General features: G+C 42.2%; 52 protein-coding genes and 1 pseudogene. 23 read left to right on the top strand and 30 right to left on the bottom strand.

Annotated features, from left to right (window positions below; all coding sequences use genetic code 11):
- Window positions 1–174: 174 nt before the first annotated feature.
- The 20 genes from ACG9ZB_RS13120 to ACG9ZB_RS13025 all read right to left on the bottom strand — a co-directional run bounded on the left by ACG9ZB_RS13120 (window position 175) and on the right by ACG9ZB_RS13025 (window position 21,210).
- A complete protein-coding gene (locus ACG9ZB_RS13120; protein WP_419326169.1) occupies window positions 175–849 on the bottom strand; it encodes a 4'-phosphopantetheinyl transferase family protein in 675 nt (224 codons plus the stop codon).
- Window positions 850–939: 90 nt separating this feature from the next.
- Window positions 940–2,349 (bottom strand): ribosome biogenesis GTPase Der, encoded by a 1,410-nt coding sequence (der, locus tag ACG9ZB_RS13115; protein WP_279735343.1) that lies wholly within the window; start codon window positions 2,347–2,349, stop codon window positions 940–942.
- A gap of 168 nt (window positions 2,350–2,517) precedes the next feature.
- The gene (bamB, locus tag ACG9ZB_RS13110) at window positions 2,518–3,663 is read right to left on the bottom strand and encodes an outer membrane protein assembly factor BamB (RefSeq protein ID WP_419326167.1); all 1,146 of its coding nucleotides are present in this window, start codon (window positions 3,661–3,663) and stop codon (window positions 2,518–2,520) included.
- Window positions 3,660–4,358, bottom strand: a complete 699-nt coding sequence (locus ACG9ZB_RS13105) for a YfgM family protein (RefSeq protein ID WP_419326165.1) — start codon at window positions 4,356–4,358, stop codon at window positions 3,660–3,662. Before ACG9ZB_RS13105 ends, bamB begins: the two co-directional genes overlap by 4 nt.
- Window positions 4,359–4,385: 27 nt before the next feature.
- The gene (gene hisS, locus ACG9ZB_RS13100) at window positions 4,386–5,681 is read right to left on the bottom strand and encodes a histidine--tRNA ligase (RefSeq protein ID WP_419326163.1); all 1,296 of its coding nucleotides are present in this window, start codon (window positions 5,679–5,681) and stop codon (window positions 4,386–4,388) included.
- Window positions 5,678–6,793 carry a flavodoxin-dependent (E)-4-hydroxy-3-methylbut-2-enyl-diphosphate synthase gene (ispG, locus tag ACG9ZB_RS13095; protein WP_419326161.1) on the bottom strand — a complete coding sequence of 372 codons (1,116 nt, stop codon included), beginning with the start codon at window positions 6,791–6,793 and terminating at the stop codon, window positions 5,678–5,680. The genes hisS and ispG overlap by 4 nt, the downstream gene beginning before the upstream one ends.
- Window positions 6,794–6,811: 18 nt before the next feature.
- Window positions 6,812–7,588 (bottom strand): helix-turn-helix domain-containing protein, encoded by a 777-nt coding sequence (locus tag ACG9ZB_RS13090; RefSeq protein ID WP_419326159.1) that lies wholly within the window; start codon window positions 7,586–7,588, stop codon window positions 6,812–6,814.
- The gene (pilW, locus tag ACG9ZB_RS13085) at window positions 7,579–8,379 is read right to left on the bottom strand and encodes a type IV pilus biogenesis/stability protein PilW (protein WP_419326157.1); all 801 of its coding nucleotides are present in this window, start codon (window positions 8,377–8,379) and stop codon (window positions 7,579–7,581) included. Before pilW ends, ACG9ZB_RS13090 begins: the two co-directional genes overlap by 10 nt.
- Before the next feature lie 16 nt (window positions 8,380–8,395).
- Window positions 8,396–9,631, bottom strand: coding sequence for a 23S rRNA (adenine(2503)-C(2))-methyltransferase RlmN (gene rlmN, locus ACG9ZB_RS13080; RefSeq protein ID WP_317112325.1), 1,236 nt, complete (start codon window positions 9,629–9,631; stop codon window positions 8,396–8,398).
- Between the two features lie 122 nt (window positions 9,632–9,753).
- A complete protein-coding gene (ndk, locus tag ACG9ZB_RS13075) occupies window positions 9,754–10,185 on the bottom strand; it encodes a nucleoside-diphosphate kinase (protein WP_004983508.1) in 432 nt (143 codons plus the stop codon).
- 110 nt (window positions 10,186–10,295) lie between these two features.
- Entirely contained in the window at window positions 10,296–10,496 is a 201-nt protein-coding gene (iscX, locus tag ACG9ZB_RS13070; RefSeq protein WP_004697668.1) for a Fe-S cluster assembly protein IscX, read from the bottom strand.
- Between the two features lie 89 nt (window positions 10,497–10,585).
- On the bottom strand, window positions 10,586–11,137 hold the full coding sequence (locus tag ACG9ZB_RS13065) for a phosphatase PAP2 family protein (protein WP_178904921.1): 552 nt from the start codon (window positions 11,135–11,137) through the stop codon (window positions 10,586–10,588).
- Window positions 11,138–11,329: 192 nt separating this feature from the next.
- Window positions 11,330–12,610: a glycosyltransferase family 4 protein gene (locus tag ACG9ZB_RS13060; RefSeq protein ID WP_419326154.1), complete on the bottom strand. Its 1,281-nt coding sequence runs from the start codon at window positions 12,608–12,610 to the stop codon at window positions 11,330–11,332.
- A 140-nt stretch (window positions 12,611–12,750) separates the two neighbouring features.
- Window positions 12,751–13,167 (bottom strand): hypothetical protein, encoded by a 417-nt coding sequence (locus ACG9ZB_RS13055; RefSeq protein WP_004983505.1) that lies wholly within the window; start codon window positions 13,165–13,167, stop codon window positions 12,751–12,753.
- 13 nt (window positions 13,168–13,180) lie between these two features.
- On the bottom strand, window positions 13,181–15,484 hold the full coding sequence (locus ACG9ZB_RS13050) for a fimbria/pilus outer membrane usher protein (protein WP_419326152.1): 2,304 nt from the start codon (window positions 15,482–15,484) through the stop codon (window positions 13,181–13,183).
- Window positions 15,485–15,501: 17 nt separating this feature from the next.
- On the bottom strand, window positions 15,502–16,206 hold the full coding sequence (locus ACG9ZB_RS13045) for a molecular chaperone (RefSeq protein ID WP_419326151.1): 705 nt from the start codon (window positions 16,204–16,206) through the stop codon (window positions 15,502–15,504).
- Window positions 16,207–16,278: 72 nt separating this feature from the next.
- Entirely contained in the window at window positions 16,279–16,803 is a 525-nt protein-coding gene (locus ACG9ZB_RS13040) for a hypothetical protein (protein ID WP_419326149.1), read from the bottom strand.
- A gap of 1,069 nt (window positions 16,804–17,872) precedes the next feature.
- Complete coding sequence (gene ilvC, locus ACG9ZB_RS13035; RefSeq protein ID WP_236770238.1) at window positions 17,873–18,889, bottom strand: ketol-acid reductoisomerase; 1,017 nt, start codon at window positions 18,887–18,889, stop codon at window positions 17,873–17,875.
- 105 nt (window positions 18,890–18,994) lie between these two features.
- Entirely contained in the window at window positions 18,995–19,486 is a 492-nt protein-coding gene (ilvN, locus tag ACG9ZB_RS13030; protein WP_004697653.1) for an acetolactate synthase small subunit, read from the bottom strand.
- Window positions 19,483–21,210, bottom strand: a complete 1,728-nt coding sequence (locus tag ACG9ZB_RS13025) for an acetolactate synthase 3 large subunit (RefSeq protein ID WP_419326147.1) — start codon at window positions 21,208–21,210, stop codon at window positions 19,483–19,485. The genes ilvN and ACG9ZB_RS13025 overlap by 4 nt, the downstream gene beginning before the upstream one ends.
- Before the next feature lie 790 nt (window positions 21,211–22,000).
- Here ACG9ZB_RS13025 and ACG9ZB_RS13020 point away from each other — a divergent pair.
- The 7 genes from ACG9ZB_RS13020 to ACG9ZB_RS12990 all read left to right on the top strand — a co-directional run bounded on the left by ACG9ZB_RS13020 (window position 22,001) and on the right by ACG9ZB_RS12990 (window position 31,710).
- A complete protein-coding gene (locus tag ACG9ZB_RS13020; protein ID WP_419326172.1) occupies window positions 22,001–22,345 on the top strand; it encodes a DUF4124 domain-containing protein in 345 nt (114 codons plus the stop codon).
- 134 nt (window positions 22,346–22,479) lie between these two features.
- Entirely contained in the window at window positions 22,480–25,101 is a 2,622-nt protein-coding gene (gene leuS / locus ACG9ZB_RS13015; RefSeq protein ID WP_419326145.1) for a leucine--tRNA ligase, read from the top strand.
- Window positions 25,102–25,337: 236 nt separating this feature from the next.
- A complete protein-coding gene (gene lptE, locus ACG9ZB_RS13010; RefSeq protein ID WP_062031226.1) occupies window positions 25,338–25,847 on the top strand; it encodes an LPS assembly lipoprotein LptE in 510 nt (169 codons plus the stop codon).
- A 12-nt stretch (window positions 25,848–25,859) separates the two neighbouring features.
- Window positions 25,860–26,849 carry a DNA polymerase III subunit delta gene (gene holA, locus ACG9ZB_RS13005; protein ID WP_333653790.1) on the top strand — a complete coding sequence of 330 codons (990 nt, stop codon included), beginning with the start codon at window positions 25,860–25,862 and terminating at the stop codon, window positions 26,847–26,849.
- 115 nt (window positions 26,850–26,964) lie between these two features.
- Window positions 26,965–28,299, top strand: coding sequence for a MacA family efflux pump subunit (locus tag ACG9ZB_RS13000; RefSeq protein WP_333653792.1), 1,335 nt, complete (start codon window positions 26,965–26,967; stop codon window positions 28,297–28,299).
- A 2-nt stretch (window positions 28,300–28,301) separates the two neighbouring features.
- Window positions 28,302–30,293 (top strand): MacB family efflux pump subunit, encoded by a 1,992-nt coding sequence (locus ACG9ZB_RS12995; protein WP_333653794.1) that lies wholly within the window; start codon window positions 28,302–28,304, stop codon window positions 30,291–30,293.
- A 10-nt stretch (window positions 30,294–30,303) separates the two neighbouring features.
- Window positions 30,304–31,710, top strand: a complete 1,407-nt coding sequence (locus ACG9ZB_RS12990) for an efflux transporter outer membrane subunit (protein WP_419326143.1) — start codon at window positions 30,304–30,306, stop codon at window positions 31,708–31,710.
- 56 nt (window positions 31,711–31,766) lie between these two features.
- On the opposite strand, the gene ACG9ZB_RS12985 is transcribed toward ACG9ZB_RS12990, so the two are convergent.
- From ACG9ZB_RS12985 to orn, 3 genes are all read right to left on the bottom strand, one after another.
- A complete protein-coding gene (locus ACG9ZB_RS12985; protein ID WP_004697637.1) occupies window positions 31,767–32,570 on the bottom strand; it encodes an enoyl-ACP reductase FabI in 804 nt (267 codons plus the stop codon).
- A gap of 144 nt (window positions 32,571–32,714) precedes the next feature.
- The gene (locus ACG9ZB_RS12980) at window positions 32,715–33,449 is read right to left on the bottom strand and encodes a Bax inhibitor-1/YccA family membrane protein (protein WP_419326141.1); all 735 of its coding nucleotides are present in this window, start codon (window positions 33,447–33,449) and stop codon (window positions 32,715–32,717) included.
- Between the two features lie 158 nt (window positions 33,450–33,607).
- Window positions 33,608–34,162, bottom strand: coding sequence for an oligoribonuclease (orn, locus tag ACG9ZB_RS12975; protein ID WP_004697635.1), 555 nt, complete (start codon window positions 34,160–34,162; stop codon window positions 33,608–33,610).
- A gap of 124 nt (window positions 34,163–34,286) precedes the next feature.
- On the opposite strand from orn, the gene rsgA reads away from it, so the two are divergent.
- The 4 genes from rsgA (at window position 34,287) to secB (ending at window position 36,601) form a co-directional block, all read left to right on the top strand.
- Entirely contained in the window at window positions 34,287–35,345 is a 1,059-nt protein-coding gene (gene rsgA, locus ACG9ZB_RS12970; RefSeq protein WP_119064709.1) for a ribosome small subunit-dependent GTPase A, read from the top strand.
- A gap of 97 nt (window positions 35,346–35,442) precedes the next feature.
- Window positions 35,443–35,850: a rhodanese-like domain-containing protein gene (locus ACG9ZB_RS12965; RefSeq protein ID WP_419326140.1), complete on the top strand. Its 408-nt coding sequence runs from the start codon at window positions 35,443–35,445 to the stop codon at window positions 35,848–35,850.
- Between the two features lie 19 nt (window positions 35,851–35,869).
- Window positions 35,870–36,124: a glutaredoxin 3 gene (grxC, locus tag ACG9ZB_RS12960; protein ID WP_004697632.1), complete on the top strand. Its 255-nt coding sequence runs from the start codon at window positions 35,870–35,872 to the stop codon at window positions 36,122–36,124.
- 27 nt (window positions 36,125–36,151) lie between these two features.
- Window positions 36,152–36,601 carry a protein-export chaperone SecB gene (gene secB / locus ACG9ZB_RS12955; protein ID WP_004697631.1) on the top strand — a complete coding sequence of 150 codons (450 nt, stop codon included), beginning with the start codon at window positions 36,152–36,154 and terminating at the stop codon, window positions 36,599–36,601.
- 61 nt (window positions 36,602–36,662) lie between these two features.
- Here secB and ACG9ZB_RS12950 read toward each other — a convergent pair whose 3' ends face one another.
- Complete coding sequence (locus ACG9ZB_RS12950) at window positions 36,663–37,052, bottom strand: cytochrome b562 (protein ID WP_419326138.1); 390 nt, start codon at window positions 37,050–37,052, stop codon at window positions 36,663–36,665.
- 77 nt (window positions 37,053–37,129) lie between these two features.
- Window positions 37,130–38,404, bottom strand: a complete 1,275-nt coding sequence (gene coaBC / locus ACG9ZB_RS12945) for a bifunctional phosphopantothenoylcysteine decarboxylase/phosphopantothenate--cysteine ligase CoaBC (protein WP_419326137.1) — start codon at window positions 38,402–38,404, stop codon at window positions 37,130–37,132.
- Window positions 38,405–38,515: 111 nt separating this feature from the next.
- Between coaBC and radC the strand changes: the two genes are divergently transcribed.
- Window positions 38,516–39,208 carry a RadC family protein gene (radC, locus tag ACG9ZB_RS12940; RefSeq protein ID WP_419326136.1) on the top strand — a complete coding sequence of 231 codons (693 nt, stop codon included), beginning with the start codon at window positions 38,516–38,518 and terminating at the stop codon, window positions 39,206–39,208.
- A 75-nt stretch (window positions 39,209–39,283) separates the two neighbouring features.
- Window positions 39,284–40,195, top strand: a complete 912-nt coding sequence (locus ACG9ZB_RS12935) for a bestrophin family protein (protein ID WP_004983451.1) — start codon at window positions 39,284–39,286, stop codon at window positions 40,193–40,195.
- Window positions 40,196–40,262: 67 nt separating this feature from the next.
- Here the strand turns inward: ACG9ZB_RS12935 and ACG9ZB_RS12930 are convergent, their stop codons facing one another.
- A complete protein-coding gene (locus tag ACG9ZB_RS12930) occupies window positions 40,263–41,114 on the bottom strand; it encodes a PHP domain-containing protein (protein ID WP_419326135.1) in 852 nt (283 codons plus the stop codon).
- Between the two features lie 44 nt (window positions 41,115–41,158).
- On the opposite strand from ACG9ZB_RS12930, the gene ACG9ZB_RS12925 reads away from it, so the two are divergent.
- The 4 genes from ACG9ZB_RS12925 to mnmC are packed head-to-tail and all read left to right on the top strand — an operon-like array spanning window position 41,159 to window position 44,551.
- The gene (locus tag ACG9ZB_RS12925) at window positions 41,159–41,773 is read left to right on the top strand and encodes an inner membrane-spanning protein YciB (RefSeq protein WP_004983445.1); all 615 of its coding nucleotides are present in this window, start codon (window positions 41,159–41,161) and stop codon (window positions 41,771–41,773) included.
- 29 nt (window positions 41,774–41,802) lie between these two features.
- The gene (locus ACG9ZB_RS12920; RefSeq protein ID WP_411371139.1) at window positions 41,803–42,105 is read left to right on the top strand and encodes a YciI family protein; all 303 of its coding nucleotides are present in this window, start codon (window positions 41,803–41,805) and stop codon (window positions 42,103–42,105) included.
- A gap of 4 nt (window positions 42,106–42,109) precedes the next feature.
- Window positions 42,110–42,613, top strand: a complete 504-nt coding sequence (locus ACG9ZB_RS12915; protein ID WP_419326134.1) for a hypothetical protein — start codon at window positions 42,110–42,112, stop codon at window positions 42,611–42,613.
- Window positions 42,614–42,643: 30 nt separating this feature from the next.
- Window positions 42,644–44,551 (top strand): FAD-dependent 5-carboxymethylaminomethyl-2-thiouridine(34) oxidoreductase MnmC, encoded by a 1,908-nt coding sequence (gene mnmC / locus ACG9ZB_RS12910; RefSeq protein WP_419326133.1) that lies wholly within the window; start codon window positions 42,644–42,646, stop codon window positions 44,549–44,551.
- Between the two features lie 107 nt (window positions 44,552–44,658).
- On the opposite strand, the gene ACG9ZB_RS12905 is transcribed toward mnmC, so the two are convergent.
- A complete protein-coding gene (locus ACG9ZB_RS12905) occupies window positions 44,659–44,973 on the bottom strand; it encodes a rhodanese-like domain-containing protein (protein ID WP_004697620.1) in 315 nt (104 codons plus the stop codon).
- A 91-nt stretch (window positions 44,974–45,064) separates the two neighbouring features.
- Here ACG9ZB_RS12905 and ACG9ZB_RS12900 point away from each other — a divergent pair, with 91 nt between their 5' ends.
- From ACG9ZB_RS12900 to ACG9ZB_RS12890, 3 genes and pseudogenes are all read left to right on the top strand, one after another.
- Window positions 45,065–45,553, top strand: coding sequence for a YajQ family cyclic di-GMP-binding protein (locus ACG9ZB_RS12900; protein ID WP_004697619.1), 489 nt, complete (start codon window positions 45,065–45,067; stop codon window positions 45,551–45,553).
- Window positions 45,554–45,581: 28 nt separating this feature from the next.
- Window positions 45,582–46,082: a DUF4442 domain-containing protein gene (locus ACG9ZB_RS12895; RefSeq protein ID WP_010327555.1), complete on the top strand. Its 501-nt coding sequence runs from the start codon at window positions 45,582–45,584 to the stop codon at window positions 46,080–46,082.
- Between the two features lie 137 nt (window positions 46,083–46,219).
- Window positions 46,220–46,716, top strand: a pseudogene (locus ACG9ZB_RS12890) (nuclear transport factor 2 family protein).
- 62 nt (window positions 46,717–46,778) lie between these two features.
- On the opposite strand, the gene ACG9ZB_RS12885 reads toward ACG9ZB_RS12890, so the two are convergent.
- Genes ACG9ZB_RS12885 through ACG9ZB_RS12875 form a run of 3 tightly spaced genes read right to left on the bottom strand, consistent with a single transcriptional unit; the run spans window position 46,779 to window position 48,544 of the window.
- Complete coding sequence (locus tag ACG9ZB_RS12885; RefSeq protein WP_151836488.1) at window positions 46,779–47,198, bottom strand: acyl-CoA thioesterase; 420 nt, start codon at window positions 47,196–47,198, stop codon at window positions 46,779–46,781.
- 17 nt (window positions 47,199–47,215) lie between these two features.
- A complete protein-coding gene (gene trxC, locus ACG9ZB_RS12880) occupies window positions 47,216–47,647 on the bottom strand; it encodes a thioredoxin TrxC (protein ID WP_201952554.1) in 432 nt (143 codons plus the stop codon).
- Complete coding sequence (locus tag ACG9ZB_RS12875; RefSeq protein ID WP_419326131.1) at window positions 47,648–48,544, bottom strand: alpha/beta hydrolase; 897 nt, start codon at window positions 48,542–48,544, stop codon at window positions 47,648–47,650.
- Window positions 48,545–48,668: 124 nt separating this feature from the next.
- On the opposite strand from ACG9ZB_RS12875, the gene ACG9ZB_RS12870 reads away from it, so the two are divergent.
- From ACG9ZB_RS12870 to ACG9ZB_RS12860, 3 genes are all read left to right on the top strand, one after another.
- Window positions 48,669–49,004 (top strand): TIGR01244 family sulfur transferase, encoded by a 336-nt coding sequence (locus ACG9ZB_RS12870; protein WP_419326130.1) that lies wholly within the window; start codon window positions 48,669–48,671, stop codon window positions 49,002–49,004.
- The gene (locus tag ACG9ZB_RS12865; protein ID WP_419326129.1) at window positions 48,997–49,422 is read left to right on the top strand and encodes a beta-lactamase hydrolase domain-containing protein; all 426 of its coding nucleotides are present in this window, start codon (window positions 48,997–48,999) and stop codon (window positions 49,420–49,422) included. Before ACG9ZB_RS12870 ends, ACG9ZB_RS12865 begins: the two co-directional genes overlap by 8 nt.
- A gap of 209 nt (window positions 49,423–49,631) precedes the next feature.
- Window positions 49,632–51,008, top strand: coding sequence for a dihydrolipoyl dehydrogenase (locus tag ACG9ZB_RS12860; protein WP_419326170.1), 1,377 nt, complete (start codon window positions 49,632–49,634; stop codon window positions 51,006–51,008).
- The last annotated feature ends 610 nt before the right edge of the window (window positions 51,009–51,618 follow it).

Below are 51,618 nucleotides of genomic sequence, written 5' to 3'. Positions count from 1 at the left end.
TTTATAAGTAATTTGCCCTTTTTCTACTTCATGTACCACCATCATTTTAAAGGCCAAGCTATAATCACGTTGTGTACGTTTAACTCGTTGTTCTCGTTCATGTTCCATAAAATAAGCCTCTTAAAGGTGTAAGCTTATTTCAGGACGGGACAGCTACGTCAAAAGAAAAGCCTCTCAATCGAGAGGCTTTTTTATATCGGTATGAAGCTGTTGTACCAGCTCTATCTGAGGCAACGCATAGCCACGGCAGGACTGCTCTGCCCGCCAAGCCACGGTCAACATCACATCTCCTAACTCAAAATTTTGATAGGCAAAAGTCCCAATCAGAGGATGACTACACATTCCGCCATTATGCGTTGGATGTGCTTGGGTGTTCAGTTCATTTAAGTTTAAACGAATGCCTAAACCTGATGCTTTAAGCACCGCTTCTTTGGTTGTCCAGACCTTAAACCAGTATGCTTTGTCCTGATCATACTGTTGCCACACGCGAAGTTCCTCTACGTGAAAAGCATGTTTAGCCAAAGCCTCAAAGCGAACTTTTCGGTTTAACTCCTCCACGTCCACGCCTAGATCCTGCATCCGCTCACTCGTAGCTAAAGCATAGTAATTTTGGCTGTGGCTATGATTGAAATGAAAAGAAGGCTGATCAACCCAATACGGTTTACCTGTCTCACTCAGTGCAATGGAGTGATCATCTACAACCATCTGCCGTTGTTCGGATAAGCATTGATTGCGATATTGATAAATGGCTTGTTTTCGCTGTGCAATTTGCTCAACACGTGACAGGTTGTGATCCACCAGCACAATGTCCTCAATCTTTTTCAGCTCAACACGTATTGTCTTTGCCACTTTGCCTTCCTATCATCATTTCATGCATCATAAAATAAAAAAGCCCAAAGATCACTTTGGGCTTTTCAGCATCAGAACCTTAATGCCTGATTAACGTTTGAATTTCTTCTCTGCTTTCTTAAACTTCTGAACATAACGACGCTTACGCGCTGCTGTACGCTCATCCACTTGCGACTTACGTCCTTCAAATGGGTTTTCAGAGGTTTTAAACTCAATACGCACTGGCGTACCCTCAAGCTTATATACTTTACGGAATACGTTTTCCAAATAACGGCGGTAGTCATGTGGAGTCTTGTCGACTTTGTTGCCGTGAATCACGATGGTTGGTGGATTTTGTCCACCCATATGTGCATAACGCATCTTGATACGACGACCTTGTACCATAGGTGGTTGATGCGCATCTGTTGCATCATTTAAAATTTGTGTAATTTTCGCAGGCGAGACTTTCAAATGCGATGAGTCATAAGCACGGTGAATTGATGGATACATTTCACCAACACCTGTACCATGCAAAGCAGAAATCAGGTGGATCTTCGCCCATGGAATAAAGTCAAAACGGCGCTCTACATCCAACTTACATTGCTTACGATCATAATCGGACATATTGTCCCATTTGTTAATCGCAATCACCATCGCTCGGCCTGCTTCAAGCGCATAGCCAATTAAGTGTAAGTCTTGTTCTACAATACCTTCACGTGCATCAACAACTATGACCACCACATGGGCATCTTTCATGGCTTGCAAGGTTTTCACGATTGAGAATTTCTCAATCATTTCATCAACCTTACCTTTACGACGAACACCTGCTGTGTCAATTAAGGTGTACTGACGACCATCACGCTCAAACGGAATATAGATTGAATCACGGGTGGTTCCCGGTTGGTCAAATGCCACCACACGCTCTTCACCCAATAAACGGTTGACTAACGTTGATTTACCCACATTCGGACGACCAATAATCGCTAAGCGTAAACCTGTGTGCTTATCATGTTCGTCTGGGTTTTCATCTTCAGGCACATCATGTAGAACTTCTTCCAGCATTTGCTGAACACCGCGACCATGGCTGGCTGCCACTTGCATGGGTTCGCCCATACCCAACTTGTAGAATTCAACAAGTGCAGCTTCGGCATGTACACCATCAACTTTGTTCGCCACAAGGTAAACTTTCTTACCGAGTGTACGCAGCTCACGCGCAATTTGCTCATCCGATGCGAGCAGGCCTGCGCGTGCATCGACGACAAATACAATAATATCGGCTTCATTGATGGCAGTTTTAGACTGTTCTGCCATGTAAGAGTCGATACCACCTTCATTTTCGCCAATACCACCAGTGTCAACCACAATGAAAGACTTATTTTGAAATACAGCATCACCATATTTACGGTCACGAGTCAGACCGGCAAAGTCAGCAACAAGCGCATCTCGGCTTTTGGTGATCTGGTTAAATAGCGTTGATTTTCCGACGTTCGGACGACCAATGAGCGCAATTACGGGTTTCATAGATTAACCTTTATTCAAGATCAGCCAGTGAGACTGGTCTGAACATCAGAAACTGGAAGAAAAATTAGGTGAAAAACCTGAATAAAAACTCGGGGTTTTGACTAAGCAAACACCCCGAGGAATTTAAAAAATACGAATTTTGACTAGTTTAACATAAGTCGAACAGAATTAACGATTCTGCCAAATGCTTAATGCACCCTTTCGTGTCGCAACATAGAGTTGATCATCAATCACACGTAAAGTACGCACTTCACCACACGTCTTCGCACGACCGATCAACTCACCTGTCGCAGGGTTCAGCATGTGCAATACGCCATCTAGATCACCGACAATTAGGTCTTGGCCTAACATGACTGGATTACTCAATTGGCGGTTCAGCAGGCTGTCATTTTCCCAAAGCTTTTGACCCGTGCTAATTTCATAAGCCACTAACTTGCCGTCAGTTTGCGCCACAAATACACCATTACCCACCACTTCAGGGCGCTGCGTACTGCTTGAGTCTTCACTCCACACCACTTGCTGTGAAGCCAAATCTGTCATGGTCACTTGACTTTGATAGCTGGTCGTAATCAAGTACTGACCTGCCACTACAGGATCACCATCGACATCATTCAAACGTTGAATATCCGAACGACCATCCGACACAGCTACACGGCGCTGCATACGGGGTACACCTGTAAGCACATCTAAAGCATAAACATAGGCATTAGCTGAAGAAATGAGCACTGTACGTGCATCAACAGGAACAGGCGCTGCATTACCACGTAAGCTAAGTTGTACATTTGGTAAGTTATAAGTCCACACTTGCTGACCTGTTGCCAAATCATGTGCAAAAACAGTGCCATCATTACTGACAGAAATTACACGACCAGCTTGAATCAACGATGGCGCAAGAAGTGCACCTGTTAATTGTGCAGTCCATTTTTGCTCGCCAGTTGCCTGATCTAAAGCAAACAATTGACCTTTGGCGTTACCTACAATGACATGACCATCGGCAGCTTCAACGCCTGAACTCAACCCAGCTTTAGATACTTCTTTCTGCCATAGTTTTTGTTTGCCTTGATATGCCGTTACGACACCTTTAGGGTCAAGTGCAAAAACTACTCCGTTGTCTGCATCTAGGCGTAAACGTAAAGGATCAGCAGTCGAAGTTGAAGACACACTTTGAGAAAATACAGGAGTCAGAGTTTTCGCCTGCGTCAGTTTTGGAAGTGGATTCGGCTTAACTTCTTCTACTTTTCCGCTACTTGCACAACCCGCAAGCGCTAAAGTTAATACGGTTAATGCGCACGAAATTTTGTATTTTCTATTCATTCAGTTTCTTCCGCTGCTGTTTCTATGAGTGGACGTTCGATTTCAGGATCATCAACTAAAATACCAACACTTTCGAGTTTAATTTGTAAAATTTGACGTTCTTGTTTACGTTCAACCAACTGATCCCATGCACTTTGGTAGGCTTTTTTCGCATTTTCGATGTCGTTTTTAGCCACATAGACATCACCCAAAGCTTCATCGGCTGTCGCTTTAAAAGCAGGTTCTTTTACCAATGCGAGGTTTTTAATCGCATCATCAAACTTCTTTTGAGCCAATTGTGCATACGCTAAACGCAATTTCACAATTTGCACTAAGCCGTCGTCATCCACTTTCGAGTTTTCAACTTTCTTCAACGCTTTTTCAGCACTAGCATAATCCGCTTTGTCATAGGCCAACTTTGCCATCAACAATTGCGTTTGAATGGCCTGCGCCGAATCTGGTGCTTCCTTCACAATTTTGTCCGCAGTTGCAGACAAGGCTGTAAATGCATCACCTTGCGTTGCACGTGCTTCATCCATCAATTGCTGAACTTTAGCCGTGTTCATTTGCTTCTCGGCCAAAGTTTTCTTCTGCCAGTATTGCCATCCAAAAAAGGCAATCAGCGCAATTAAAATCCCACTAATAATGGCTGAACCATATTTTTTAGTGAAAGACTTTAAACTATCAAGTTGTTCTTCATCACTTAATGCGCTCATGTGACTACCCTTTCCTTATATTTTGGCTTATTTTGAAGAAAATTTTTCAATCATAAATGGCACGATGTCATCCACCGCAACCAAAGTTTGTTCAGCTGTCGCCAACTCTTTTACGGCAAACTGTGCAGCTTCCACCTCGCGCTCACCCAAAATGAGGGCAAACAATGCGCCAGACTGATCCGCTTTTTTCATTTGCGACTTCATTGAACCATGTGAACCAACTTTCAAACGAAGCGTACTTGATACAGCATCTAACTGGTTACGAATTTGTTCTGCAAGCACCAAAGCTTTACCTTGAGAAGCAGGATCTGCCAATAAAAACATTTCGCAGTCACGTATAGGCGTAGCGTCTTCGACTTGCTCAAGCAATAACAACAGACGCTCCATACCCATCGCAAAGCCAACTGCAGGTACAGACTGATCAGCCTTGCCTTTAAGCTGACCCACTAAGCCATCGTAACGACCGCCCGCACAGACTGTACCTTGTGAGCCCAAATGCGTGGTGGTCCACTCAAAAACTGTCTTGTTGTAATAATCTAAGCCACGCACCAGTTTTTGGTTAATCACGAAGCTCACACCTGCATCAGTTAAATACTGCTGCAAAGTTGCAAAGTGCTGTAGCGTCTCTTCCCCCATAAAGTCATGCAACTTCGGCGCATTTTCTAAAATGGCTTGGGTTTTTGCATCTTTAGAGTCAAGGATACGTAGTGGGTTGGTGGTTAAACGACGCTGTGAATCCTCATCTAAATCATTTTTATGTGATTCTAAGAACTCCACCAATGCCGCACGATAAGCTGCACGCTCATCAGACTCACCGAGAGTATTCAACTCAAGTTGAACTTTATCTGCTACACCCATGCGTTTCCACAGACGTGCTGTCATCAAAATCAGCTCAGCATCCATATCTGGGGTTGCCACACCAAAGGTTTCCACGCCAAATTGGTGGAACTGACGATAACGACCCTTTTGCGGCTTTTCATAACGGAACATCGGCCCGATATACCAAACACGAGGCGTTGCACCGCGAAGCAAGTTATGCTCCAGCATGGCACGTACACAGCCTGCTGTTCCTTCAGGACGCAAAGTCAAAGACTCAGGCGGATTACCTTTGTCCAAGAAGGTGTACATTTCTTTTTCAACGATATCCGTTGCATCACCAATCGAACGTTTGAACAAATTGGTTTGTTCAACAATAGGCAAACGAATTTGCTGGTAGCCATACGCATCCATCAATGATGCGAGATGCTGTTCAAGACGTCTCCACGCTGGTGTTTGCTTAGGAAGAATGTCATTAAAACCTTTGATTGCGACAATTGAACTCATGATGAACTACGGATGATCTCTTTAGATTTAGCTTCTTCAAGCTCTGAAACACGCTGACGAACCATCGTTTCGATTTCGTCAACCAACTGATTTGTGTCAATTAAATGGCTCTTTTCACCACTACGATACACCAGTGAACGTGGACTTGCACCAACTACACCAATATCGGCTTCTTTGGCTTCACCCGGACCATTCACTTTACACCCAATCACCGACACATCCATTGGGGTACGAATATCTTCTAAACGCTCTTCTAAGGCTTGCATCACTGAAATCACGTTGAACTCTTGACGTGAACAACTTGGACAAGCAATGAAGTTAATGCCATTTGAGCGAAGACTGAGTGATTTTAAAATATCAAAACCAATCTTAATCTCTTCTTCAGGTTCCGCTGCCAAGGAAATACGCATGGTGTCACCAATGCCATCCAACAACAAACCGCCCAATGCAATCGCAGACTTCACCGAACCTGTACGGTAAATCCCAGCTTCTGTCACACCCAGATGTAACGGATTATCAATTTGCTGTGACAGTAGGCGATAAGCATCCATGGTTAAAAACACATTGGATGCTTTCACTGAGACTTTGAATTCATGGAAATCTAAACGATCTAGAATATCAATATGACGCATCGCCGACTCAAGCAAAGCCTGACCTGTTGGCTCACCATATTTCTTTTGAATATCTTTTTCCAGTGAACCTGCATTCACCCCAATACGCATAGAAATATCGTTATGGCGTGCTGCGGCAACCACTTCACGGATTTTAGCTTCAGAGCCAATATTTCCGGGGTTAATCCTTAAACAGTCCGCACCCAAATCGGCAACACGCAGTGCAATCTTGTAGTCAAAATGAATATCTGCAACCAACGGCACAGATGAACGCTTACGAATTTCACCAAAAGCCTCTGCCGCTTCCATGGTCGGTACAGAAACACGCATGATGTCCGCACCTACATCTACACAGCGCTGAATTTGCGCCAGCGTTGCTTCCACATCACAAGTTTCAGTATTGGTCATACTTTGAATGCTGATAGGCGCATCACCACCGACATAGACTGAACCTACACGAATCTTGCGAGTAGGCTTGCGTTTAATTGGATTTACAATCATTGCTTTTCCTTGATCCCATTAACGTGACAAGCGGAAATCTGCTTTTCCACCGACGGTATATGGTGACAATGAAATACTTTCATTATTTAAGCTGAGTGACACAGCAGCAGCATCATCGATACGAATTTGAAAAGGAGTCTCACCCGCAAGCTCAAGCGTAGAAGCTTGACGCCCTGTTGCCAGTACCTTCCCCGTTGAATCGACAATATGTACAGATGTCGGACGATTGAACTCAAGTTTCAACTGATCCCCTGTGGTTGCAGCAGCTCCATTCATATTGATGATTTGTACATCAGACTCAGTCTGCGGAGTCGCAGTCTCATCTGTACTGCCTGACCAATTCTGAATTGTGCCGAACAACGCTGCCAAAATCACAATTACAACAATCGCAATCAGTCCACGTTTCAACCATTTACGGTTACGGTCACGCTTAGAACCAGGTAATTTACCCATGATTTTAATCGGTGAATTATTCAATGCGTGATTCGGTAATAGTCCCGTATCATTGGCATAGATGTCATCAAAACGCTGAATAATCGTAGTGGCATCGACTTTTAGGAACTTCGCATAAGTACGATAGTAACCTTTAATGAAGGTTGCTTCTGGAAGCGCCGTATATTCGTCCTGCTCAAGCGCAGTTAAAGTCTTGAGTGGAATATTCAACTCTTTGGCAACATCGCTTAATTCACGTTTTTGTGTAATACGAATTTGACGAAGATAATCACCCGGACGTTGGATATTTCCTAAAGCATTGCTAGAACCATTCGATTGTGGTGAATTAGGATTTACTTCCATACGGCCTCAGTAGTGTACTGTAATTGCAAATAACGTTTGTATTCTTGACTGTCTGGATACAATGCACGTAGCTGGTTGACCAGTACTTGCGAACCCATCGTGTCATGATTTGCTCGCGCAATTCGGATCCCAATCCAAAGCGCACGTGCATCTAAGTTTTTCTCGCCAACCGCTCGCACAAACTGTTCATAGTACTGCGTAGCTTCAGCATTTTGCTGACGTAAATATGAAATTTCCGCCATTTCGATCATGGCAAGATAGGCACCTGAGTTTACCTGTAGGGCTTGCTTAAAAGCTGCTTCTGCTTCCGCCACTCGACCTACTTGTAGATACGCACGACCTAAATTTTCCAATGCTCGATAACGTTGATCATACCCTAAAGTTGAACCTGCAACTTGAAGTTGATCAATCGCGTCATTATAACGCCCAATTTGATATAAATACGTACCGTAGTTGTTACGAGCCTGTGCATTTTTTGGCTCAGCCGCAATTGCATGCTTAAAATAACGCTCAGCCTTTTCCACATTTTGTGGACTGCCTTCGCGCTGTAACAACACCCCCATCATCATATTTGCAGATGCATCACGAGAGTCGATGTCTAATGCCTGATCCAATGTACGTTTCGCAGCATCGTAATCATTCGACTTAATATATTCAGCCGCCAACTGCGTTCTAACTTGTACTGCTTTACTTGGATCACCTTTCGTATTCACGGTTTGGCAACCCATCAAGTACCACACTGACACACCCAGGGTCAGCGCAAGGTAAAGTTTAGAAACGGGTTTTTTCAATTGGCATCCCCTTATATTATCCTTGTGAACGTAGAATCTCGTTTTTCTCTGCTACTTTCTTTTTCCACTGCTCAGCACGACGTGTTCGATCGGCCACTTGACCGACCAATTGTCCGCAGGCAGCATCAATGTCATCGCCACGCGTTTGACGAATCGTACACACAAATCCAGCGTCAGACAAAGTTTTTTGGAAAGAAATAATGCGGTTGCGACTTGAACGACCATAAGGCGCATGTGGAAATGGATTAAACGGAATTAAATTAATTTTACTTGGTAAGTTCTTCAACAACTTAATCATCTGCTGCGCATGCTCAGGATGATCATTCACCCCATCCAACATCACATATTCAATTGTGACATGCTTACGTGCACTTTCATTACCGTCTTTAGCGATATAACGCTGACATGCTGCAATCAGTTGTGCTAATGGATATTTTTTATTGATTGGAACCAATTCATTTCGCAGTTCGTCATTTGGCGCGTGTAGGGAGATTGCCAACGCAACATCAATATCTTGTGCCAATTGATCAATTTTCGGCACCACACCTGAAGTCGATAAGGTCACACGGCGCTTAGACATACCATAAGCAAAATCATCTAACATAATACGCATTGAGCTCAATACGGCATCATAGTTCAGTAATGGCTCGCCCATCCCCATCATTACCACATTGGTCACCGAGCGCTCACGCTCAGCTACAGGTACATCTTCCATGTAAGAATAGTTTGCGACCCATAACTGCCCAATAATTTCATCTGGATTTAAGTCGCGCTGAAAGCCTTGTTTACCGGTTGAACAGAATGAACAATCCAGTGCACAGCCCACTTGAGATGAAATACATAAAGTACGGCGCAAACCACTGCGATGTTCAGCAGGAATCAATACGGTTTCAACCAAAGAGCCTTCACCCTCACCGACGCGAAAGACCCACTTACGCGTACCATCTTTAGAATAGTTTTTATGCACCACTTCTGGTGCTTTAATTTCACAGAGCTTTTCAAGTTTTTCACGCAATTTGCCTGAGATATTGGTCATCTCAGCAAAATCAGTCACAAAAAACTGGTGAATCCATTTCATCACCTGTCCTGCGCGAAACTTTTTTTCTCCCATATCTTCGAAGAATTTTTCAAGCTGCGGACGTGACATGCCAAGTAAGTTCACTTTCGCAACAGAGTTTTGCTGTGCAGGAGCGGATGGAGATTGTTTCTGTTCAGCCGAAACTGTAGAGACAGCGACCACTTCAGTACTCATGTGTATTACCTAAACCATGTCTAAAGATGAAAGGAGAAGCTCAATAAGCGAGCAGAAATTTATTCAGGGAATAAAAAAACCAGATAAGTATAATAACACTTATCTGGTTTGAATACTTCGAATTAACGAGTACGTGGAGCAATCTCAGTTTGAGCGAAGAAGTAGTTAACTTCACGATCAGCAGATGCTACAGAGTCAGAACCGTGAGCAGCATTTTCGTCGATGCTTACAGCAAAGTCAGCGCGGATAGTGCCTGGAGCAGCTTCTTTAGGGTTAGTTGCGCCAAGGATTTCGCGGTGAGCAAGAACTGCGTTTTCGCCTTCAAGAACTGAAACAACAACTGGACCAGAAGTCATGAACGCAACTAGATCAGCAAAGAAACCACGTTCTTTGTGCTCTGCATAGAAACCTTCAGCTTCAGTTTGAGTCAAGTGTTTCATTTTAGTTGCAACGATTTGAAGACCAGCTTTTTCAAAACGAGCAAAAATGTCACCGATGTGGTTTTTAGCAACTGCATCTGGTTTTACGATAGATAAAGTACGTTCAATAGCCATGATTGGCTCCTTAAGTCAATGTAGACATGAAAATTTTGGCGCATTATACCGACATAATGCACAATTTTCTGCTTTTACTCTGTAAAAAGTTGCTTTTTTCGATGCAAGGATTATCGCGCTTCGTCAATCCATGCCATTTGAATTGCTTCAAGCAAACCTTCAGTCGACTTGGTCGGATCATCACTAAAGTCTGGTAAGGCACACACCCAAGCATGCAAGTCTGTAAAGCGAATCCACTGCGGATCGACATCTGGATGAGCTTCATACAACTCAATAGCAATATCAATAGTGTCTGACCAACGTAAGCCCATGGTGGAGTCTCATCACAATGTAGAAGATACTGTACTGTAGCAAACTCCGAAATTTAAGCGCTAGTTTGTTTGAGAAAAATTGGGCTTTTTTACAACACGATATTTAAAAATGGTGCACTACAAATTAAAGTAACAGCTACGACCGCACCTATAGCCGCTCCCACCAACACATCACTTGGATAATGTAGTCCTAAAATCATGCGTGACGCGGCAACCAAAACAGTAAAAGGCAACATGAGCACCAATAAAATTGGCTGTACAAAGCCCAATAACGTACTGACCATCACCGCATGTAAAGTATGACCTGAAGGAAAACTAAAATGGTCAAGCGGTCGCTCACCCATTCGAATCACCTGATGTACTTGATAAGGTCTTGGGCGAATAGTTTTGATTTTTAAGACTTTATAAATTAAAGTCCCACACAATGAACCAAGCACCAAATACACGATTTGTAAACTGTAGACCAATCCTTGCAACAACCAAGTTAAGGCCAACATGGTGTACCAAAAAATGCCATCTCCCAATCGACTGATCCGCTTAAAAAAATTGGCTACAGTATGCGAATGGGAAAAATGATTGAGATAGACACAGCCTTTTAAATCTAAATCTAATATTCTTATTTTTGCAGTTTTAAGATTCATACCACTTCTCCTTAACAACAATGTTGAAAGTTCAGCTGGAAAATCATTGTTATATGACGATTTAATTCATCAAAATCGCTTTTCGTTAAGCTCATATTAAAGGGTGTTTTTGACAGTTTGATGATTTAAGTTAAAACTCATCAAAATTACCCAACTCATCTTTATCACTGACACTTTTAAAACAGCTATTGGTTAAGGTGCTGCCTTAATATTTGCCGCGTGATATAAGGCTTGCTCAAACTGTTTCACAGGATACCGCCAGCCTACACTCTCAATGTCTTGACGCGCTTGAGTTCCCATACATCTAAGCACCTTTTGCTCTGGCAACTGATTAATAGTTTGCATAAAGTGTGCCACTTGTCCAAAAGGACTCAACCACCCTGTTATACCTTGCTTGATATAACGCTGCGGACTGGCATAGTTATAGGCCACCACAGGTAAGCCACTGGCCATGGCTTCAAGTACCACATTACCAAAAGTCTCTATTTGACTAGCAAAAACAAAAGCATCTGCACTGGCGTAGGCTTGAGCGAGTGACTGCCCTGTTAAGCTTCCCGTAAAAATAACATCTGAGCCATTTGCCATCTCGGTTAATCGCTTACGATCCGGACCATCTCCCACAATCACCATTTTCAACTTGCGTGACTGCTGTTTCTTGATATTCAAATAACTTTGAATGAGCACATCGACTTCTTTTTCTGGAGATAAACGTCCCACATATAGCAACACAGAAGTCTTGGCATCTGCTTGCCAACGCTGACGGAATTGTTCTGAGCGATGCTCTGGATGGAAGCGAGTTGTATCCACCCCTCGGCCAACCTCAACCAAAGGACAGGTCACACCGAAGGTCTGGAGTTGATTTAACGTGGTTTGACTCGGCACACAGGTGAGTACCGTATGGTTATGAAACCAGCGGAGATAACTTTCAATCGGTTTGACCAGCAAAGCCAAATCAAAGAAGCGGCTAAAATCATGAAAAGTTGAATGAAAGCCACTTGATACTGGAATTTGATGCGCTTGAGCTGCATACAGTGCAGTCAGCCCTAGAGGACCTTCCGTCACAATATGGACCACATCTGGCGCGAAGCGCTCAATCGCTTTGCTGACTTTAACATACTGAGGCATACCAAATTGCATGTCAGCATATTTAGGAATGCTCTTTGCCCAGACCAAACATTCCTGCTCTGCCTGAAAGTCGGTACATATGGTTTTTTGTATTGGGCGGATGAGCTGAATACGATGCCCCAGTTTTTGCAAACCTTTACACAGTTGTAATAAAGAGTTCGCCACACCATTGATTTCTGGTGACCATGTTTCCGTCACGATGGTTATTTTTAACTTTGGCTTAAGTGTTTCATGAAGGATAGAGAGTTCTTGCTGAATATTATGCTGATGCTGTTGCTTGAGATAAAACCGCTGTGGTTCTGGGAAATTGTGCTGTTTGAATAATTTTGTTGTCATTGAACCGATCATGTTATTCCAAACTTTTCTTATTTTCGCTCAAGTTTAGTTAAACTATTTGACAGTTTGATGATAATGAATGCAATCAAATAAAAAGACACCTATGATTAGTAGGTATCTTTTTACATATTAATAGTTTAAAGGCCTAAAATTTAAAACATCAAATTAATATACAAGCTATCCTTATACACACCTGCTGGGGTTAAGGCAGTTGGGCGTTCCATCAATTGCACCAAGACTACAAACTTATTTTGCTCAGTTGCTGGTTGAGCAATAGGGCTATTCCAACGTGATGCACTTGCTCCTGAAATATTCATTTGAGTTCTCAATTTATAGTTTTTCTCATTGACTAAATAACTACTCCCTGTTGCATTAGTTAAATTACGCGAATTGAATTTAATCGCGTAATTACTATCACAAGCAACTGAGAAAGAAGTTGCAGCTTGACTAAGATATGATGAACTTAGGTTCAACTGGCTTGAAGTTAAACGCTCAATTTGACACTGTTTTGCATAAGCTATTGGGGTGGCCGCTACACAAAACAGCAGTATAATAATGTTCAGTTTCATGGCTCTACTCCATTTATTTACACTGAAGATCCAGTATTGATGAGTTGTCATCATTCTTAGTATCTGTAATTGTAAGTTCTGACGAACAACTGCGTGCTTCTTTAGTTTTAATTTGTATCTTATATGTTCCCGGAATCAAACCATAAAGCGTTACGCTACCATCGGTAGAAATCGGATAAACCTCTCCTTCACCATTATTATCAATATAAAGCTCTGAACCAGCAGCAAAAGACCGATTGTTACTGTCTACTGGCTTAACAGTAACTTGTTTTGCATGGAATACTGGGAAATTGATGATATAACCGCGTTGATTTAAAGCTGTTAATTGTTTGCTTGAATACTGTATTTTATCTTCGATAGGTAGTTGATTTTGATCAAATGCAATATCGTATTTAACATAAGGAATAACATCATGAATAAAGGCATATCCCTTTTTATTGGTTTTATCAACATAGGTCAGCGATCTTAAAATATCAATATCTTGATAATCCCCTACTTTGACTAGAGTAAATGCGTTATCAACCATTTTGGTAAAACTGATTTTATTACCCAACCAAACAACTGCTCCTCGATAATTTAACTGTGACTCACGGTCTTCACGACCTTGCACATGATAGAAATCTAAATCTCCTACGTCTGTTTTAACAACACCATTAAAGTTAAACATCGTGTCTTCACTACGACGGTTTACGCCAAGAGAATAATCGAACCCGACTTGATTGGAGTCATATTTCACTAACTGGAGGTTTGTGTTTTGGTCAGCTGATTGACTAAAGTAAACGGACTTATTATCAAAACTGTAGCTAAGTGAAAGAATGCCGCCTGAGTCTTTCCTGTCACCAAAAGAGTTGAAATAACTCAAACCAAATGAAATTCGACGACCAAAATTCCGATTAAACCCAACATTTATTACCTTTTGGTTACTATTAGGAAAATCAGGATTTTCATAATATTTTTGTTCTGCATAGTTAATATTTAGATTATGCAAATAGGGCACATTACTCATACCAAAATATGCAAGATTTTCAAATTTCGGATAGTTAGAATTGGCACCCAACTCATCTCCTAAAAATTTAAAATCTTTTTCTGTATATTTTGAGCTCGCCCCCATTGAAAATCGACCAAAGTCTTTACTTGCGGATAACCCATAGGAATAATTAAATTGGTTTTCATCATCATGAGAAGCAAGGACGACACTATCGAGAACAAAAATATTACTAATCGCTTGTGTCCACATGAAACCTATATTTTGTATATCTTTACTGTAAGATAAATTGCTTCCTAACGTAGTTGAGTTTGACATACCCCTGCGAAAATAAGTATTCACAAAGAAGTCCCTATAATCACTACTATCCAAATTATAGTTATAACGAAGTTTACCTGCTGCAACACTATATTCGTTCAGACCAGATCGTAATAGCCTATTGGTTACCATAATAGGAAAGCTTTGTACACTTCGATTCCCGAGTACATCCTCAACTACAATTTGCGCATTACCTGCTTGTTGGATTTGTGCCCCCATTAGTAAGTTATAATCACCAGGGCTCACCTTCTGATTATAAATATTTACGCCATTTATATATAAATCAACAGTAGAAGGAACGCGCGCACTCCCTTGTAAACTTGGCATATTCCAGTACACAAAATTCGGTCTTTCAGTGTAATTCGTCCCCCAATTCAAACCTGCAAAACGTAAAGAATTAATCAAAGGGTTATATGTAGTTGTAGTATCCCCTACCGTTAAGCGGGTCATATGTTTAGGAAATTCAAAATCGACACTACTACTTAAGCGAACCACTCGCTCATCAGTGGGGGTATTCTGATACAACATCGAGTTTTTCATGATCCAATAATCTTTGAAAACCCCTAACTCCATCAGTCCACTATAAGAGTTATTAGAATTACTAGTTGCATAAAGAAAATCATAATTTATGAAACCACCAAAACTGGCCTTTTCAGGAATGATGCTATTGTTTAATGCATTAAAGTCCGTTTCAAAAAGTTCTGTTGGAATCGTGAGCTTAATGGATTGCGATGAATCATCAAAAGTTGACTGAACACTACTTGATGACACTAAGCAGAATTCTGGTCGTGAAGCTAAGGTTTTTAATTGCGCAGTTGAAATTTGACGTTCTGCCAGTACCTGACATTCAAGATAATATTGATCACCCTGCTTTAATAAGGCGACATCTGTATGATGATCTAGATTATTAATCCAAAGGTTCGCAATATTTTCTTCCGGCATACCCTCACTGGCATTTACATTGAGTGCTAAAAAAAAATGAATAACGATCATTATTTTTATTTTAGTATTCATTCTACCCCCACCTTGGACTAATCCGAGAATTTGAGTTCCACCATTTTATCGTTCTTATCTGTAAACAATTGAACGTAATAATTTTTAGGGTTTGTTATTCGTATATTGTTTAGATCATAAGACATACTTTTATTTGCAAGCAAATAATTCATGTTTTCCGTTTTAAAAACTTCTTTTTTATTTGCATCTACAATTTTCAAATTTGCGATTTGAATATGCGATTTTGCATTATTTTTAACAATCAACTTATTATTTTCAACGTTGAAATTTAGTTTAACATCTTCCTGCTTACCAACAAAGAGGGGTAAATTAAAGCTGACCAGAAAATTTACTGAAGATTCTTTTACAGCCTGTGGAATTTCATCAACCATCACACGCCATGTCCCTTCTTGTTGCCCTTCTAAAACCGACTCTACTGGACGATTAAAACCGACGCGAATGGTTTGCTTGCCATTGGCTTGTAAAATAAAATTCTTAGGGTTAATAATTAAACTATCGTCAGGCTCGAGCACATTTTCGCCATTTTCTTTTTGAGTCCACTTAAATGCTTTAACTTCAAAAATGCGCTTTTCTGTCTCATCTTTAGATTCTAGGGTTAATGTTGTTGTTCTTTGCTTTGCGGGATTTTGAATATACATTTGGACTGGGTCAACTGAAACACCAGCATGTGTTCCCGACATATACAGCATCGAAGACACCAGAATTGATATTATTCTTTTCATGTTACGCCCCTTATTATAATTTTAAAAAACCTAACCTGATACTGTGATCAAGTTAGGCTTAGTTTAACCAGATTAGTAGTAAACTTTAATTTTATAAGTATCGTTGTATGTACCCGCACGTTGGAACGCACTTACTGCTGCATTTGTAACAGATACAGAGTATACATCATCAGCTAGACCATTGTGATTTGAGTTACCAAATGGAATCAAACCACCGCCTGTTTTATTTGTAACAATTGTTGTTGGTACACGAACACTGCCATCGTCCTCATGTTTCACATAAGTGCTGACACTTGTACCAGTGTTTGCTGTTTGAATGTTAAGCGTATAGTGGGTATTACTACGCACAGTGTAGGTTGAACTCTGGGTTCCGCCATTTTTATTCAACGTAATGGCACTACCACCGAGCACTTCACATTTTTTAGGAATTTCCAATTTAATTGGAATATCTTTTTCACAACCAACTGAAGTACAGTTACCCCAATTATATCCGCCACCACCACGTGCTGCTTCGCCACCTTCAGCATCAGCAAAAACTGCTGTTGAGCCAAGACCTAATGCAACTGCCATTAAAGATGTTTGAACTAATTTATTCATAGCCATTCTCCGGGACGTTTATTTTTAAAACCTGATTAATTGTTATGGTTACCCTTAATCAAAACTGGGCCTTTCTTGGCTACCAAGCTTTTTGTTAAGCGTGTTTTAATTGTAGTTATTCTGAACAAAAAACCACCTATACGTCCCTTTTCACCCAAAAAGACAACAAGTACGTATTTTTAAAAAAAGTAAATTTAAATAACTATTTTTATTAATATTTTTATACACCCTATACTTTTTAATTCCCAAAAAATAGTTACACAACTTCCAGGGATGCACAATTTTAGTGATTTTTTATATTTTAAATAGATCTCTGTTTTATATTAGAAATTCACTTTTACATTTCATTACATTTTCAGTTGAATAATTTCTTAAATCGCTAAAAAATTCATTTTTCATCTTTTTTTTACTTTACATTTCCATCAATTTTTCAATTCAGGTCGATCATCTTGCTAAAATCCAAAGTTTATTCACATGCTATTTACCCAATTTCAGTGATTGAACAATATGACTAAAATCACATAATCAAGCCTTAAATTTACATGACCTACTATTTCAGAAATCAAAAACTCACACTAAAAACCCAAACGTAATGATAGGTACACTTTTTTGAGAGTTTCATTTATTGCAATAAAGCCCATGGATACGTTATTAATCCAATAGTTTTTGGACGATATATGCTACCCATATATCTAGCACTGAAATGAAATAAACGTGGACTCCATATAACAATTTTGAACACGGGTAAGATCAACTTATAGCTGTGTACCGATAGCCATATCATGGCCCTATTTATACTCACATCTTTTTAATTAATAGCTTTGCCACACATAAAACATGATAGTAGATCAATAAAAAATCCTACCGAAGCAGGGTTTTATTACTTAAAATAAGCTAGATCAGAAACTTAGTTCTTTTCTTTATCTACAATCTTGTTCGCTTGAATCTAAGGTACGAAAAAAAAGGGAAAGCATTGCTTTCCCTTTTTAAAAGGCACGTAACAATAAAAATAGAAAAAACCCACTCAAATAGAGTGGGTTTTCGCATTCAAATCAATTGATTCGAGAAATTAATTCTTCTCTTTATCAACGATTTTGTTCGCTTGAATCCACGGCATCATTGCACGAAGTTTATTACCTGTTACTTCGATACCATGCGCAGCATTTTGACGGCGGCGAGCAGTCATAGATGGGTAGTTTAATGCACCTTCTTGAATGAACATTTTCGCATATTCACCAGATTGGATACGTTTCAATGCATTACGCATTGCTTCACGAGACTGTTCGTTGATTACTTCAGTACCAGTCACATATTCACCGTATTCAGCATTGTTAGATACTGAATAGTTCATGTCCGCGATACCACCTTCAAACATCAAGTCAACGATTAACTTAAGTTCGTGTAAGCATTCGAAGTAAGCCATTTCAGGTGCATAACCTGCTTCTACCAAAGTTTCGAAGCCCATTTTCACAAGTTCTACCGCACCACCACAAAGAACTGCTTGCTCACCAAATAGGTCAGTTTCAGTTTCTTCACGGAATGAAGTCTCGATAATACCTGTACGACCACCACCTACACCAGAAGCATAAGAAAGTGCTACGTTGCGTGCATTACCAGACGCATCTTGATGAATCGCGATTAAGTCAGGAACACCTGAACCACGTTGGTATTCAGAACGTACTGTATGACCTGGTGCTTTTGGAGCAACCATGATCACGTCTAAATCAGCACGTGGAACCACTTGGTTATAAAGAACAGAGAAACCGTGAGCAAATGCTAACGTTGCACCTTCTTTGATATTTGGCTCGATCACGTCACGATAAAGTTGTGATTGGAACTCATCTGGAGTCAAGATCATGACAACGTCAGCTTGAGCAACTGCAGCAGGAACTTCAGCAACTTTAAGACCTGAATTTTCAGCTTTTTTCCAAGAAGTAGAACCAGCGCGTAAGCCTACAGTTACGTCTACACCAGAATCTTTAAGGTTAAGCGCGTGTGCGTGACCTTGTGAACCGTAACCAATGATTGCTACTTTCTTAGATTGGATGATAGATAAGTCGCAGTCTTTATCGTAAAAAATTTGCATTGCTGTCTCCGCTAAAATGCTTGGTATTCTGTAATTCCATCAAGGGGTTTATTGTTTGATGAAACCCTCCTCTTTCTCAAAAGGAGGTTGAATCGTGTTAATTAATTAAATGGTTAAAACTTTTTCGCCACGTGCGATGCCTGAAACACCTGAGCGTACAACTTCAAGGATGGTGTTCTCTGCGAGTGCATCAATAAAACCATCAATTTTTTCAGTCGTACCCGCGATTTGAATGGTATACGTCGTTGGGGTGACATCAACAATTTGCGCACGGAAAATGTCCGCAGTTCGTTTGATTTCAGCACGTGCAGAGCCAAGTGATTTAACTTTAATCAACATCAACTCACGTTCAATGTGCGCACCTTCAGACAAATCAACCACTTTCACCACTTCAACCAATTTGTTGAGCTGTTTGGTGATTTGTTCAATTTTATGGTCATCGCCATAAGTCGTTAATGTCAAACGAGATAAAGTCGGATCTTCGGTTGGCGCAACGTTTAAAGTCTCAATGTTATAACCACGTTGAGAGAATAAACCCACCAAACGAGAAAGCGCACCAGCTTCGTTTTCTACAAGTACAGAGATAATGTGTCTCATGACGTGCGCTCCCCTTTACCTAACCACATATCTTGCATTGACTGACCTGCGATAAGCATTGGATAAACATGCTCTGTACGGTCAACCATCACATTAATAAATACGCATTTATCGTTGATTGCCATTGCTTCTGCAAGCTTAGACTCAAGCTCATCGGCATGGTTAATCTGAATACCTACATGACCATACGCTTCCATCAATTTAGGGAAGTCAGGCAATGAATCTACATAAGAACTTGAATGACGTCCTTCATAGTTCATATCTTGCCACTGCTTCACCATTCCTAAAGCTTGGTTATTCAAGCAGAGGATTTTTACGTTTAGGCCATATTGCTTACACGTCGAAAGCTCTTGGATACACATCTGGATGGATGCTTCACCCGTGATACACACTACTTGTTGGTCAGGGAAAGCCAATTTCGCCGCCATCGCATAGGGTAAACCAACACCCATGGTCCCTAGGCCACCTGAGTTAATCCATTGGCGTGGACGTTTATACTTGTAATAGTTCGCACCAAACATTTGATGCTGACCTACGTCAGAAGTAATGATCGCATCACCATTGGTGATTTTATCCAACGCTTCGACCACTTGTTGTGGTTTCATTACGCCGTTTGCACCAGACTCATATCGCATGCCATGAACTTTACGCCATTCATTGATTTGCGCCCACCAAGCAGCGATATCTTCAGGATTTGGTTTAGACACATTCATTTGTTTCAATTGTGTCAACATTTCTTGAAGGACAGGTTCTACCGCACCCACGATCGGGATATGCGCCATGATGGTTTTCGAAATCGTCGCAGGGTCGATATCAATATGAATCACTTTGGCATTTGGACAGAATTTTGCTGGATTATTGGTTACACGGTCATCGAAACGCGCACCGATACACAAAATCACATCAGCATTGTGCATGGTCATATTGGCTTCATAGGTACCATGCATACCCAACATACCAATAAACTGTGGATCATTACCTGGGAATGCACCAAGCCCCATTAAGGTATTGGTCACTGGGAAGCCCAAAATATGTGCCAGTTCAGTCAATTGTGCAGAAGCATTACCTTGAACCACACCACCGCCAGTATAAATCACAGGACGTTTAGCGTGAATCAGCTCTTCAATCGCTTTACGAATTTGACCTGAGTGACCACGATGCGGCGGTTGATACGAACGCATCTTCACTTTTTCTGGGTATTCGTAAGCAAATTTCTCAGCAGGATTGGTTGCATCTTTTGGAATATCGACCACAACTGGACCCGGACGACCAGAAGATGCAATATAAAATGCCTTCTTAATAATCGAAGGAATTTCGCTGGCATGGCGCACTTGGAAACTATGTTTTACGATCGGACGAGAAATACCGACCATATCTGTTTCTTGGAATGCATCTTCACCAATTAAATGTGACGCAACCTGACCAGACAAAATCACCATTGGGATTGAGTCCATATAAGCCGTTGCAATTGGAGTCACAGTATTGGTTGCACCCGGACCTGAAGTCACGAGGACCACACCCGTCTTACCTGTTACGCGTGAGTAAGCATCTGCCATATGGCCAGCAGCTTGTTCATGGCGCACGAGGTAATGATTGATTTTGTCTTGTTGAAAGAACGCGTCGTAGATATGTAAAACTGCGCCGCCTGGATATCCAAATACATGTTCAACGCCTTCGTCCGCCAATGCGCGAACGAGCATTTCACCACCAGATAAAAGTTCCAACGTGATTCACCCTAATCTTTATCACTGCAATGGTGGAAGGCACCAGCAGTGTTTCATTCATTGATTGTCTGCACTGTTATAGCACACATATTTCTTAGTTTTCATAGCAATAGGAAAAAATTCTGATCTGTATGCTGTTTGAGCAATATGAGATCTAAAACGTGTTGGGATAAACACATTTTTTTACTTTGTTCACGGTCTCGGCTAGAAAGCGTGTCCATTGCATGAAATGACACTTTATCGAAGGGTGATCGAGTAAAGGCATATAAAACTAAAGACAGCATTTTTAGGAGTTTCGTGACTAAAGTCAAGTTTAAAAATTAGCTTTTTTTTGTTTATTTACAGAGCGTTTATTTTTTATTCATCGCGGACAAAGAAAACTGAGCCACTTTTTCTTGGTTTTTTAGTGCAAAAACAAATAGATTTCTATTTCACTGAATTTATTAATAAAAAAACATAATAAAACCCATAAATAAGTTTAATAAGATATTCACCCAAATTTAAATCCAACATCTCTCTCAGATTTTTTCAGTTTTAAATATAGATCAGCATTTGCTCATCAGTTTTTAGCACAACCTTCTGATTTTCATACTGTGCCATGACGCATATTTCACGCATTAAACTGAGGATTTGACCTGCAAAATATTTCAAAAAACTCAGATGAAAAATGCATCAAACACTGCTTATTATTCTCAAATTAGCATAAAATAACGACAACGATAAACCCGATAAAATCCAATGACTCCGGATATAAAAAGGACAATGGTAGATGAGTATTCAGTTTGCAAAAATGGCAGCATGTTTGGTGGGGATGGCGCTTGCAATGGGCAGTACACAAAGCTTTGCCAAGACGTATTATAAGTGGGTTGATAGCCAAGGCTCGACACATTACACCACGACACCTCCACCCAAAACAGCAAAGAAAAAAGGCAAAGTCGATACCTATGGTTGGAAAAATTCGCCACCAGCTGCTTCATCGGAAGCACCTCCACCTGCCAATATGCCAAATACCGTACCAACTCCCCCCAATGCTGTACCAAGTGCTGCCCCAGCACCAGCGGTTGATTTAGAAAATCAACGACGTGAAGCGAATGAAGCACTTCAACAAGGCCAACAAGTCCGCCCTGCGGTTTAATCATTCCGTACGGTTCCAGATTTATTTTCAGCTTGTTTAATTTCCTGCACAAAACATAGCGCAAAATTCACTTTTAGGTGCATTTTGCGCTATGCTGTGCAACAAACTTTTTAACCATTGTTCTACATACGTATATGACTACTCACATTGACCCTGAATATCAAGCGAGCGCGATTGAACCTACCGTCCAACAAGACTGGGAAGCTCGTAAAGCCTTTAAAGTTGCCGACTCTGTAGAAGGTCCACGTCGTTATATCCTTTCGATGTTTCCTTATCCAAGTGGCAAACTGCATATGGGTCATGTACGTAACTACACTATTGGTGATGTCATCAGCCGTTTCCACCGTCTCAAAGGGGAAACTGTCTTGCAACCTATGGGTTGGGATGCTTTTGGTTTACCTGCTGAAAACGCTGCGATTGCACACCAAGTTGCACCTGCGAAATGGACCTTTGAAAACATCGCATATATGCGTGACCAATTAAAAAAATTAGGTCTATCCGTCGATTGGGATCGTGAATTTGCAACTTGTACCCCTGAGTACTACCGCTGGGAACAGTGGTTGTTCGTACAACTGTACAAAAAAGGCTTGATCTATCGTAAGCTTTCAACTGTGAACTGGGACCCTGTAGATCAGACAGTTTTAGCCAATGAACAAGTTGAAAATGGTCGTGGCTGGCGTTCAGGTGCATTGGTTGAAAAACGTGATATTCCAATGTATTACTTCCGCATTACCGACTATGCACAAGAATTATTAGACGATTTAGATACCTTAAAAGATGGTTGGCCACAGCAAGTCTTGACCATGCAACGAAACTGGATTGGTCGCTCACAAGGAATGGATATCACCTTCCCTTCAGCGAATCCTGAAATTTACGCAGACGGCCTTACTGTATTCACCACACGTGCTGACACCTTAATGGGTGTGACTTATGTTGCAGTTGCAGCAGAACATCCAATGGCGCTGAAAGCTGCGGAAAATAATACTGAACTTAAAGCATTTATTGAAGAATGCCGTATGGGTTCTGTGGCTGAAGCTGACCTTGCCACTGCTGAAAAGAAAGGCATGGCAACAGGTCTGTCTGTGAAGCATCCTGTTACTGGCGAAGACATTCCTGTTTGGATTGCCAACTACGTGTTGATGTCTTATGGCTCTGGCGCAGTGATGGCTGTACCTGCACACGACGAACGTGATTTTGAATTTGCCAATAAATACGGCTTAACCATCAAACAAGTGATTGATGCTCAAGGCGCAGATGATGCTGACTTTGATGCGACTCAATGGCAAGAATGGTACGGCTCTAAAGAGGGTAAATTGGTCAATTCTGCTGAATTTGACGGTTTAGATTTTCAGGGTGCATACGATGCATTTCTTGCTAAATTAGAACCAACAGGCCTGGCAAGTTCTAAAGTTCAATTCCGTTTACGTGACTGGGGTGTATCTCGTCAGCGTTATTGGGGTTGTCCAATTCCAATGATCAACTGTGAAAAATGTGGTCAGGTTCCTGTACCTGAAGAGCAACTTCCAGTGGTCTTACCGACTGATGTCGTACCTGATGGCTCGGGTAACCCATTGAACAAGATGCCTGAGTTTTATCAAACCACTTGCCCAAGCTGTGGTGGTGATGCGCGTCGTGAAACTGATACTTTAGATACCTTTGTAGAGTCATCTTGGTACTATGCACGTTATGCATCTCCTGATTTTACTGATGGTTTAGTTAAACCTGAAGCTGCTCAAACATGGCTTCCAGTAAATCAATACATCGGTGGTGTTGAACACGCGATTCTGCACTTACTTTATGCACGCTTCTTCCACAAATTGATGCGTGATGAAGGTGTAGTACAAGGTAATGAACCATTTACCAATCTGTTAACTCAAGGTATGGTTTTGGCAGACACTTATTACCGTGAAGCTGAATCAGGCAAGAAAACTTGGTTTAACCCTGCAGATATCGACCTCGAACGTGATGAAAAAGGGCGTATTCTGTCTGCGAAATACCAAGGTGATGGTCAGGACGTAATTGTTGGTGGCCAAGAGAAAATGTCGAAATCGAAAAATAACGGTATCGACCCACAAGCTATTATTGATCAGTACGGTGCAGATACGGCACGTGTGTTCATGATGTTTGCAGCTCCACCAGATCAATCACTCGAATGGTCTGATGCAGGTGTGGAAGGCGCAAACCGTTTCTTGAAACGTGTATGGCGTTTGGTTGCCAGCTTCCTTGAAAAAGGTAATGCAGCCTCTGCAATTGATACTGCTCAACTGTCTACAGAAGCACAAGACTTACGTCGTAAAACGCATGAAACCATTCAAAAAGTGGGTGATGACATCGAACGTCGCCATGCCTTTAACACGGCTATTGCAGCGATGATGGAACTATTAAATGCGAACAATAAATTTGAAGCGAAAAATGATAATGATGTTGCGGTTGCTCGTGAATCGATTACAACGCTTTTAACTTTACTTGCACCATTTGCACCACATTTAAGCCAGACTCTATTAGCTGAATTCGGACTGGACTTAACCAGCGTGTTGTTCCCGACTGTAGACGAATCTGCACTCACACGTAATACGCAAACGATTGTGGTTCAAGTGAATGGTAAACTGCGTGGCAAATTAGAAGTGTCTGTCGATACATCGAAAGATGAATTGCTTGCATTGGCTAAAGCCTTGCCAGAAGTTCAACAATTCTTGACAGGTCCAACCAAGAAAGAAATTGTGGTGCCAAATAAATTAGTGAATTTGGTGGTTTAAAAAGCTTTAAAACTCCTTCTTAAGTTCCCTCTCCTGAAGAATTGTTTAAGCACTGCTTTAAACAATTCTGCAAGTGAGGGCTAGGGATAGGTAAACTCCCCTCATCCTAACCTTCTCCCTAAGGGAGAAGGAACTGAAAATGATAAACAAAGCCCGTTGCCAGTCAACGGGCTTTGCACATACAATCACGGCATATTATTTTTCTTTTATCAAAAAGAGCAAACAGAGGACAACACATGCATTTAGGCAAACGTTTGGCAGCTATTGTTTTAACTTGTGGCCTAAGTGCGGGCTTGGTCGGGTGTGGCTTTCACTTGAAAGGCATCAATCCAAGCGCAACACCGATTGCTTATTCAAAAATGAATTTGGTGCTTCCGAAGAACACCGATGAATTGCATGAAAAATTGGCCATTTATTTGGGTGCGTCGGGTGTACAGCTGAGCAGTGGTTCAGATGCCTATGTGCTTCGCGTGCTAGATTATAAACCGCAGCGTTTAGAGTTGAACGGTAAACTGATTGAAGTATTATTACGCCTCAATGTCACCTTCCGTATTGAAGATGCGCAAGGCCGTCCAATCACTGAACCACGGACCGTAGTTGCAACGCGTAGTTATCAATACAACGTTGAAACCGTCAACACCGATGACCAAGAGAAAAACTATTTGAATCAAGTCATCGTGGATGATGTCGCGCAGCAAATTGTGCGTCAGATTTCATCGAACCGTCTACCACCTGCACAGCAGTAAGGTTTATTAACAATGAAACTTGACTATTTGCAAGCCTTAAAACGTGTCGATGAAGCTCGCGGCGTGTGGATTATGCAAGGTCAAGAACCATTGCTTGAGCAAAATTTACTGGATGCGTTTCGAGCAAGTTGGCAAAAGCAAGAAATTGAACGACAACGGCATGACATTAGCAATGTCAATGACTGGAAAAATGTCTTTAATGCACTCAATAGTTTGTCCTTATTTTCAAGTCAGCTTGCCATTGAAGTCCATGGCAATATTAAGCCCGATGCTAACGCTTTAAAGTTGCTAAAAAGCTATATCCAAAACAATGAACAGAACTTGCTTTTGGTGGTGATGCCAAAACAGGACAGCGCCAGCCTAAAAACGGGCTTTTTCCAAACGGTTGAAGCCAATGGAGTGCATGTTGCCCTGACCGCAAATTATCCGCGTGACCGTCAGCAGATTTTAAGCATTGAAGCAGATAAGCTTGGGGTTAAACTGAGTCAGGATGCATGGCAATGGTTAGAACAACACCATGAACACAACTTACTCGCAGCTAAAAATAGCTTAATGCGTGTCAGCGATACCTTTGCCGAGGTTGAGCTGATTCAGATTGATCATTTACATGCCTGCTTACAAGACCAGTCCCGCTATAGTACTTTCGATTTGAGTGATGCTCTGCTCGAAGGCAATCTGGCGCAATCGATTAAAATTTACCAATACCTGATTGCCTCAGGTGAACCCCTCAGTCTGATTTTGTGGAGTATCAGTAAAGAAATGCGTTTACTCATGCAACTGTTTGAGCAACCGCAAAATGCACTACAACTGGGGATTTGGAAGAATAAAGTCAGCGTCTATCAACACGCCTTACGTCGACTGAACCCGCAGTGCTTTTTAACGTGGCCCAGTCTCCTGCTTCGCATTGATGCTTCGATTAAAGGTTTAGGGCATGAAAATGCTGAACATGTCGTGATGCAAGCCATTGCAACGCTGTGTGGAAAGTCACTCTTTCCCGCTTAAATTACCGCAACGAGTCTTTTAAAAATAATAATCATTTCTATTTGTTCAAAAAATTCACGATTTATCCGTATTTCGCTTTTATACTATCTGCAATTCTGTTTACTCCCTGATTCCAATGCAAAAAATAAAAGCTGTCAAAATGGTTATCGCGGTACTGTGTGTTGCCGTACTTGCTTATGTCGCGTGGACATATTTCAAACCAAAACAAGAACAACCACAGTATATTAGCGAATCCGTCACTCGTGGTGATCTTGAAAATACGGTATTGGCGACAGGTACTTTAGATGCAACCAAACTGGTAAGTGTCGGCGCACAGGTCTCAGGTCAAGTACAGAAAATGTATGTGCAACTGGGCGATGAAGTTAAACAAGGTCAATTGATTGCGCAGATTGATTCAACCACCCAAGAAAACAGCTTCAAAACAGCAGAAGCCAATATTAAAAATTTGCAGGCGCAGCGTCTACAACAAGAAGCCAGTCTTAATGAGGCGCAACTGGCATATAAGCGTCAACAGCAAATGTATGCACAAGATGCTACCTCAAAAGCAGAATTAGAATCGGCTGAGGCCAGCTATAAAACAGCACAAGCACAGATTAAAGCCATTGATGCACAGATTGAATCTGCAAAAGTAACCAAGTCGACCGCGCAAACCAATATCGGTTATACCCGCATTGTGGCACCGACTGACGGTACTGTGGTGGCGATCGTAACTGAGGAAGGTCAAACGGTAAACGCCAATCAAAGTGCCCCGACTATTGTTAAAATTGCAAAATTGCAAAACATGACCATTAAGGCGCAGGTCAGTGAAGCGGACATCATGAAAGTTGAAAAAGGCCAACAGGTGTATTTCACCACTTTAGGTGATGACAGCAAGCGTTATGCTAGCCTACGTCAAGTTGAGCCTGCACCAGACTCGATTACCGATGAAAGTACCACCAGCACATCAACCAGCACCGCAATTTACTACAATGCTCTGTTTGATGTACCTAACCCCGATGGCAAGTTACGTATTGATATGACTGCACAAGTCTACATCGTGCTCGATTCTGCAAAAAATGCGTTATTAATACCTTCTTCTGCAATTTCAACTCGTCCTGCAAATGCAACGCGGAACAGCGGTTCGAATACGCAAGCAGCGTCATCGACACAAAACAAATCGGCCTCAGACCGAACTCAAGGTCCACGTGTTGAACGTCTAAATTTAAATGCAGCACAACAACAATTGGTTAAAGAAGGCAAAGCTACGCTGAGCGTGGTTCGGGTCTTACAAGCGGACGGCTCAGCTCAACCCAAACAAATTTTGGTGGGGATTAATAACCGCGTCAATGCACAAGTACTTGCGGGTTTAAAAGAAGGTGATCAAGTCGTGATTGCAGACAGTTCGGAGAATACTGCCGCTTCTGCCAATAGCAGCAACCGCCGTCGCAACAGTCCACCAATGGGAATGTAAGCATGACCAAAAAAGCCTTGCTTGAAGTCAGCAATTTGGTGCGAGAGTTTCCAGCTGGCGAAAGTACTGTCCAAATTCTCAAAGGCATTGACCTGACCATTTACGAAGGTGAATTGGTTGCCATTGTCGGCCAGTCGGGTTCAGGTAAATCGACCCTGATGAATATTTTGGGCTGTCTCGACCGCCCAACCTCAGGAAGTTATCAGGTCAATGGTCGTGAAACAGGTAAACTCGAACCAGATCAGTTGGCCGAACTACGTCGTGAATATTTTGGTTTTATTTTCCAGCGTTACCACCTTTTAGGCGACTTAACCGCAGAAGGTAATGTGGAAGTCCCTGCTGTTTATGCAGGGGCAACACCGTATGCACGTAAACAGCGTGCCACTGCTTTACTGACAGAATTGGGATTGGGCAATAAAACTCAAAACCGACCAAGTCAACTTTCTGGGGGGCAGCAACAACGCGTTTCGATTGCACGTGCGTTGATGAATGGCGGTGATGTCATTCTCGCTGACGAACCAACAGGTGCCCTAGACTCGCATAGTGGCGTGGAAGTGATGCGTATTTTGCGTGAGTTAAATGCCGCAGGCCATACCATTATTTTGGTCACCCACGATATGCAAGTAGCGAAAAATGCTTCGCGGATTATCGAGATCAGCGATGGAAAAATCATTGCAGACCGTGCCAATCAACCTGAGCATGACACTGAACTACACAGCGACCCTGATGCAGAAACTGCGATTTCTGCCCAGCAAGAAAAAAATAAAAGTGTTTCCGCATGGCGTTCTCTGCTCGACCGTTTAGGTGAAGCCTTCCGTATGGCACTTTTGTCAATGAATGCACACCGCATGCGAACCTTTTTGACCATGCTCGGCATTATTATCGGGATTGCCTCTGTCGTGACAGTAGTGGCTTTAGGAAATGGATCACAACAACAGATTTTAAGTAACATCAGTAGCTTAGGAACCAACACCATTACGGTGTTCCAAGGTCGTGGTTTTGGTGACAACTCCAAAACGGCCAACTTTAAAACTCTTGTTCCTGCCGATGCTGAAGCGCTCGCCACCCAACCGTATGTGAGTGCGGTTAGTCCAATGGTGAGTTCATCCAAAACCATTCGCTATCAACAAAGTGAAGCCAATGCCACCATTAATGGTGTCGGTGGCGATTATTTCACAGTGAAAGGCCTGACCTTCAAAAATGGACAAACCTTTGACCAGCGAAGTGTCCGCGACCGTACTCAAGACGTGGTCATTGACACCAACACACAAAAGCAGTTTTTTAGTGATGGTAGCAGTCCGATTGGGCAGGTCGTACTTTTAGGCAGTGTCCCTGCACGAATTATTGGTGTAGTCGAACCACAAACCAGTGCCATGGGTTCCGATGATACTTTGAATGTCTATATGCCCTATACCACAGTCATGAGTCGTATGCTCGGTCAAAGTAATGTGCGCAATATCGTGGTGCAAATCAACGATAAGTACTCCACTAGCGCGGCTGAAAACGCAATTGTGAACTTGCTCACCTTGCGCCATGGTCAACAAGATGTGTTCACCATGAACAGCGACAGTATTCGCCAAACCATTGAAAAGACTACCAGTACCATGACTCTGTTGGTTTCTGCAATTGCCGTGATTTCTTTAGTGGTAGGTGGTATTGGTGTAATGAATATTATGTTGGTTTCAGTGACCGAACGGACGCAAGAAATTGGGGTTCGGATGGCGGTGGGTGCGCGTCAAAGTGATATTTTGCAGCAGTTCCTGATTGAAGCCATTTTAGTCTGCCTGATTGGTGGGGTGTTAGGCGTGTTGCTCTCGCTGGGTCTAGGACAAATCATTCAAAAATTTGCTGGAGATAATTTCGGGGTTGCTTACTCAACCACCTCGATTATCGCCGCATTTGTATGCTCGACTTTAATTGGTGTGGTGTTTGGTTTCTTGCCTGCAAAAAATGCAGCCAAACTCGACCCTGTTGCAGCACTTGCCAGAGAATAAGGAAAAAAATATGCCTTTTTTATTAACGCGCCTTTGTACCGCGATGCTGCTTGGCAGCACGTTGGTTGGCTGTGCAGCTGTGGTTAAAACACCTTATCAAGCGCCAGCGGTACAGACGCCATCTCAGTTTCAATACGACAAAGCAACATCGCAACAACGTCAACAAGCCTTGTATGCCGATCAATGGTGGACGCTATTTGGTGATGCACAACTCAATCAACTGGTCGATGCTGTACTCGCAAAAAATGCCGATTTGGCCGTTGCAGGGATGACCTTAAAACAAGCGCGTTTACAAGCAGAACTGGCTGAAAATCAGCAAAAGCCAAGAGTGAACTCTACGGTATCTACAGGTCATCAGTTTGACTTAAACTCAGGCAATGACAGCTCAAGTGGCCTGTCTTTGGGTGCTGGCTTAAGTTATGAAGTCGATTTATTTGGTAAATTGGCTCGTCAAACTGAAGCAAAGCGATGGGAAGCACTGGCAACTGAGCAAGATTTACAAGCCACTGCTCAAAGCTTAATTGGCACCACGGCGAAGCTATATTGGCAGTTGGCCTATTATAATGAAAGCCGTACAACGGCTGAGCAAAGCCTTGCAACCTCACAAAAACTCTATGACTTGGTGAAAGTTCAGTATCAAGCTGGTGCTGTATCAGGACTGGACTTAACTCAAGCTGAACAGTCAGTACAAAGTCAAAAAGCCAGTCTGAGTCAAATTCAGCAAAGTCTGGTCGAGACCCGTACCGCAATTGCCGTGTTACTGCATATGCCTGTACAGCAGTTGAATATTGATGAACCAAAGCGTTTACCACGCTTAGCTTTACCAACTATTGCAGCGGGCTTACCAGCCGACATTTTGTCGCGCCGTCCAGACTTAAAAGCGGCTGAGCTACGTTTACGAGAGAGTTTAGCCACCAAAGATGCCACCACGGCGAGTTATTATCCTTCGATCAGTTTGACTGGGAATCTTGGTTCAAGCAGTACCTCGCTAACGCAATTACTCAAAAACCCTGCCCTAACCTTAGGTGCGAGTTTAAGTCTGCCGTTCTTGCAATATAACGACATGAAACGTGACCTTGCGATTAGTCAATTGGACTATGAAAAAGCCATCGTGCAATATCGTCAGACTTTGTACCAAGCCTTTGCCGATGTAGAAAATGCCCTGTCTGCACGAACTGAGTTGAGTCAAGAAGTGCAATTGCAACAGCGGAATTTAGAACTTGCGGAGAAAGTGGAACGTTTGACCCAAGTCCGCTATCGCTATGGTGCTGTTGCTTTAAAAACCTTGTTGGATCAACAAGAAACCACGCGCACTGCGCGCTTAACCTTGGTCAATACCAAACAAAGCCAATACAACGCTTATGTGACCTTGATGCAAGCACTGGGCGGTAGCCCGATTCAACAGCTCCCTCAATAAAAAGTAGAATAAAAAACGGCACATGATGTGCCGTTTTTTACATTTCAACTAAGCGATTAGTCATCGAGCATCAAGTCTGGGCTCATGCCTACAGTATTGAAACCTGCATCAACATACATGATTTCACCCGTAATACCATTTGCCCAAGGTGAGCAAAGAAATAATGCAGCATTACCGACATCTTCAATGGTCACATTACGTTTAAGTGGGGAAATTTTTTCGTTGACGTCTAGCATTTTACGGAACGATTTAATACCTGATGCCGCCAAAGTACGGATTGGGCCTGCTGAAATCGCATTCACACGAATCCCTTCTGCACCTAAACTTGACGCCAAATAACGTACGCCTGCTTCTAATGATGCCTTTGCCATACCCATTACATTGTAGTTTGGCATCACACGCTCAGAACCTTGGTAAGTCAAGGTCAACAAGCAACCTTGACGAACTAAAAGTAATGGCTTCGCAGCACGCGCCATAGCAATAAAGCTATATGCACTGATGTCATGTGCTACTTTAAAGCCATCACGATCCGTAACATCGGTAAAGTCACCATCTAAAGTATGCGCAGGCGCAAAACCAATCGAATGTACTACACCGTCTAAACCATCCCAGTGTTTTGCCAACTCAACAAAAGTCTGTTCAATTTCAGCATCGACAGCCACATCACATGGTAGAACAATCGTTGAGCCAAATTGTGCTGCAAATTCATCTACACGTTTTTTCAGTTTTTCATTCGGATAGGTAAACGCAAGTTCCGCGCCTTCACGGTGAAGTGCTTGAGCAATACCAAATGCGATTGATAATTTACTTGCAATACCCGCTACTAAAAAACGCTTTCCAGCCAATAGTCCTTGTGCCATGTGACTCTCACTCAAAATAATTTATCTGCATAATGCCAAGTTTAAGTTGAAACCGAAATTGCATAATGCGCCTTTTTTCAATTCATCAACGTTCAATAACAAATACGCCCCGATGAAGGGGCGTATTTGTTAAAACCGTGGAACTTAGTCGTCACCACGCAGCATGCTGAGTAGACGCAGGAATGAATAATACATCCACACCAGAGTCGCTAGTAGTGCAATACCACACAGCCACTCCATCGCTTTAGGAGCGTGTTGTGCCGCAGCACTTTCAATCAAATCAAAATCTAGAATTAAGTTCAGTGATGCAATCACTGCAACAAAAGCGGCAAAACCTAGACCTAACAAGTTATTTTCAAATAAAAATGGAATGCTTGAACCAAAAGCCAAACGCATAACCATCTGCACCACAAACACAATCGCGATGGCAATCGATGCCGACATCACTACCGATTTGAATTTTTCAGTGGCACGAATAATTTGGAAACGATACAAACCAAACATCACTAAAGTGGTGACAAAAGTTGCCAACAGCGCTTGTAAAGGGACACCCGGATATTTCAATTGAAAAATAACCGACACCCCACCTAAAAAAGCACCTTCAAACAAGGCATACGGAATGGCAAGGGTACGTGCGGTACTTGGTTTAAAAGTTGCAATTAGGCCTAAAATTAGACCACCAATCGCACCGACTAAGGTTGCAGCATAGGCTAGCGAAATATTTAAGGTCATGAAACAGTATAAAAACAGTGCCATACCGACCACAGCTGCAATGACTGTAAGTAATACAGACTTCTGAATAGCACCCTGAACAGTCATCGGTTGACTATAGTCCGCATGTGTTTCCACGCGGTTCAAAATAGGGTTATTACTTTGCATAACTCAACTCTTTGTTATAATTTAATTAATTTACTTTATCATAAAGCTTGTTTTAAACTTGTATAGCAAAAAAGTGTTTCTTTTTTCTACACAAACACCCTCAGCTCTATTCTATTCGATTTCAATAAAAAAGAGGCTAGCGCCTCTTTCTTTACTACTTATTTATTCATAATAAAAAAGTATTCACGATAATACTTCAGTTCCGCAATCGAATCACGAATGTCATCCATCGCTAAGTGTGAAGCATTCTTTTTCAAGCCACTCATAATTTCTGGACGCCAGCGTTTAGCCAACTCTTTTACCGAAGACACGTCTAAATTACGGTAGTGGAAATATTGTTCCATTTCAGGCATTAAACGGTGTAAAAAACGGCGGTCTTGGCAGATTGAATTGCCACACATCGGTGAGCTTTTTGGATTGACCCATTTCTTTAGAAATTCTAAAGTTTGCTGCTCCGCATCTTGCGCAGTCAATTTACTGCGACGTACACGTTCAATTAAGCCGGATTGACCATGTTGGCGGGTGTTCCACTCATCCATTGCATTCAGCACACGGTCTGGCTGATGTACAGCAAGCACAGGCCCTTCAGCTAAAATATTTAAGTTATCATCCGTTACAATTGTAGCAACTTCAATAATTTGGTCATTATCAGTATCGAGACCTGTCATTTCAAGGTCAATCCAAATCAAACGCGTATCAGCGGTGCTGCTCATAAATGTGCAATCTTATTCGGCTTAAAAACGATGATAGTAGCAAATTAATTGCTTCGATGCTGTAACTGATACCCTGCTTCGTGCTATTTTTGCCATCTTGAATTCATGGTTTTTTAGGATATGAATGGCTTTAATTCGTAAACGTCGTTTAACTGAACAGCAACAACGCCGCATTCAGAAACAACAGCAAACACGTCAAGAAGATATCGACACTTCAAATGATTTAGAAGGTTTGGTGGTACAACACTACGGCCGTCAGCTTGAAGTGCAAGCCCTTACGACTCCGGACCCACATCCCATCAAACCGACAGTACAAGCAGGCGAACCTGAACCGTTTTGGAAACCGATTGAACTCGGCAGCATTTGGCGCTGTCACACACGAACCAATCTCGAATTACTGGTCACAGGTGATCGTGTCAAATGGCAAGCCGACCCAAATACGGGGCTCGGTATCATCAATGCCATACAGCCACGTCAGTCACTACTGACTCGTCCAGACCGTTATCATAAAGTAAAACCTGTCGCTGCCAATATCAGCCTGATTGTGATTGTGTTTGCGCCACTGCCTGAGCCTGCACCAGGTCTAATTGACCGTTATTTGGTGGCCTGTGCCGATGCCAATATTCCAGCACTTTTGGTGCTGAACAAAACCGATTTGCTCAAAGACAATGATCCGATTTTAGCGTTGATTGCAGAATATCAAGCCTTAGGCTATGAAGTGATGCAAACACAAGCCGATGGTGATTTAACCGCACTGACTCAGCGTTTAAAAAATGAAACCGTGGCTTTTGTTGGCCAGTCTGGTGTTGGTAAAAGCACTTTAATTAATGCCATCGTGCCTGACGCTGCACAAAAAACCAATGTCATTTCTGAAAACTCAGCCTTAGGGCAGCACACCACGACCTCTACCCGTTTGATTGGCTTTGGCGAAGGCGCCTCGCTGATTGACTCACCGGGAATTCGTGAGTTTGGTTTATGGCACTTAGATGCGGACAAAGTACAACACGGCTTTCCTGAAATTGAAAACTTGTTGGGCTACTGTCAGTTTCGTAACTGCACCCATAAACATGAAAAACAATGTGCTTTACGCTTAGCTGCGGCAAATGGTGAAATTTTAACGCGCCGTTTAGACAGCTATTTACGTCTGATTGATGAAATTGCTGAAGCTCAGCAAAAAAATTAATTTTTATTCAACCTTAGCCCTTGAAGCGGTGATTTTGATCACCATATTTTATAAGCTATACTCTCTAGCAATTTTTGAATTGTAATTTAGGTGACTTGTGGAACGTTGGTTCGAGTTTATGGGGAATCACCCCTTCTTATTTGGAACACTTGCGGTATTGGTTGTTTTGTTTTTCGTACTTGAAGGACAACGCAATGGTCGCAAAATTTCACCACAATCTTTAGGTATTTTAGTGAAAGCTAAAAATGCCATGTTGATTGACTTACGTGATGCCAAAGATTTCCGTGAAGGTCATATCAGTGGAAGTCGCAACATTCCCTACAGCCAAATTACAAAACATGCTGAAGAGTTAAAAGCTGCAGATCGTCCACTCGTCTTCATCTGTAATTTAGGCCAAGTGGCAGGTACTGCTTTACAACAAGTTTCACATACTGACAGCTATCGTTTAGATGGCGGGATTAGTAACTGGAAGGCTCAAGGCTTACCACTGGTTAAAGCTAAATAATTTGCACAAGGAGAAACTCATGGCTCAAGTCACTATTTACTCAACGACTGTATGTCCATATTGCGTTCGCGCAAAGCAGCTCCTTGAGCGTAAAGGCGTTGAATATAAAGAAATTAATTTATCTAAAGAAGCGCCAGAAGTTCGCATTGAATTGATGCAACGCACCAATCACCGTACGGTTCCACAAATTTTTATTGATGACCAATTTATTGGTGGTTTTGATCAGCTTTATGCTTTAGAGCGTGAAGGCAAACTCGACCAACTATTGGCATAATTAGCTCAGCATATTAAGGATTAGAAAATGAGTGAAGCTCAACCACAACTTGCTTTAGAACGTATTTACACAAAAGATATTTCTTTTGAAGTCCCTGGGGCGCAAGTTTTTACCAAAGAATGGCAACCAGAGTTGAACATCAACTTGTCATCTTCTGCTGAAAAAGTTGATCCAACTCACTACGAAGTTTCACTTAAAGTGGTTGTACAAGCAAACAATGCAGGCGACACGGCGTTTATTGTCGATGTTACTCAAGCGGGTATTTTCCTTGTAGATGGTGTTGAAGAAGAACGTCTTCCGTACATCTTAGGTGCATATTGCCCGAACATCTTGTTCCCGTTCCTTCGTGAAGCGGTGAATGATATGGTGACTAAAGGCAGTTTCCCACAATTGTTACTTACACCAATTAACTTTGATGCTGAGTTCGAAGCAAATATGCAGCGTGCTCAAGCAGCCGCTGTTGAAGGTCAAGCTTAAAACTTTAAGCCCTTCAAACATAAAAAAGACCGCTTTTGCGGTCTTTTTTTATTGTACTGAATTATTTAAATGCTTTATGACCTTGCTGCTTAATAGCCTCAAACTTGGCTGAACTTTGTCTAGCTTCTGCAAGTTTCCCAGCATGTACCAAATGCTGAGCATGTTCAATTTCTTCGGTTAATGCATCAAACTTTTGTTCATATTGTTTCACTTTAACACTGTCTTTTGGTTGTTTCATCAAAGTGTCAGGTTTGTTTTGCTTGGCAGTTGCCGCAGCTTTTTGCATTTCAGTTAATGCGGTATTCGCCTCTGCGGCAGTCTTGGCTTGAGCAAAAGCTTTTGAGTTTTTCGCCAAAGATTTCATCGCACCTTCTAGCACTTCCGACGCTTGTGCAAGTCCTGCCAAACATAAACCACTGCTCAACAGCACAACCTTTAATAATGTTTTCATTCTTATTCCTATGAGTTTGCAAAAAAAATGCAGCCTAAGGCTGCATTGAATATCGCAAAAATGAAGACCGATGTAAATTAAAAATCATCATCACTTTCAGGGTCTCGATGTAAAGCATCGTGAATCGCTTCAACCAACTGTAAAGCAATTTCTTGTTTCGACGCTTTATCCAAATCGCGCTTTTCCATTTTATAGCTTTCTGCAAAAAAGACCGTCATCGCATTTTCATCAGAAGCAAAACCAATATCAGGACGTGACACATCATTACAGGCAATCATATCGAGCTTTTTCGCGACCAATTTACCTGCGGCATATTCCTCGACATTACGTGTTTCTGCTGCGAACCCCACCATGAACGGGCGTTTATCTTGCTGTGCAATAGTCGCCACAATATCAGGGTTTTTAATTAAAGAAACATTGAGCTCGTCCCCTGCTTTCTTAATCTTATGCTCTGCGACTTCTGCAACACGATAGTCCGCGACAGCGGCAGTCGCGATAAACACATCACAGCCTTCATCTAACATTTGCATACTGGTATCCAGCATTTTCATGGCAGATGAAACATTGATTCGGCGTACACCGTTCGGTGTGTCTAAGCTGACAGGACCTGCAATTAAAGTCACTTTGGCTCCTGCCGCATAACAGGCAGCAGCAATAGCAAAGCCCATTTTCCCTGTACTGTGGTTGGAAATATAACGCACAGGATCAATCGCTTCACGCGTTGGCCCAGCAGTAATGGTGACTTTTTTACCCGCCAGCATCCCAAATTTTTCAGCCATGGCACGCTGCGCTTTATGGAAGTATTCTGTCACTTGATGTGCCAAATCCTCAGGCTCAGGCATACGGCCTAAACCGACATCACCACAAGCTTGCGCACCTGCATCTGGCATGATTACATGCACGCCATCTTCCACCAAAGTCGCTAAATTACGCTGTGTGGCTTTTGCCGCCCACATTTGTTGGTTCATGGCTGGTGCAACCCATACAGGGGCTTTGGTGGCTAAATATAAAGTAGAAAGCAGATCATCGGCTAAACCCGCAGCAAACTTTGCGATGGTGTTGCAACTGGCAGGCGCAACCAAGAGTAAGTCTGCCCAACGTGCCAGCTCAATATGCCCCATGCCCGCTTCAGCTTCAGGATCGAGAAGTGCGGTATGGACAGGGTTGCCCGACAAAGCTTGAAAAGTTAGCGGCGTAATAAAAGCCTGTGCACCTTCGGTCATCACCACACGGACTTGAAAACCCGCATCTTTTAAACGGCGAACCAAAATGGCACTTTTATAGGCTGCAATACCGCCCGTAACAGCTAAAAGGATATTTTTATTTGGAATTACACTGAGATCAAAGCTCACGAACAGGCTACCTTTCTGTTGCAGTGGCGCTCACAATAGCATTAAATAGTCTCGTACCCAATCATCGATTGGGCCCTATTTCTCAGATTAAGAATAAAAAAGTATTAAATAATGCACTTATCCATAAAAAAATGGCCCGAACAAGAGCGGCCACGTGAACGCTTATTACAACAAGGGCCTGCCAGCCTCTCTGATGCTGAACTACTGGCTATTTTCATCCGTTCGGGTTCAACGCAACATTCTGCGGTCGAATTGGCCCGTCTGCTGTTACAGCATTTCGGCAGTCTGAATGCCGTTTTCGATGCTGAACTACCCGAACTCAGCCAATTTCACGGCATTGGCCCGACCAAGTATTCACAATTAATGGCCGTCAAAGAATTGGGACGACGCTACAGTAGTCAGCAGCTCAAGCAAGAAAAGTTAGAGCTCAATCATTCAGCTCAGTTACTCAAGTTTTTACAGTATGAATTTTCAAGCGAGAACCAAGAGGTTTTTGCCGTACTCTGTCTCGATGCACATTTAAGAAAAATAAACTTTAAAAAGTTGTTCTTTGGTGCAGTAAATTCTTGTGAAATCTCGATTAACCAATTGCTCCGTTATTGTATTGCTCAACATGCTACCTTTGTCGTGATTGCCCATAACCATCCGCTTGGAAAAGCTCAGCCCTCCGCGGCGGATATCGAACTGACCGAGCGTATTCTTCAAGCCAGTCAGCTCGTGGACATTCAACTGATTGATCATTTTATTTTATCGCCCGAAGGTACATTTTCTTTTGCTGAACACGACCTGATCCAACCCACTTAAATATGCAGACAAATGATTGACAAATACCGCGACAAATATGAAGATCAAGCAAAATTTTAAAAGAATTCTAATCACATGATTGTGCGTGATCAGCCCAGTATTTTTAAGGTGCTTTTTTCATGGCGTGGCACCATTCTTCCCAAAGTTTTACCCCCTTTGGGCGTGGTCATGTTGGTCTCCGCCATTATTGGCATTTTGTCATATGTCGGCTATTTTCACTTCCCTGAACTGCCTTTGGTCGGCTTCACCCTCATTGGGGTGGTACTTTCCATTTTCCTCGGCTTTAAAAATAGTGCCTGCTATGACCGTTGGTGGGAAGCACGGAAGCTATGGGGTATTTTAATTGCCAATTCACGTCACTTTGACCGTGACTGTCGTATCTTGACCCAAGGTCGTCGTGAGCGTGTGATTCAACATGTGATTGTCTTTGCCAATGTCTTGCGTGACCGTTTACGCCATCAAACAGCCAATCCTACGGAACTGGTGGAAACCAGTGGCCTAAGTCAAAATGCACTGACTCAGTTGTATCAACAAGCCAATGCCCCGCAGTACACGCTTAGTCTGATTCAGTGGGAGTTAATGCAAGCATTAAAAGAAGGTGAAATTAGCGACATTGTCTATGCGCAGTTGAATCAGCACGTTGCTGACTTGAGTGTGGTACAAACTGGCTGTGATCGTATTGCGACAACACCGCTACCTTTTGCCTACTCTGTATTACTCAATCGTACGGTATATTTTTTCTGTCTCATTTTACCGTTTAGCTTAGGCTCAACCTTGGGTATTTTCACCCCGCTCTTGGTTGGTGTGTTGGCCTATACCTTCTTAGGACTCGATGCTTTGAGCTCGGAAATTGAAGAACCTTTCGGAACGCAAAGTAATGACTTGCCGCTAGACTCGATGGTACGGACTATCGAAATTGAACTGCTTGGAACTTTAGGTAAACCTACCCCTCCCCCCATTCAGGCACAAGACAATAACTTACTCTAATCAAGCGCACGCTGACCTTCTCTTAGGCTAGATAACTCTTGGAGAAGTTAAGAATGACCAGTACTCGTTAAATAAAACTTTCCCAAATCCCCACTTGCCCGTCTTTAACTCTGGGAATATTGCCCAACTTAATCCACGGCATATTGTCACCATGAAAGTCACTCCCGACCGATACTTTTAAACCATGCTCTGCAATCATCCGATCCACCATTTGACGGGTAGATGCCGGTTCCACATTAGGCGGTAACTCAACTGCATCTCCACCAAACTGCGCAAATATTTCAATCAGATAACGAATATTAGTAGCAGATAAATCATACCGTGTCGGATGCGCCAATACGGCAAAACCGCCACTGGCATGAATCACTTGAATGGTTTCTTCTAAGCCCAGCCCATCAAATTTTACATAGGCTTTCTTACCTTCTTTAATATATTTATCAAACGCTTGTTGCGCACGACTCACATACTTTTTTTCAACCAAGGTCTTGGCAATATGGGTTCGAGTCACACGGTCAGGCATCTGTTCAACTTTCGCCAAAACATCGAGATAAATATCTTCACCAATCAGTGGAATTAACAAATCACAAATTTCTTTGGCGCGGCGCGCGCGGATTTGTTTTTGCTGTTCAAGACATCTTTGCAGTGGTTCTAAGTCTTGCATATTCAATGCAACCACATGCACACCGTAATTTTTCTTAATCGATGGTCTCGACCACTGACTGGAAATTTCTACACCTGAAATAATACGCATCGCATGCGACTTTGCAGCTAACTCTGCTAAAGCAACGCCATCCATGGTGTCATGGTCTGTCAAAGCCAAGGTGTGGATGCCTTTTTCCGCGGCAGCATCAACCAATTGCTTCGGTGTGAAAGTACCATCAGAAATATTGCTGTGAGTATGTAAATCTACGCCTTCCATCACTTATACTAGCTATTTATTTGAACAGATTTAGATACTCTAACATGAAAGCACTTTTAGACTTTGTGCCGCTGATCATTTTCTTTTATTTATATAAAACTGTAGATCCTAAAAATACTGATCACCCATTGCTCCAATTGATTGGTTCTGCTGGGGGTGTCGATAATAATAATATTCTTGTCGCGACTACAGGTTTGATCATTTCGATGCTGGTGGTTTACGGTGCACTGTTCTTCATGCAAAAGTTCCGTTTAGACAAACAACAGTGGATTGTGTTGTTTATGACGGTTATTTTTGGCGGTGTCACCTTAATGCTGTCGGATGACTTTTACATCAAACTTAAAGCGGCCTTGCTGAACATTATTTTCTCAGGTGCTTTCTTACTTTCTCCTTATTTTGGCAAAGAACGTAAACCGCTGATCAAACGTTTGTTCGGCCCAATCTTCAATTTAACCGACGCAGGTTGGAAAAACTTAAACTTTGCATGGGCTGCTATGTTTGCCCTCATGTCTTTTTTACACGTATTTTTCGCATTTTTATTTATGGACGGAAAATATTGGGGAGAATTCACGGCTTTTGGTGACATGATCGTGATGTTTTCCTTTATCATTATTCAGTTTATTGTATTGCGTAAATACTTTAAATCTTCTGAAGAGTAATTTAGCCAGAACATACATCGAGAACTCTTATGCCGCTATTCGTCGTCACATGTACCGATCAAGAAGGTACAGTCGAAAAACGTCTTGCTACACGTCCAGAACATCTTGCTCGTTTACAAAAGCTCAATGATGAGGGTCGTTTAATTGTTGCAGGAGCGATGCCGAAAGACCCAAGCAATCCGCAAGCAGGCTTTTATGGCAGTACAATCATTGTTGACTTTGACTCACGTGAAGCACTCGATGCATGGTTACAGGAAGAGCCATTCTTAAAAGCAGGGGTTTATCGTCAGATTGATGTTAAACCATTTAATAAAGCATTCCCTCAAGGATAAGGTCATGCGCGTTGTTGTCACAAGCTTATTGGGCTTATCTCTTCTTTCTTCTATAGCGTGGGCCGTTGAAACCGCTCCTGCCCCGAGTGTAGCCCCTGCTGTACCAGCAACCACTGCCACACCTGTTCAAGTGCAAGGCAGTACAACTCAACTGAAAATCATTCCAGCGGTGGCCACAGTTAGCCCAACAGGTCAACCACAAGAAGCCAAACCACTCACCGCTGAACAACTTGCTAAGAACAAAGCATTGCAAGATGCCAAAGTCAAAGCACTGGTCAAAGACCAAGCTTCACGTCTTGCACAATTGGAAAAAGCCAACCTTGATGCTTTGGCGCAAAACCAAGAGCTACAACTCAAAAATGATAGCCTCGGTGTACAAGTACAAGTCTTACAAAGCGAACGCAGTGCGCAAATGTTCCTCTACGGCGCAGCAACCATAGCTGTTGGTGTATTACTGGGTTTCTTAATTGCCAGTTACGTTTATACCAAACGCCGTCGTCAGTGGTAAGCTAAGCCCTATTGAAAACAATAGGGTGCTGTGGTTGTGTCGCGTGCAATTCAAACTGCCGATTTAGAATGGCAACATATTGATGGCATAGATGTGCCAGTTTCAAAACAATTTGGCGATGTCTATTTTTCCAAAGACAATGGTCTACTTGAAACACGCCATGTGTTTTTAAATGGCAACGATTTATCTGAGCGCCTGTCAAATCTTCAGTCCTTTGAATATTTTAGTGTGGGTGAAACAGGCTTTGGCACAGGGCTCAACATCTTGGCGCTTTGGCAACTTTGGCAACAGGTTCGCCCAAATAACCACAGCCACCTCCATGCCATTTCAGTTGAAAAATTTCCGCTGTCTAAAACGGATCTTATACGTGCACTCAATGTCTGGCCTGAACTCAAACCGATCGCCGATCAACTGATTGCACAGTACCCGCATCCGATTGCGGGTTGTCATCGCCTGAGCTTCCCTGAGGAACGTTTTAGCCTTGACCTTTGGTTAGGCGATGCTCACGATGTTTTTTCCAGTATGGCAAAAACCAGTAGCGTTAACGCATGGTTCCTCGATGGTTTCGCGCCTGCCTGTAATCCAGATATATGGGAAGAGCAAGTACTGAATCACATCGTTCGCTTATCTGGTATTGGAACGACATTTTCTTCATTTAGTGTCGCAGGCGTGCTCAAACGTGGTTTAACGCAGCATGGTATTTCTATTTCACGTCCGCGTGGCTATAAGCATAAACGCGAAATGCTGAAAGCCATCTGGTTAGCTGCTGAGCCTGAAAATACATCAGACGCTGTAGATAGCCAATCAGTATTGAATCAAAATCGACCTGATCAAGTACTACACGCTTGTAAACAACGCCAAATTGCAATCATTGGCGCAGGGATTGCAGGTTTAACTAGTGCATGGGCCTTTGCTGAGCGTGGGCACGAAGTCACGCTCTACGACCATTCTGAGCCACTTGCAGGAGGTTCAGGCAATCCGCTGGCGTTACTTAATCCCAAACTTTGTCCAATTGAACAAAGTCATGAGCATTTAATGACTTTGGCTTGGCAACATGCTTTACAGCACTATCCCAAGTTTCAGGCTTTTCGCCCCATTCAAGTACATCAACTGGCACTGAAAAAAGCTGAAGACTTACTCGATCTCGAACAACAATATCCTGCGGGTCTTCTGACAGCCGAAACTGCTGCTAATTCTGCGTTAATCACTGAATATCCAAGTCTGAATCTAACTGAAGCTGGCGCTGTCTCACCACATCAACTCAGAGATCAAATCTTAGCGCATCCGCTGATTCAGTTCGTACAAGCCAAAATTACTCAAATCCATCCAGAGCACAATGAACTTTTCAATGAACAAGCTCAATCTCTCGGTCAATTTGATCACGTGATTGTCTGTTGTGCACGCCACACAGCTACTTTCTTTGAGCACTACCCTGTGCTGAAGCCCATTCGCGGACAAGTCAGTTGGGTGGAGAATACTGCGCAACCTTTAGCCCTCAATCAAGCTTATAGCTATGGCGGCTATTGTATGCAGCTTGATGCTCAACAACTCATATTAGGTGCATCCTTCTATCCAAATCGGGACGACAGCGATGTTTTACTTGAAGACCATGTGCATAACTACGAGCTTATCCACAGTATCTTTCCACATTATGCACAATCACTTCCTGATGTGACGACTTGGCAAGGCCGTGCATCCGTTCGCGCGCAAAGTTTGGACTATTTTCCAGTCCTTGGAAAAATGTCTGAACAGACTGAAATTTATAGCTTTGCGGGCTTGGGTTCTAAAGGCTTTTTGTTTGCGCCTTTATGTAGTGAAATTTTAGCGGCACAGATGCTAAAAGAGGCCTGCCCTGTTCCTGAGTCATTGCTACAAAAGCTCAGTCCGACCCGATTCCAGAAAAAGCTCAAAGCTAAAAAGCCTTATTTTAAAGCGTAGTCTTAGTTCTGCTTATGACTCAAGTACAGCGTATGGCGCTATAAATAGAGAAATGTAAATTTCTAAGACATTAAAAAAGCGCCTTACGGCGCTTTTTTTGCTTCTGCTTAATTACTTTGTTCTAAGGCTAAACCAGCATCACGAGCAGCACGGGTACCCCCCATTAAAATCACATACTCACGCTCACTGTCAAAACCTTCGAGTAACTCTGCAGCACGTGGCGCTTTACTACCGCCACCGCATAAAATGTAAATCGGTTGATCCGTCGACACTTGAGTAAGGCTCTGTGCTGAAAGTTCTGTGATTGGCTGATTAATCGCCCCTTTCACGTGTGCTTCAGCATAAGCACTTGAATCGCGTACATCCCAGATGATCGCATCCTCTGGGAACTCAAATGTTGTAATTTCTTGTTTACGGATCATTGCGCACTCCTTTGATGTAAACAACACTTGGCAAATGAAGAAAACATCCCTAGCATCTCAGATATTCTTTCCATTTGTAAAGGTCTAATCCATGCCATCTTTTGATATTGTTTCAGAATTAGAAATTTTTGAAGTAAATCATGCCGTTCAGAATACCCAAAAGGAAATCGCAACCCGTTTCGACTTCCGTGGTCAGGATGTTTCTATTGAACTCAATGAAAAAAACAAAGAAATCAAAATCTCAACTGAAAGTGATTTCCAGTGTGAACAAGTGTATACCATGTTAGAGAACCATTTCTTTAAGCGTAAAGTCGATATTCAAGCGCTTGATCCACAAAAAATGACTGCTTCAGGTAAAAATGTACTTCAAGTGGTGAAATTAAAAGACGGACTTGACTCAGATACCGCAAAAAAAATTAACAAGGCCATTAAAGAAAGCGGCATTAAAGTGCAATCTTCAATTCAAGGCGACAAAATTCGTGTGACTGATAAAAAGCGCGATACATTACAGCAAGTAATGACCTTTTTAAAAGAACAACAATTTGGTCTGCCTTTACAGTTCAATAACTTTAAAGACTAATACTCTTGTTTGATCATTTGAGGTAACTATGCCAAAGGCCAATCGCTTATCAAAACTTGTAAAAACCACGTCACGCTTGCCGAAAGCATTACGTACGCGATTATGGAGTCAAGCTTTTGGTCGCATAGTTCCCATGGTCGGCAGTGCCAATATTCGTTATTTGCAAGTCAGTCACAGCGAAGTCGTGGTCAAAATCGAAAATCACCGTGCCATGCAAAACCATATTGGTCAACTGCATGCCTGCGCCATGGCTTTAATTGCTGAAACGGCAACCGGTTTTGTAACAGGGATGAATGTACCTGATCATTGCATCGTTCTGATTAAAAGCATGCACGTTGACTTTAAACGTCCGAGTAAAGGTGCCATGACAGCGACAGCCACCTTAACACCAGAACAACAGCAGCTGATGCAAACCACCGCTAAAGGTGAAACTTTAGTTTCTGTGACAGTAATGGATGAATCGGGTGAAGCACCCGTTCAATGTGAAATGTTATGGGCGTGGCTCGACAAAGCATCATTAAAAAAGTAAAAATGTAAATATAACTTACTGTTTGGTAAGTATAAAATTTACAAGAACACGCTAAAGCTGCGACTAAAACTTACTATATCTGTGCTTCGACTCAGCTCAAAATCATGCTACATAACATGAATATTTGAGCTGACTTGATGAAAAAAAGACTAATTTTAGCGACTGCCTTATTTTCTTTGGGGCTGGTGGCCTGCCAACAGCACAACTAGCCAACTCATCGGTTTCAACAACGCCGAGTCATCATTCTGCCTCTGCTCTGACCGAACAGAATAAAAAAATTGTGGTGGACTTTTATGAAGGGGTTTTTAGCAAACATCAGGTTCAAACCTATTCAGACCGCTATATTGGTACACAATACATTCAACATAATCCCTATGTCGCAGACGGCAAAGCGCCTTTTGTAAACTATTTCACCCAGTATTTTAAAGAACACCCACAAGCAAAAAGTACCATCAAGCGTGTGATTGCCGATGGTGATTTGGTTGTACTGCACGTCCACTCCACCCAAAATGCACAAGACCGCGGAGAGGCTGTCGTTGATATTTTCCGTGTCGAACAAGGTAAAATTGTAGAACATTGGGATGCCGTGCAGAGCGTGCCTGCAGAATCAGCAAATAGCAACACGATGTTCTAAAGCTTAATCACTTTTCAAATAATTATAAAAAAGCCAGTATTATTACTGGCTTTTAGCTCGTCTCAAGCTTGATTGGCAAAAAATTTCTCTTTCACATCAGTTGGAATTTGGCGCTTATTGCCTTTGACATCCACTGCCACAAAGGTAAATACACCTTCAGTTACACGTACAGGTGGGCGTGAACTATCATGACTATCCCATACCTCAATTTCCATTTGAATCGAGGTATTGCCTACTTTTAAAATTTTAGTATAACAACTAATCACGTCCCCGACTTTGACAGGGACCAAGAACGTCATCTGATTAATCGAAATCGTTGCACAACGCCCTTTACTAAAGCGTTCTGCGTGAATTGCGCCGGCCAAATCCATTTGTGACACAATCCAACCACCAAACACATCTCCACTCCAGTTGGTATCAGCTGGCATTGCAATCGTTTGAAGAGATAGCATCCCTTCTGGTTTCACATGAATCTCTGACACGTTGACTCCAATTTTCGTTATGACTGGGCTTGCAACTGTTGATCTAACCATTGTTGCAATTGTGGCGCACGGAGCGCGCCGCTTATTCTAGCAATTTCAGTAGTTTTATTCATTAAAACTAAGGTTGGAATACTTCGCACATTAAAGGCACTACTTAATCGTGGAGATTCTTCGGTATTAATTTTGGCAAAAATCACTTGTGGATTTTGTTTCGCCACTTCAGCAAAGTGCGGAGCCATCATTTTACATGGACCACACCACTCTGCCCATAAATCAATAAATACAGGCAAATCGCTATGGCTAATGAACTGGCTAAAATTCTGCTCATTCAATTCAATCGGTGCCGCAGGTAAAAGCGCTGCGTGGCATTGACCACAACTCGGATTAGCATTCAGCTTCTCTTCAGGGACACGATTTTTTGCCATACAGGTCGGACAGACGATAATCATTTAGTTGACTCCAATATGTTGATGTAAGAATTCTAATTGGGTCGAAATGGCTTTTTCAAACCAACTGGCATGATAAATATCAAAATGCTGCATCTCCCATTCATGATATTGAACAAAAGGGGCAATATTGGTAGCTGCTTCACGACTGGATTCAATCGGAATTAAACTATCATGCTTGGCGGCAATGAAAAGTACAGGAATATTAATTTGTCTGACATTTTGAATCGGACGATAACGAATTAAATTAAAAAATAATCGGGCAGGTATCTCACCACTCCAATAATAATCAGGATTAATAATCGAACGATAACCCAAATACGCATCTTGCGTCGGTAAAAAACATAACTCACGTGGATCAACTACAGGTAAAGTGGTCGGGGACATCCCAACTTTACCCCCCATATAATCTTGGCTGGACAGCTTTAACGCTTTCGGGAGTTGCTGTAACGGGTAAAGCTTGGCACTTTCAGCACCATCGACAAAAGGCACTTGCGCCATCACCGCCTGAACATTTTTGAACTCTGCAGCAATATCGAGTACATATCCACCGCTGAGTGCCGTCCCCCACAGCACAATACGTCGCCTATCAATCGACTTACGCTCTTTGATATGGTTAATCATGGTGCGCCAGTCTTCGAGCTGCTTTTTAATCGACACCAGCTCTCTTGGGCGCCCCGTACTCCCCCCCCAATAACGATAGTCGAATAACACGACCGCATAGCCTGCTTGTGCAAACCTTTGCGCAAATTGAATCAGTTTGAATTGGCGAAGCCCAGCCAAGCCATGGGCCATCACAATCACTGCTGGTTTTTCTTCGGTTTTCGGACGATAAAAATCCGCAGCAATGACCTCTTGGCCACTTTTGACATATAGCGGTTCAACGGTATAGGCGTGCATACCTGCTCCATTGCGTTATTTTATGGTTGTAATCGCTTATAAATATTTCAACAGCATAGGCTGAACTTTCAGCTTAATGCTATCATAAAGCATATCTCGATTAGTTTAATTTTGGAGTGACAGCATGAGCGAAAATGTAGGCTTTGCAGGTCAAATTGGCCCAGAACATTTAGTTCAAGTGGTTGAAAAAGGATTTAAATCTTTGATCAATAACCGCCCAGATATGGAAGGTGGCGCAGAACAACCAACCAGCGCTCAAATTGAAGAAGCAGCACGTGTTGCAGGCCTAGATTACGTCTACCAACCTGTGGTTGCTGGTCAAATCACAGAAATGGATGTACGCACTTTTGCCAATCATTTCAATGAGCTACCAAAACCTATTTTAATGTTCTGCCGTACAGGCAATCGCTCGAACAACTTATACCAACTGGCCAAACAAATGGACCTGTTAGATGACTAAACGGTTGTTTAAAAGTGTCATCTGCACTGCTCTTATTTTAACGAGCAGTGCATTGTGGGCGGCAATGAATAACCTGAGTCAAGCACTCAGCCCGCAGCTCAGCGTTTCAGGGGAAATGACCCAAGACAAGTTTCAACAGTTAATAAAACAAGGTTTTAAGTCGGTCATTGTCAACCGACCAGATCAAGAAAAAGGCAATACCGTTCGCGTTGATCAATTGCGTAATATTGCGGAACAGTCCAAAGTCAGCGTAATTTACCAACCGGTTATCAGCAGTAAAATTTCTGAAACAGACGTGGTCGAATTTGCTAAATATTATAATGAATTGCCCAAGCCTATTTTAATGGTTTGCAAGAGTGGTGCTCGCTCTAGTCTGCTGTTCAATCAGGCAAAACAACGAGGATTACTCCATGAATAAACTGTTGCTGCTTTTGCTCTGCTGTACTTTAATGACAGCATGTAGCTCAATGAATGTCCGTCCTACCGTTGGGGTAAGCGTTGGCACTGGCTTATAAGTCAAATGAAAGTGAAGAAGGCATCTAATGCCGTTTTTTTACAAAATATAATCATCTACAGCCCTGAATATGTTAACTATAGAGTATGTCTCGCTTAGATAAACGTTTGCTTATGTATGATCTGATTATTATTGGGGCTGGAACTGCGGGTATCGTAGCCTACCAACAAGCCGTGAAGTCCACACAAAATCTATTAATCATTAATGATGGACCATGGGACACAACTTGTGCACGTGTCGGCTGCATGCCGTCAAAAGTCCTGATTTCTACAGCAAATCGCATGCACGATATACAACACGCGGATCGTGTTGGATTGCAAGTAGAGTCAAAAATAGACCGCAGTCAGGTCGTGCAACACGTACAAAAACTACGTGATCGCTTTACTCATAGTACCCTTAAAACCGTAGAGAGCTGGCCTGAGTCCCATAAAATACAGGGCCGTGCTCGCTTTGTCGATGAAAAAACGGTCGAAGTTAATGGGCAACACTACCAAGCCAAAAGCTTTATTTTAGCTGTAGGCTCCACACCTATCTTTGACCCAGCATGGAAGAATGAACTCGGTGATCGTCTCATCACCTCCGATCAAATCTTTGAACTTGATGCTTTGCCTAACTCCTTAGCCGTTATTGGAAGCGGCGTCATCGCGATTGAACTTGCGCAAGCCATGCAACGACTTGGCGTCAATACCACAGTCTTTGCACGTAGTCGTAAAGTCGGCATTCTGACTAGTCCAAAATTGCAACAGTTGGCACAAACAGAAATTAGCGCCGAACTTGAAATCAAGTTCGAAGTTTTACCCACAGAGGTTAAGTATATAAATAATCAAGTTGAAATTAGTTTTACTGAAAATGATCAGCCTAAAACTCTCAACATCGATTATTTACTGGTTGCCACTGGCCGAAGCAGCCTTTTAAATACTCTTCAACTCGAAAATATCAACACCTCATTCACAGACTTAAAACATTTACCTGTTGATCCTGAGAGCAAACAACTTGCAGGCTACCCGATTTTTATCATTGGCGATGCATATACTGATACTCCACTACAACATGAAGCCGCACACGAAGGTAAAGTTTCGGTCAAAAATGCATTAAACTTTCCCACTATAGAATCATGTAACACCCTAACGCCTTTAGGCATCGTGTTTAGTAGCCCAGAAATGGCAATGGTTGGACAAAACTTTAAGCAACTACAAAGTGTTCCTATCGATTTTGTCATCGGCGAAGTCTCTTATGCTAAACAAGGACGTGCATTAATTCTGGGTAAAAACCATGGCGCCATCGAGGTATATGTGGATAAAAGCAGCCGAAAGTTGCTGGGTGCTGAATTACTCACAGACTCTACTGAACATTTGGCCCATTTACTGGCATGGATGATTTCAGAGCAACTGACTGTTGATGAAATTTTGCAGAAACCATTTTATCACCCGACCCTTGAAGAAGGTTTAAGAACAGCATTAAAGCATGCGCGCCGACAACTGGATACGTAGGCTGCGAAATTTATGATTCATATTCTTTTAATAAGGTTTGCTGTGTGTAATTAAAACGATTTCATCAACACTGTGCAGTGAACTATAAATCATTCGCGGCATAACGTTGATTTAACTACAAGACACACACCTTATTAGATTAGCGGTAAAGTTCTTATTTTAGTGCGTAACTTAACTGATCTAAGACACATTAATAACCGTAATAAACCATGTGTTGTAATACATAAGTCAGTCATTCCTGATCCATTTTGGTTCATAAATGGCTATTCTCTTCAAATAATTGCTTACTTGGCAAATAATTCCACCATATTCTTGCTTTTGTTTAGAGAATAAATTTATTAAGATTATAGAAAGCATGCCAACAAAACAAGTTAAAGCACATCAAGAAACGTTAAAAGGTGCTCTGTGATCTTGTTAAATATGACATAAAAACCAGAAAATGCTGGCTTTTTACCACTTAGGCCCTTATAAATGCATGTTCTCAGCTCTTTTGTTTTTGTTTTAATAAATGGCGCATAAAAAAATCCCCCTCAGCGATTAGCGGAGGGGGATTTAGAATTAATGAGCTGGCGATGACTTACTCTCACATGGATAACTCCACACTACCATC

The sequence above is a fragment of the Acinetobacter johnsonii genome, from assembly GCF_048551975.1.
Lineage (GTDB): Bacteria > Pseudomonadota > Gammaproteobacteria > Pseudomonadales > Moraxellaceae > Acinetobacter > Acinetobacter johnsonii_A.
Note: the sequence above shows the minus strand (reverse complement) of the source record. Positions and strands in the feature narration are given on the sequence as shown.

Excerpts from the sequence above, each read along its gene's own strand:
- der (WP_279735343.1), bottom strand. The coding sequence starts at position 2,349 with ATGAAACCCGTAATTGCGCTCATTGGTCGTCCGAACGTCGGAAAATCA.
- bamB (WP_419326167.1), bottom strand. The coding sequence starts at position 3,663 with ATGAATAGAAAATACAAAATTTCGTGCGCATTAACCGTATTAACTTTA.
- ACG9ZB_RS13105 (WP_419326165.1), bottom strand. The coding sequence starts at position 4,358 with ATGAGCGCATTAAGTGATGAAGAACAACTTGATAGTTTAAAGTCTTTC.
- hisS (WP_419326163.1), bottom strand. The coding sequence starts at position 5,681 with ATGAGTTCAATTGTCGCAATCAAAGGTTTTAATGACATTCTTCCTAAG.
- ispG (WP_419326161.1), bottom strand. The coding sequence starts at position 6,793 with ATGATTGTAAATCCAATTAAACGCAAGCCTACTCGCAAGATTCGTGTA.
- ACG9ZB_RS13090 (WP_419326159.1), bottom strand. The coding sequence starts at position 7,588 with ATGGAAGTAAATCCTAATTCACCACAATCGAATGGTTCTAGCAATGCT.
- rlmN (WP_317112325.1), bottom strand. The coding sequence starts at position 9,631 with ATGAGTACTGAAGTGGTCGCTGTCTCTACAGTTTCGGCTGAACAGAAA.
- ndk (WP_004983508.1), bottom strand. The coding sequence starts at position 10,185 with ATGGCTATTGAACGTACTTTATCTATCGTAAAACCAGATGCAGTTGCT.
- iscX (WP_004697668.1), bottom strand. The coding sequence starts at position 10,496 with ATGGGCTTACGTTGGTCAGACACTATTGATATTGCTATTGAGTTGTAT.
- ACG9ZB_RS13065 (WP_178904921.1), bottom strand. The coding sequence starts at position 11,137 with ATGAATCTTAAAACTGCAAAAATAAGAATATTAGATTTAGATTTAAAA.
- ACG9ZB_RS13060 (WP_419326154.1), bottom strand. The coding sequence starts at position 12,610 with ATGATCGGTTCAATGACAACAAAATTATTCAAACAGCACAATTTCCCA.
- ACG9ZB_RS13055 (WP_004983505.1), bottom strand. The coding sequence starts at position 13,167 with ATGAAACTGAACATTATTATACTGCTGTTTTGTGTAGCGGCCACCCCA.
- ACG9ZB_RS13050 (WP_419326152.1), bottom strand. The coding sequence starts at position 15,484 with ATGAATACTAAAATAAAAATAATGATCGTTATTCATTTTTTTTTAGCA.
- ACG9ZB_RS13045 (WP_419326151.1), bottom strand. The coding sequence starts at position 16,206 with ATGAAAAGAATAATATCAATTCTGGTGTCTTCGATGCTGTATATGTCG.
- ACG9ZB_RS13040 (WP_419326149.1), bottom strand. The coding sequence starts at position 16,803 with ATGAATAAATTAGTTCAAACATCTTTAATGGCAGTTGCATTAGGTCTT.
- ilvC (WP_236770238.1), bottom strand. The coding sequence starts at position 18,889 with ATGCAAATTTTTTACGATAAAGACTGCGACTTATCTATCATCCAATCT.
- ilvN (WP_004697653.1), bottom strand. The coding sequence starts at position 19,486 with ATGAGACACATTATCTCTGTACTTGTAGAAAACGAAGCTGGTGCGCTT.
- ACG9ZB_RS13020 (WP_419326172.1), top strand. The coding sequence starts at position 22,001 with ATGGCAGCATGTTTGGTGGGGATGGCGCTTGCAATGGGCAGTACACAA.
- leuS (WP_419326145.1), top strand. The coding sequence starts at position 22,480 with ATGACTACTCACATTGACCCTGAATATCAAGCGAGCGCGATTGAACCT.
- lptE (WP_062031226.1), top strand. The coding sequence starts at position 25,338 with ATGCATTTAGGCAAACGTTTGGCAGCTATTGTTTTAACTTGTGGCCTA.
- holA (WP_333653790.1), top strand. The coding sequence starts at position 25,860 with ATGAAACTTGACTATTTGCAAGCCTTAAAACGTGTCGATGAAGCTCGC.
- ACG9ZB_RS13000 (WP_333653792.1), top strand. The coding sequence starts at position 26,965 with ATGCAAAAAATAAAAGCTGTCAAAATGGTTATCGCGGTACTGTGTGTT.
- ACG9ZB_RS12995 (WP_333653794.1), top strand. The coding sequence starts at position 28,302 with ATGACCAAAAAAGCCTTGCTTGAAGTCAGCAATTTGGTGCGAGAGTTT.
- ACG9ZB_RS12990 (WP_419326143.1), top strand. The coding sequence starts at position 30,304 with ATGCCTTTTTTATTAACGCGCCTTTGTACCGCGATGCTGCTTGGCAGC.
- ACG9ZB_RS12985 (WP_004697637.1), bottom strand. The coding sequence starts at position 32,570 with ATGGCACAAGGACTATTGGCTGGAAAGCGTTTTTTAGTAGCGGGTATT.
- ACG9ZB_RS12980 (WP_419326141.1), bottom strand. The coding sequence starts at position 33,449 with ATGCAAAGTAATAACCCTATTTTGAACCGCGTGGAAACACATGCGGAC.
- orn (WP_004697635.1), bottom strand. The coding sequence starts at position 34,162 with ATGAGCAGCACCGCTGATACGCGTTTGATTTGGATTGACCTTGAAATG.
- rsgA (WP_119064709.1), top strand. The coding sequence starts at position 34,287 with ATGGCTTTAATTCGTAAACGTCGTTTAACTGAACAGCAACAACGCCGC.
- grxC (WP_004697632.1), top strand. The coding sequence starts at position 35,870 with ATGGCTCAAGTCACTATTTACTCAACGACTGTATGTCCATATTGCGTT.
- secB (WP_004697631.1), top strand. The coding sequence starts at position 36,152 with ATGAGTGAAGCTCAACCACAACTTGCTTTAGAACGTATTTACACAAAA.
- ACG9ZB_RS12950 (WP_419326138.1), bottom strand. The coding sequence starts at position 37,052 with ATGAAAACATTATTAAAGGTTGTGCTGTTGAGCAGTGGTTTATGTTTG.
- radC (WP_419326136.1), top strand. The coding sequence starts at position 38,516 with ATGCACTTATCCATAAAAAAATGGCCCGAACAAGAGCGGCCACGTGAA.
- ACG9ZB_RS12935 (WP_004983451.1), top strand. The coding sequence starts at position 39,284 with ATGATTGTGCGTGATCAGCCCAGTATTTTTAAGGTGCTTTTTTCATGG.
- ACG9ZB_RS12930 (WP_419326135.1), bottom strand. The coding sequence starts at position 41,114 with ATGGAAGGCGTAGATTTACATACTCACAGCAATATTTCTGATGGTACT.
- ACG9ZB_RS12925 (WP_004983445.1), top strand. The coding sequence starts at position 41,159 with ATGAAAGCACTTTTAGACTTTGTGCCGCTGATCATTTTCTTTTATTTA.
- ACG9ZB_RS12920 (WP_411371139.1), top strand. The coding sequence starts at position 41,803 with ATGCCGCTATTCGTCGTCACATGTACCGATCAAGAAGGTACAGTCGAA.
- ACG9ZB_RS12915 (WP_419326134.1), top strand. The coding sequence starts at position 42,110 with ATGCGCGTTGTTGTCACAAGCTTATTGGGCTTATCTCTTCTTTCTTCT.
- ACG9ZB_RS12905 (WP_004697620.1), bottom strand. The coding sequence starts at position 44,973 with ATGATCCGTAAACAAGAAATTACAACATTTGAGTTCCCAGAGGATGCG.
- ACG9ZB_RS12900 (WP_004697619.1), top strand. The coding sequence starts at position 45,065 with ATGCCATCTTTTGATATTGTTTCAGAATTAGAAATTTTTGAAGTAAAT.
- ACG9ZB_RS12895 (WP_010327555.1), top strand. The coding sequence starts at position 45,582 with ATGCCAAAGGCCAATCGCTTATCAAAACTTGTAAAAACCACGTCACGC.
- trxC (WP_201952554.1), bottom strand. The coding sequence starts at position 47,647 with ATGATTATCGTCTGTCCGACCTGTATGGCAAAAAATCGTGTCCCTGAA.
- ACG9ZB_RS12875 (WP_419326131.1), bottom strand. The coding sequence starts at position 48,544 with ATGCACGCCTATACCGTTGAACCGCTATATGTCAAAAGTGGCCAAGAG.
- ACG9ZB_RS12870 (WP_419326130.1), top strand. The coding sequence starts at position 48,669 with ATGAGCGAAAATGTAGGCTTTGCAGGTCAAATTGGCCCAGAACATTTA.
- ACG9ZB_RS12865 (WP_419326129.1), top strand. The coding sequence starts at position 48,997 with ATGACTAAACGGTTGTTTAAAAGTGTCATCTGCACTGCTCTTATTTTA.
- ACG9ZB_RS12860 (WP_419326170.1), top strand. The coding sequence starts at position 49,632 with ATGTATGATCTGATTATTATTGGGGCTGGAACTGCGGGTATCGTAGCC.